Raw genomic sequence first — 57,671 nt, 5'->3', positions numbered from 1 at the left:
GCGCAGGGCAGTTCTTCGCCGGGTTCGGCCCCAGCAGACATGGCGAAAAGACCTGGTCAGACCCCGTCTGACACACGTCTCCCAGAGTGGAGCGGGCGACGGGAATCGAACCCGCGTTGCAAGCTTGGGAAGCTCGTGTTCTGCCTCTGAACTACGCCCGCGTAGCGCATTCGTATCGTACCGGACGGACCGGGTCGGGTGGGGCCCCGGGCTGTCCGGCGCGTCCGGCGCGTCCGGCGCGTCCGGAGTCAGCCGTCGATGCTGTTGACGGAACCGCTAGGGCCGGTAGGACCGATACGGCCGCCGGTCCCGGGCAGGCGCAGGAAGCGCAGCGGCTCCCGGCCCGAGGGCTGCTTCGGCCGTTCCAGGACGGGCGTCGGCGGGACCTCCATGCTGACCGGCTGGCCGGGAACCACCCGGACGGTCTTGCCGTGGTGCAGCAACGTCATCGCCGGCCCCGCGGGGACGGTGTAGACGGCCGTCGAGTCGGAGACCTCCACCCGCAGGTGCCGCCCGCGGACACAGAGCCCGAAGGCCAGCCTGGTCAGTCCCTCGGGCAACCGCGGCGCGAACGAGATCACCTCACCNCCGTCACGCAGCCCACCGAAGCCCTCGACGAGGGCGATCCAGCTTCCCGCGAGGGAGGCCATGTGCAGCCCATCTCCGGTGTTGTGCTCGATGTCATGCAGATCCATCAGGGCGGCTTCGCGCAGGTAGTCATGGGCGAGCGACAGGTGCCCACACTCAGCGGCCAGCACCGCCTGGGAGCATGCCGACAGTGACGAGTCCCGAACCGTCAGAGCTTCGTAGTAGGCGAAGTTGCGGATCTTCTCGTCCATCGTGAAGGCGTCACCCCGGCGCTGCATCGCCAGGACCAGGTCCGCCTGCTTGATGACCTGCTTGCGGTAGAGGTCGAAGTACGGGAAGTGCAGCAGCAGAGGGTACTGCTCGGGCGCGGTGTTCGCGAAGTCCCAGACCTGGTGTTCGGTGAATCCCTCGGACTGCGGATGGACGCCGAGATGGGGGTCGTAGGGGATGAACATGTTCTCGGCCGCGTCCCGCCAGGACGCCGTGACCTCGGCGTCCACGCCCAGCTCGGCGGCCCGGTCGGGATGGCGGCGGGCGGCGTCCGCCGCGGCCACGAGGTTCCGCTGCGCCATCAGGTTCGTGTAGACGTTGTTGTCGGCGATGGCCGAGTACTCGTCCGGGCCCGTGACACCGTCGATCCGGAAGCGGCCGTCGAGGTCGTGATGTCCCAGCGACCGCCACAGCCGGGCGGTCTCGATCAGGATCTCCAGCCCCACCGTGCGCTCGAACCGCTCGTCCCCGGTGATGGTGACGTAGCGGGCGACCGCGTCGGCGATGTCGGCGTTGACGTGGAAGGCGGCCGTCCCGGCTGGCCAGTATCCGGAGCACTCCTCTCCGTGGATGGTGCGCCAGGGGAAGACGGCGCCCTTCAGATTGAGCAGATCGGCTCGTTCCCTGGCCAGCGGCAGAGTCGCGTACCGCCAGCGCAGCGCGTCGGCGGCCGCGTCGGGCGCGGTGTACGTCAGGACGGGGAGCACGTACGACTCGGAGTCCCAGAAGGCGTGCCCGTCGTAGCCGGGGCCGGTCAGGCCCTTGGCCGGGATCGCCCGCCGCTCGGCCCGCGATCCGGCCTGCAGGACGTGGAACAGCGCGAAGCGAACGGCCTGCTGCACCTCCGGATCGCCGTCGACCTCGACGTCGGCCCGCTTCCAGAAGGCATCCAGGTACTGCCGCTGCTCGGCGACGNGACCGGGCCACCCGGTCTGCCGCGCTGCGACCAGCGCCGCGGCCGCTTGGTCTCTGAGGGCCGGCAGGGACCGTTGCTCCGACCAGCCGTAGGCGATGAACTTGACCATCCGCAGCTTCTCGCCCGGGGCGAGTACCGCCGTGGCCGTCACCCGGCCGGCGTCCGGCTCGCTCTCCGAGGAGACACCCAGCGAGTCCGGCCCGGCAAACTCGTGGTCCATGGCCGCGGCGACACGGATCTCGCTGCGGTGGGTGATGTGGACGAGCTCAACCATCGTGCCGCTCGCCCGATGGCGCTCGGATCGCAGCGGCGACTCCAGCGCGGACGCGGCCCGCGGGTCACCGTGCCAGGCCGGCAGCTGCTCGTTGGCCACCAGCTCCGACTGGATGACGACCCGCGCCGGGTCGCCCACCGGCTCGATCTCGTAGTACACGGCCGCGATGGAACGCTGCGAGAACGACACCAGCCGCTCGGAGTGCACCCGGATAGTCTGCCCCGCCGGCGAGACCCATTCCACGTCCCGCCGGAGCACGCCCTCCCGGAAGTCGATCGCCCGCTGATGCGACCGCAGATCGCCATAGCGGATGTCAAACGGCTCGTCGTCGACAAGTAGACGGATCACCTTGCCGTTGGTGACGTTGATGACCGTCTGGCCGGACTCTGGATATCCGTAGCCGGCCTCGGCATAGGGCAGGGGCCGCAGCTCGTGGACCGAGTTCAGGTAGGTGCCCGGCAGGCCGTGCGGATCGCCCTCGTCGAGGTTTCCCCGGAGCCCGATATGGCCGTTGGACAGGGCGAACAATGACTCGGAGCGGCCCAGATCGGAGATGTCGAGACCGGACTCCTGGATGGACCACGGCTCGATCAGATAGGACGCTTTGTCGATCATTCGGGGCCGGGCCCGGAGCCGTGGCCGAGCAGGTCCGCCAGGTCGTTCACCACGATGTCGGCCCCGTGGGCGCGCAACGCGGCGGCGTGCCCCACCCGGTCGATCCCCACGACCCAGCCGAACCCGCCGGCCCGCCCCGCCTCGACGCCGGCCAGGGCGTCCTCGAACACCGCCGCCCGCCGCGGCGGCACCCCGAGCAGCCGGGCGCCGGCGAGGAAGGTGTCGGGCGCGGGCTTTCCGGCGAGGTGGTCACGGGCGGCAACGAGGCCGTCCACCGCTCCGTCAACGAGGGCGTCAAGCCCAGTCGCCTTCAACACCTCGGCGCAGTTGGCGCTGGAGGAGACGACCACGCGGGGGATCCCCCGCGTGGCCAGTTCCCGCAGATACGTCACCGAGCCGGGATAGATGTCCACGCTGTCCCTCCGAATCCGTTCCAGCAGGAGGAAGTTCTTCCGGTTGGACAGCCCATGCACGGTGAGCGCGGACGGCGGGTCGTCCGGTGTTCCGTCGGGAAGCCTGATGTGACGGGCGTCGAGAAAGGCTCGCACACCGTCGATCCTGGGCCGGCCGTCAACGTACTCGACATAGTCATGCTCGAGGTCGAAGGGGACGAACGGCTCTCCCGACCGCTTGGCCCAGTTCTCCAGGAAATCGTCGAACGTCTCTTTCCACGCGGCCGCGTGGATCGTCGCGGTGTTCGTCAGCACGCCATCCAGGTCGAACAGACATGCCTCGATGTGATCGGGTAGCCCGAGCATCCGTCCCGCCTGTCCCTTCCGCCCCAGCCTTCCCCGGGGGCACCCGTCCGACCGGGTATTCATCGACCGGCCACGTGCCTCCTACCCGGGTCACGCTCCGTCTCACTCTTCCACGCGGCCCCATCCTCCTCCGGGTGGACGGTGAAGATNGACCGCTCATGCTCTAACGTCCGGGACGTGCTGTTGTCCGACCGGGACATCCGGACCGAGATCGCCACGGGCCGGATCCGTCTCGACCCCCACGACCCTGGCCTCATCCAGCCGTCCAGCATCGATCTACGGCTGGACCGCTGGTTCCGGGTCTTCGCCAACCACCGGTACAGCCACATTGATCCCTCTCTTGAGCAGGAGGATCTCACCGAGCTCATCGCCCCGGAGGGCGACGAGCCGTTCGTCCTGCATCCGGGCGAGTTCGTCCTCGGCTCGACGCTGGAGATCGTCACCCTGCCCGACGATCTCGCCGGCCGGCTGGAAGGGAAGTCGAGTCTCGGCCGGCTCGGGCTGCTCACGCACTCGACGGCGGGCTTCATCGACCCCGGCTTCTCCGGGCACGTCACGCTGGAACTGTCGAACGTGGCGACGCTGCCGATCAAACTCTGGCCCGGCATGAAGATCGGCCAGCTCTGCCTGTTCCGGCTGTCCTCGCCGGCCGAGCACTCGTACGGCTCGACCATCTACGGTTCGCGCTACCAGGGTCAGCGCGGCCCGACCCCGTCGAGGGCCTACCGGGACTTCACCCGCGCACCGGTCCCGAACGGGGAGATCCCCCCAGGCTGACTTCCTTGTCTTTCAGCTTCCTCGCCTTTCCAGAGGGTTTTATGTCCGATTTATCCCTCTGGAAAGGCAGGGACGCAATTTAGCCGACAGGCTCGGCGGACGCCTCGGTCGGAGCCGCTGGCGCCGACGGCGCCAGCGAACGGGCCAGGAGCTGGGAGACGTCGAGTACCTCGACACCGTCCTTCGCCTCGCCGCTCAGCTTCTTCTCGGTGACGGCATCGGTGAGCATCACGATGCAGAACGGGCAGGCGGTGGACACGACGTCCGGGTCGAGGCCGAGGGCCTCCTCCATCCGGTCCACGTTGACCCGCTTACCGATCTTCTCCTCCATCCACATCCGCGCGCCGCCGGCACCGCAGCAGAAGCCGCGGTCCTTGCAGCGGTGCATCTCCTGGCCCCGGATGCCCGGAATCGCCGCCAGGATCTCCCGCGGCGGGGTGTAGACCTTGTTGTGCCGCCCGAGGAAGCAGGGGTCGTGGTAGGTGACCGACGACTCCACCCGGGTCACCGGTACCAGCTTGCGCTCCTCGACCAGTTTGCCGAGCAGCTGGGTGTGGTGGACGACCTCGTACTGACCGCCGAGGGCCGAGTATTCCCGGGCGAGGCTGTTGAAGCAGTGCGGGCAGGTGGCAACGATCTTCTTGACGCCCGTGGCGTTCAGCAGCTCGATGTTCGCCTTGGCCATCTCCTGGTACAGGTACTCGTTGCCGAGCCGGCGCGCCGGGTCCCCGGTGCAGGACTCGTTCGTACCGAGGATCGCGAACTCGACCCCGGCAGTGTGCAGGAGCTCCGCGAAGGCCCGCGCGACCTTTTTGGCGCGGTCCTCGATCGCCCCGGCGCAGCCGACCCAGTACAGGTACTCGACGTCGTCGGGGATCTGCTCACCGTCGCCGAGGACACGCACCTCGAAGGGCAGGCCCTCGGTCCACTCGGTGCGGGTCCGCGGCGAGACGCCCCACGGGTTGCCGTTGTTCTCAAGGTTGCGCAGCATGACGCCGGCCTCGGACGGGAACGCCGACTCGATCATCACCTGGTAGCGACGCATGTCGACGATGTGGTCGACATGCTCGATGTCCACCGGACACTGTTCGACGCACGCGCCGCAGTTGGTGCACGACCACAGGACGTCGGGATCGATGACCCCGCCCTCCTCCTCGGTGCCGACCAGCGGCCGGTCGACCTGCGGCTGACCGGGCTGCGGCACCCGGCCGAAGCCGGACTCGGGCACGTGGTGCACGGTGTGGGAGGCGGAGGCGTCCTCGGCGATCCCGGTGACCGCCTTCGGCGCCTCCTCACCCTCCGCCGCGCCTTCGGTGGACAGCAGGTAGGGCGCCTTGGCGAAGAGGTGGTCACGCAGATCCATGATCAACAACTTCGGCGACAGCGGCTTGCCTGTGTTCCACGCCGGGCACTGGCTCTGGCACCGCCCGCACTCGGTGCAGGTGGCGAAGTCGAGCATGGCCTTCCAGGAGAAGTCCTCGACCTTGCCGNCGCCGACGACCGGCTCGTCCTCCTCCATCAGCTTCTCGATGTCGGGAGTGGTGGCCAGCGGGCCGAGGGCCACCGGCTGGCGCTTGAGCACGACGTTGATCGGGGCCAGGCCGATGTGCAGGTGCTTCGAGTAGACCACCAGCACCGAGAAGCCCATGATCACCGCGATGTTGAGCAGCAGGAAGGCCGTCTCGATGCCCTCGTTCACATCGTGGGAGAGACCGGAGAAGATGCGGCTCACAGCGTAGGACGCGAAGGCCCACTTCGTCTGGCCCTGCGGGAGGTTGCCGGTGTTGTACTGGGCACCACGGTAGAGCAGCAGCGTCACGATAACGGCGGTGATCAGGCCGAGGNTGACCCNGGCCGGCCCGGNGTGCGAGCCGTAGAATCGCGACTTGCGCTCCAGCCGCGCCGGGGCGTTCTTCAACCGGATGATCGTGAAGGCGACCAGGCCGGCGAGGACCGCCACGGCGAAGAAGTCCTCGAGGAAGCCGATGGCCGCCCAGTGCCCGAATCCCGGGATGTGGAAGTCGTCGTCGAACAGGCCGCCGTAGGCCTCGATGACGGTCAGCAGCAGGATCGTGAAGCCCCAGAAGGTGAAGAAGTGGGCCGCCCCGGGCACCGACCACTTCAGCAGCTTGCGCTGCCCCCCGACCTCGCTGATCTCCGTCCAGACGCGGGTCGGCAGGTCGTCGAGCCGGCCCTCGGCCGGCTGGCCGGACCCGATCAGCCGGAACAGCCAGAAAACCCGACGCCCGGCAACCGCGAGAGCAATCAGCGTGATCGCTCCACCGATCGCAATTCTCACAGCATCCTCCATCTGGCACCCACTATCGCGGGCGAGCCTGCTCGTACCGACCAGCAACGTATGGGACGAGTGGCTCACGCCACCCGGACAAGTGGCCCGCGCCACCGTATGGGCGGGTCCGGTCCCAACCTCCCGGCCAACCCGTCTGTCCGGGTCCCCACCCCGGACGTAGGGGCACTATGAGGCCGACAGCGAACCCGNTCACCGTCGACCCTGCCACGACGTGGTCCGAGCGGCCCGATATAGGGGGTCCGAAGGCCCGATCGTCCGCGCGAGGTGCACGGGACTGCTACGTTCAGCGGCAGATGCCCAACCGACACGCAACGCCTCGCACCGTCACGACTACCACGGCGCCCCGGATCCCGCCATCCCGGAACGTCGCTCCCCCGCCGGGAGCCTCCCGGGCCGACGAGGTCAACCCTTGTGCCGGCAGGTGCTTCGACGCACCATAAGGACAGCCTTCGCCCACGGTGACCGGGCGATCGTGTGTCCCGCGGTGCTCGCCACCTTCACGTTGTGCCTGGGCCCGGTGCCAGCGCTGCCGCGACGACGCCCGGCGTGCTCCGGCGGACGGGCCCTACCGACGTTGACGACCCCGCGAACGACAACTCCGCGAACGACGACCCTGCGAACATGGTGGGCACGATGGCGACGATCACCCGGCCGACGATGACCCGAGTCGGCCGCCCTGGACACTCCCTGCAGACGGAGTACCTCCGGGCCAGGGAAAACCAGGCACTCGTGCGGCGGGACAAGCTGAGCCGCGAGGNACCCCGCACCGNGGTGCGCTCGGCCCTGGTAGGACTCGCTCTCGCCCTCGTCATCGGCTTCGGCCTAGGGCTGCCCACGGNCGCGGTCGTCGTGTTCCTGCTGGTCTTCATCGCCTGGCCGGCCGGGATCGTGATCGCCTCGTTCGGGACCGCCCCCGACGTCGAGTCGCTGCGCGAGGGGGCCGAGGCGGAGCGCAGGACCGCGCGCGCCATCGCCCGGCTGCGCCGCCAAGGGTACGTCATCCTGCACGACCGGGCCGTCCCCTACTCCGAGGCGACCATCGGTCACCTCCTGGTCGGGCCCGGCGGGGTGATGGTGCTCAGCAGCGACAACAACAAGGGCACCGTGCGGTACAAGAAGGGTGGGGCGACCTGTGACGGAGAGTCACTCAAACCCCCGATCGACCGCACCGCCTGGTTGGGTGGCGAGGTCCGCAACCAGATCCGCGCGGCACTGCCGATGCTTAAGATCCCGATAAGTCCGATCCTGGTGATGGTCGAGGCCAACGTCCTGTGGAGCGACGGCGCCCTCGACGGAGTGACGATCATCAGCATCAAGGACGTCGTCAACTACATCCGGCGCAAGCCCGGCCGACTCAACCCCGGTGAGGTCCAGCAGATCGTCGCCGCCACGGAACGGCTGTTTCCGGCCTACTCGGCCAACCGCCTCGCCGAACAGATCACCGTCGGTCGGGACCAGTGGCTGACCCTGATGGATGCGCTGCGCACGATCCGTGAGCGCGACGGGGACGCTTCCGAGATGCTCGACCGGCTCGCCCAGATCGAGTCCGACCTGGGCCGGCAGGCCGACCTCATCAACCGGACCGGAATGCCACTCGCGGTTCCCGGCCGGGCGGGCGCCGGCGAGGCCACGAGCGGCGGGCCGGACGGTCCGTCGGCTGCCGGCATGGGGCCGGTTCCCCGGCTCGGATCACGCGCGGGCGGACGGCCACGCCCGGGGGCCCGCCGCGGGCGCATCCTGGCCGCCGTCCGACCGCCCCGGGAGACGACGGACCCCGACGCCGGCCAGGCGCCCGGCGACGGTGCCGCGGGTGGCGACGATGCCGCGGGTGGCTCGGCCCCGCAGCCACCCGCCGGAAGCTGACGCTCTCCCGTTCCACCTCCCATTCCACGCCCTGCCGGCTCCTCCCGCCGGCTCCCCTTCCGGTCCCGCCCGGCGACGCTGGCGGGAATTTCCCGGCCACACATAAAGTTGAGCGTGTCAGGCTCACCTCTGTCGGGCTATGATGGGAGCCGTCATCATGAGTCAGAGCGACTCAATACACCGACCTGACTTAACGTTGGCGGAACCGAGGCTTCCCGGAGTGATCCTCAAGCCTCGGTTCACCGACAGGTTCCATCCCCACGAGGTCGGTGCGCCCGTCTGATCGGCGCCACCGACATGATCGAAAGGCACACAGACATGGCACGAGCGGTCGGTATCGACCTCGGCACCACGAACTCCGTCGTGAGCGTGCTCGAGGGCGGCGAACCCACGGTGATCGCCAACGCCGAGGGCTCCCGGACGACCCCGTCGGTCGTGGCTTTCGCGAAGAACGGCGAGGTCCTGGTCGGCGAGGTCGCCAAGCGTCAGGCGGTGACGAACGTCGAGCGCACCATCCGGTCGGTCAAACGCCACATGGGCACCGACTGGAAGATGAAGGTCGACGCGAAGGATCTCACGCCCCAGGAGATCAGCGCGTTCATCCTGCAGAAGCTGAAGCGGGACGCCGAGTCCTACCTCGGTGAGACGGTTACGGACGCGGTCATCACCGTCCCGGCGTACTTCGACGACGCCCAGCGTCAGGCCACCACCGAGGCGGGCACGATCGCCGGGCTCAACGTCCTGCGGATTGTCAACGAGCCGACCGCCGCGGCCCTCGCCTACGGGTTGGACAAGGGCGAGAAGGAGCAGACCATCCTGGTCTTCGACCTCGGTGGCGGCACCTTCGACGTCTCCCTGCTGGAGATCGGCGACGGTGTCGTCGAGGTGAAGTCCACCTCCGGTGACACCCACCTCGGTGGTGACGACTGGGATCAGCGCATCACCGACCACCTGATCAAGACCTTCAACGGCCAGCACGGGGTCGACCTCGGCAAGGACAAGATGGCCCTGCAGCGGCTGCGGGAGGCCGCCGAGAAGGCGAAGATCGAGCTTTCGCAGTCCACCCAGACCGCGATCAACCTGCCCTACATCACCGCGTCGGCCGAGGGTCCCCTGCACCTCGACGTCTCGCTGTCGCGCGCCGAGTTCCAGCGGATGACCTCCGACCTCATCGACCGCTGCAGGCACCCCTTCCAGCAGGCGGTGAAGGACGCGGGGATCAAGGTCAGCGACATTGACCACGTCGTCCTCGTCGGTGGNTCCACCCGGATGCCCGCCGTCGTCGAGCTGGTCCGCGAGCTGACCGGGGGCAAGGAGCCGAACAAGGGCGTCAACCCGGACGAGGTCGTCGCCGTCGGCGCCTCGCTGCAGGCCGGCGTGCTCAAGGGCGAAGTCAAGGACGTCCTGCTCCTCGACGTCACCCCGCTCTCGCTCGGCATCGAGACGAAGGGGGGGATCATGACCAAGCTCATCGAGCGCAACACCACGATCCCCACCAAGCGCTCGGAGATCTTCACCACCGCCGAGGACAGCCAGCCCTCCGTGCAGATCCAGGTCTTCCAGGGCGAGCGCGAGATGGCCGCCTACAACAAGAAGCTCGGCATGTTCGAGCTGACCGGCCTGCCGCCCGCCCCGCGGGGCATGCCCCAGATCGAGGTCACCTTCGACATCGACGCGAACGGCATCGTGCACGTGTCCGCGAAGGACCTGGGCACCGGCAAGGAGCAGTCGATGACCATCACCGGCGGCTCGGCGCTGCCGAAGGACNACATCGACCGCATGGTCCGCGACGCCGAGCAGTACGCCGAGGAGGACCGCAGGCGCCGGGAGGAGGCCGAGACCCGCAACAAGGCCGAGACGCTCGTCTACTCGACCGAGCGGTTCCTCGCCGAGAACGGCGAAAAGATCGACGCCGCGGTGAAGAGCGACGTGGAGGAGAAGCTCGGCACGCTGCGGGGCGCCGTCGCCGGCACCGACACGGCGGCGATCCGCGAGGCGGCCGACGCGCTGGCCGCGGCGAGCCAGGCGATGGGCCAGGCCATGTACGCGCAGGCCGCCCAGGAGGGCGCGGGTGCCTCCGGCGGCGCCGGAGCAGCCGACGACGACGTGGTCGACGCGGAGATCGTGGATGAGGAGGACAAGAAGTGACCTCAGGCCAGGCCGCGGACTGGTGGGGTTCGTCTCGGCCCGACGGCCGGGACGAGGCCGAAGAGCCCCCGGTGGTGGTGCGGGACCGGCGCCGGATCGATCCGGAGAGCGGCGAGGTCCGGCCGGAGGCGGCCGCGCCTCCCGGCCCGACGGCCACGGAGGTTCCACCCGCCGGAGTCCCGGCGGGTGAGGGTGACGGTGAGCTCGTGGCGTCGCTGCGCCAGCAGGTCACCGAGCGGACCGCGGACCTGCAGCGCCTGAAGGCCGAGTTCGACAACTACCGTCGGCGGGTCGAGCGAGACCGTCAGCAGATCGGCGAGCAGGCGACGGCGAAACTGCTGGCGAGTCTGCTGTCGACCCTCGACGACATCGGCCGGGCTCGTGACCACGGCGATCTGGAAGGCCCGTTCAAGGCGATCGCGGAGGCCCTGGAGGCGGCCCTGGAGGCGACCGGGCTGGAGCGCTACGGGGCGAAGGGCGACGAGTTCGACCCGTCGGTCCACGAGGCCCTGATGCACTCCTACCGGTCGGACGTGAGCGGGCCGACCTGCGTGGACGTCTTCCGGGCGGGTTACCTGCACGCGGGCAAGGTGTTGCGGCCCGCGCAGGTGTCGGTCGCGGAACCGTCGGGCGAGGTGGACGAGATCGTCGATCAGCCGGTCGAGGCGGAGGTCGTCGCCGGGGCCGGCGAGGTGCCGGGGAGCGGCCCGGGCCAGGCAGGCGGACCGCCGGATCGGCCGACATCGGTCCCCGATGACACGGGCAGTGTGCCCGGCCCGGACAACGGCGGGCCCACTGTCAGCGCCGGCTGAAAANGGGAGCCAGGTCCGTCCGGCCGTCCGCGAGCCGGGGTCTGACGGACACGGCGGGCCACCGCCTCGCGCGGACGACATCATGAGGGAAGGAGGGGCGCCGTGAGTGTTCGCGACATGGTCGAGAAGGACTATTACGCCGCTCTCGGCGTTCCAAAGGACGCCTCGGCGACCGACATCAAGAAGGCGTACCGCGGGCTGGCCCGTGAGCTGCACCCCGACAAGAACCCGGGGGACGCCAAGGCCGAGGCGCGCTTCAAGGAGGTCTCCGAGGCCTACGACGTTCTCTCGGACGAGGGCCGTCGACGGGAGTACGACGAGGCCCGCGCGCTGTTCGCGGCCGGCGGTCGTCCCGGCGGCGGCTTCGGCGGGCCTGGCCGAGCCGGGGGTTACGGCGGGTTCGGCGCGCCCGGCACGGGCTACGGCAGCGGGCCGAACCTCAACCTCGACGACCTTCTCGGGGGGGCGAACGGCGGCCTCGGCGGCATCTTCGACAACCTGTTCCAGCGGTCGTCACCCGGACGCGGTCCGCGTCGGGGTGCCGACATCGAGGCCGAGGTCACGATCCCCTTCGAGAAGTCGCTGACCGGCCTGGAGGCGTCGGTCCGGCTTCCCGGGGCCGCGACCTGTACCACCTGCACCGGCAGCGGGGCGCGTCCCGGCACGACGCCGCGCACCTGCCCGACCTGCCGTGGGCTAGGTGTGGTCTCCCGCTCCCAGGGTGGCTTCGCGCTCTCCGAGCCCTGCCGCGACTGCCTGGGCAAGGGCACCCTGATCGACCATCCCTGCCCGGACTGCCGGGGCACCGGCCGGCGTGAGCGTGAGCAGCGCATCCGCATCCCAGCCGGGGTGAGCGACGGACAGCGGCTGCGGGTCCGGGGGCGTGGTATACCCGGCGAACGGGGCGGACCGGCCGGCGACCTCGAGGTGACGGTGCACGTGCTGCGCCATCCGGTGTTCGAGCGGGAGGGGAGCAACCTGGCGATTACTCTCCCCGTGACGATCACCGAGGCCGCGCTCGGCGCATCGATACGGGTGCCGACCCTGGACGGTGCTCCGCTCACGATGAAGGTGCCGGCGGGGACCTCCAGCGGTCGACGCCTGCGGGCCCGCGGGCGGGGNGTCCCCACAGCCGGAGGCGGGNACGGGGNCCTCATCGTCACCCTCGAGGTGACGGTACCGAAGCCGAGTGATCTCTCGCCACGGGCACGTACGGCGTTGCTGGAGTTCGCCCAGGCCCATCCCGAGGACCCACGGGCGCCGTTGATGGAACGGATGGAGGCAGGCGGATGACCGGGCGGCCGAACCGCACATCCGACCCGCCGCCCGCCCGGCGTGGGCGAGCGACGGGAACAGGGCGAACAATGGGGGCAGGGCGAACAGGGGAACGGCAGCTCCAGCGGGGGCCGGCGGCGTCCCCCACCGAGGTTCGGCCGGACACCGAGGTTCGACCGGAGGGCTACTACCCCGCCGGCCCGCTGCCGGGTCCGGCCCACGACGAGGACGCACCGGTCTACGTCATCTCGATCGCCGCGCAGCTCGCCGGGATGCATCCCCAGACCCTGCGGTCCTACGACCGGCTCGGGCTGGTCACGCCTGGGCGCACGGCCGGGCGGGGGCGTCGTTACTCCGCCCGGGATGTGGCGTTGCTGCGCGAGGTGCAGCGACTGTCCCAGGAGGAAGGCGTCAACCTGGAGGGGGTCAAGCAGATCCTCCGGTTGAGCGCCCAGGTGATGGCGCTGCAGGCGCAGGTGCGTCAGCTCACCGAGGAGCTCGCCCGGTCCCGCGCCGACGCGGACCGCGCGGTGGCCGAGGCGCATGCCAGTCNCCGGCGTGNCCTCGTCCCGGTGGATCGCGGCGCGCTCGTGGTCTGGCGGCCGCTGCCCCGCCGCTGACCGGNCGGGGCGGAGCCGGCGAACGGATGCGGGAGGTTCATCGCGGCGCGCCCGCAGGGTTGAGTGGGAACGACTCAGGTATGCTGAGCGTTGAAAAAGCGACGGTGCACGCCATCCGACCATCTGGGATCCGCCATGAACGCTGAACGCCTCACCGCCCGGTCGCAGGAGGCACTCTCCGCAGCGATCAGTCGAGCCACCGCCGACGGGTCACCCCTCGTCGACCCCCTCCACCTGCTCAACGCCCTGCTCGAAGCGTCCGACGGGGTCGGCGCGGCACTGCTGGCGTCCGCGGGCACCTCGGTCGACACGGTGCGCTCCCGAGCCGAGGCCGCGGTGACGCGGCTGCCCCGCGCGACGGGCCTGAGCGTGTCCCCGCCGCAGCTGTCCCGCCAGCTCATCGCGGTGCTGAACAACGCCGAGCGGCAGGCCGGTCAGCTGGGTGACGAATACACTTCGGTCGAGCATCTGGTCGTGGCACTCGCCGAGGAGGGGGGCGAGGCCGGGCGGATCCTCACCTCCGCCGGCGCCACGCCCGACGCGCTGCGCGGCGCCTTCGAGAAGGTGCGCGGCGGCGCCCGGCGGGTGACCAGCCGGGACCCGGAGGGCTCCTACCGCGCGTTGGAGAANTACTCCATCGACCTCACCGAGCGTGCGCAGCAGGGCAAGCTGGACCCGGTGATCGGCCGCGACGCCGAGATCCGCCGCGTCATCCAGGTGCTGTCGCGGCGGACGAAGAACAACCCGGTCCTCATCGGCGAGCCCGGGGTCGGCAAGACGGCCATCGTCGAAGGGCTCGCGCTGCGGGTCGTCGCGGGTGACGTGCCCGAGTCGCTGCGCGGCCGGCGCATCGTCTCGCTCGACCTCGGTTCGATGGTTGCCGGCTCCAAGCTGCGCGGCGAGTTCGAGGAGCGGCTGACCTCTGTCCTCAACGAGATCCGCGAGGCCGAGGGTCAGATCNTCACCTTCATCGACGAGCTGCACACCGTCGTCGGCGCCGGTGCGGCGGAAGGAGCGATGGACGCCGGCAACATGCTCAAGCCGATGCTCGCCCGCGGCGAGCTGCGCATGATCGGCGCCACCACCCTGGAGGAGTACCGCACCCGGATCGAGAAGGACCCGGCGCTGGAGCGTCGCTTCCAGCCGGTCCTCGTCGGCGAGCCGACGGTCGAGGACACCATCGGCATCCTGCGCGGGCTCAAGGAACGCTACGAGGTGCACCACGGCGTGCGCATCACCGACACCGCGCTGGTCGCCGCGGCCACCCTGTCCGACCGCTACGTCACCGCGCGCTTCCTGCCGGACAAGGCGATCGACCTGGTCGNCGAGGCCGCGTCCCGGCTCCGCATGGAGATCGACAGCCGGCCGGTGGCGATCGACGAACTCGAACGCGCCGTGCGCCGCCTGGAGATCGAGGACATGGCGCTGTCCAAGGAGAACGACGAGGCCTCCCGCGAGCGGCGGGGGCGCCTGCAGCGCGAGCTCGCCGACCGGCGTGAGGAGCTGTCGAGCCTGACGGCCCGCTGGCACCGGGAGAAGGATTCGATCTCCGAGGTTCAGAAGATCAAGGAGGAGCTGGAGAACGCGCGGCGCGCCGTGGAGCTCGCCGAGCGCGACCTCGACCTCGCCAAGGCCGGGGAGCTGCGGTACGGCACCATCCCGACGTTGGAGAAGCGGCTGTCGGCGGCAACCGACGCGCTGGCCGGCGCGGACTCCCCCGGTGGGGCGATGCTCAACGAGGAGGTCGGCCCGGACGACGTCGCCGAGGTCGTCGCCGCCTGGACCGGGATCCCGGCCGGTCGCCTCCTCGAAGGCGAGACGGCGAAGCTGCTGCGTATGGAGTCCGCGCTGCACGCGCGGGTCATCGGCCAGGACGACGCGGTGCGGGCCGTCTCCGACGCGGTCCGCCGGGCCAGGGCCGGGATCGCCGACCCGGACCGGCCGACCGGCTCCTTCCTCTTCCTCGGGCCCACCGGGGTCGGGAAGACCGAGCTCGCGAAGGCGCTCGCCGATTTCCTCTTCGACGACGAGCGGGCGATCGTGCGCATCGACATGAGCGAGTATGCCGAGAAGCACTCGGTGGCCCGTCTGATCGGCGCCCCACCCGGGTACGTCGGGTTCGAGTCCGGCGGTCAGCTCACCGAGGCGATCCGCCGCCGGCCATACAGTGTCATCCTGTTGGACGAGGTCGAGAAGGCCCATCCGGACGTCTTTGACGTCCTGCTGCAGGTTCTCGACGACGGGCGGCTCACCGACGGCCAGGGCCGCACGGTGGACTTCCGCAACACGATCCTCATCCTGACCTCGAACCTCGGGTCGCAGTTCATCGCGGACCCCACGCTCAGCCCGCAGGTGCGCCGCGAGTCGGTGATGGTCGCCGTGCGCGACGCCTTCAAGCCGGAGTTCCTCAACCGCCTCGACGACGTCCTCGTCTTCGACCAGCTGGGCCGGGACGAGCTGACCCGCATCGTCGATCTCCAGCTCGATCGGCTGCGGGCCCGGCTGCTCGACCGGAGGATCACCCTCAACGTCACCGACGCCGCCAAGGGATGGCTCTCCGACGTCGGCTACGACCCGGTGTTCGGGGCCCGTCCGCTGCGGCGGCTGGTCCAGACGGCGATCGGCGACCAGCTCGCCAAGGAACTGCTCGGCGGGCAGATCCGGGACGGCGACGAGGTGCTCGTCAACACCGCGCCGGACCGCTCGGGTCTGACGGTCAAGGCCGCCACCGTCAAGTCCCTCTGACGGGCCTCCCGGCGAATCGCCGCAGACCGGGCGAGGACCATCGTGGGGACGGCACGCCGTCGGTTCCTCGACCGATTCGGGCCGGACGTAGCGGATGTGCGACTTATCGTTGCGGAATGCACGACGCTCTTCTGCCGGATCCCGCGCAGTGGCGGGTCCTGCCACCNGGCCTACGGCGGCTTCGACGGGCGCTCCTGATCGTGGGAGCCGTCCCGGTGGTGGCGCTCACCCTGCTGATCACGGCGGCGTTCGGCGGCTGGCCCTGGATACTGATCACGGTGGCGCCGATCCTCGTGACGGGCTGGCTCTGGCGCTCGATCGGCCTCCGCTGGCAGGCCTGGCGCTATGCCGAGCGGGAGGACGATCTCCTGATCAGCCGCGGGGTGCTGACGCGTCGCCTGATCGTGGTGCCGTATGGCCGGATGCAGCTCGTCGACNTCACCGCCGGACCACTGGCGCGCCGCTTCGGCATCGCCAAGGTGCAGCTGCACACCGCGGCCGCGGACAGCGATGCCATCATCCCCGGCCTGGCCCCGGACGAGGCCGCGCGGCTGCGTGACGCGCTCACCGAACGCGGTGAAGCCCGGTCGGCCGGGCTGTGACGATCGAGCGGGGGTCCACCACCGGCGAAGCGCCGGCTCGGGCGACACGCCCCGGCCAGGACGGGTTTCACCGGCTGCATCCGCTCACCCCGTTCCTGCGCGGCTGGGTAATCGTCGTGGCGTTCATGGCGACGGTCGGCAGAAACCTCGCCGACGACGTCACCCCCCGCATCATCGGGCTCACCCTGATCTTCCTGATTCCCGCCGCCGGCACCTACGGATACTGCGCCTGGCGATTCACCCGCTACCGGGTCGAACGCGACAATCTTCGGCTCGATNCCGGGCTNTTGGTCCGACGGACCCGCCATGTCCGGCTGGATCGGTTACAGTCGGTGGACATCGCTCAACCACTTCTCGCCCGGGTCACGGGGCTCGCCATCCTCCGGATCGATCTCGCCGGTAGGGAACGCTCCGAACTGGACACCGACTCCGGGTCCGACCTGCGGTACCTGTCGGTGGGTCACGCCCAGCGGCTGCGGGCCGAGCTGCTGGCCACCGCCGCGGGACTCGCGCCGGACGTGGGCGAGGCACCGCAGCGCCCACTCGCCGAGGTGCCGCCACGGCGGTTGGTGGCCGCGATCGCGCTGTCCCCCGCGCCGTGGGTGGCGTTGTTCGGCGTGGCCGCGATCGCCACGCCCGCCCTGCTGACCGGTACCCTCACCGGCGCCCTCGGCGCCGTTCCGATGCTCGGCAGCCTCTGGCACACGACGTTTCGCCGGTTCGCGGCCGGCTACCCCTACACCGTCTCCGAGTCACCCGACGGGCTGCGCATCAACAGCGGNCTGCTCAACCGCACCCACGCCACGGTCCCGCCGGGACGGGTCCAGGCGATCAGCATCGGCGAACCGGCGCTGTGGCGCTGGTCGGGCTGGGTGACGCTCCGGATGAACGTGGCCGGCGGCGGGCCCTCCGTGCTGCTACCGGTGGCTCGCCGGGCGGATGCGCTGGCCCTGATCGGCCGGCTACTGCCCGGAGTGGATGTCGCGGCGGTGGCGATGACCCGGCCGCCACGCCGGGCCGCCTGGCTCGCCCCGCTCCACTGGCGGCGGCTGTCCTGCGGAGCGGACGACACGGTCTTCGTCGTACGCCGGGGAATCGTCCGGCGGCACACCGATCTCATCCCCCACGGTAAGGTGCAGAGCATCCGGATCGTGCAGAATCCGCTGGCCAGACTGCTACGGTTGGCCGACATGCACCTCGATACCACCGGCGGCCCGGTGACGGTGCGGGCCGGCCTGCGCGACGCCGACGAGGCGGTCTCGCTCGCCGCCGCACAGGCCGAACGATCCCGGATCGGTCGGCGCCACGCCGTACGGACCGCTGGATGAGCCGGGGCGCCGGGTAAACGGAGCCCCCGCCCTCAGCCGAACGTGGGGAACTCCGGCCCGAAGAGGGAACCCCACAGATTCACGGCCTCCTCGTGATCGCCGGCCTGTTCCGCGTCCACCGCCTTCGCCGAGTAGATCCGGGCGAGCCGGACACTCTCGGCCAACGCCTCGATGTCCTCGGCGCGTAGATACGACGACAGGTCCCCGCCGACGTCGGCCGGGTCGGCCACGGTGAGGCCGACATCGTCCAGATGCCGGAAGACCTCGGCGAGCCCCTGCCGGGTGTTGAGCCCGCGGCCGGCGAGGACCTGCCCGGCGAGCGCCTCGATGTGGAAGGAGCGCAGGTGGCTGCCGCGCACCCGGTTCCACGCCTTGAGCAGGCGGACCGCCGAGATCACCCGGGGGCCGAGGTCCGCCGTCCAGCTCGTGTGCCGCTCCGGCCGGGTCGGCAGCCAGCCACCGACCCGATCGGGTATGACGTACCCGGCACGCGGATGATCGAAGGCCGGCACCAGATGGACGTCCGGAGGGGCGTCGTAGACGATGCGCAGCGCCTGGCCGCGGCTACCGATCGTCTGGATTCGATCTCCGCCGATGGCGTTGCGCACGCAGAGCAGCAGGTCGCGGGAGTCCCAGCGGAAACGCTTCCAGGCGCTGTTGGCCGCCGAGAAGACCGCGAAGATGTCCACCTCGTCGAGCGGACGGATCATGGTGNCCCGNCCCGCCGAGCCGATCGTGGCGACCCCGACCAGCGGCAGCGCGCAACGAGGCGGGAAGATCGCGCGCAGCGCCCGCTCCGCCTCGTCGCGGCGAGCCGCGACGACGGCACGGTCCTCGGCACCGAGACGGATCAGGTCGTCGAGTTTCGCGAAGGCACGCGCCGTGGTGCCGACCAGCAGCGGGCCCGTCAACGGACCCGTCAACGGACCGGTTGTCGGGTTGATCGGCGACGTCGAGCCGGCCGCGGCAGGCTCGGCGCGGGGGCCTCCCTCGGAGGGGAACAGAGCGTTGAGCGTCCCCGGCGCCGACTCCTTCGGCCGACGCCAGTCCGGCGGAATGATCAGATGATCGTACGTGACCTCGCTCGGCCGGACTCCGGCCGGTGTTCCCCGAGGGGTATCCACACTCATGGTGCTGACCTCCCAGGCGCAGGTGGCGCCGGACCGTTCGGGCTCCCCTCCCCGGGCACGCGACGGCCCTCCCACGGACCCCCACGGACGCCCCGCCCAGCTTCGGCCCGTCGGCCATTGGTCGCGACATCGCCTTACATGGTGCCCCAGGGCATCACAGTCTGAACAGGGGGCTGTCTGCGCGGCGTGTTCACCACTCTCCTCGTGACGGCGAAAAAATGAGCCGGGAGCTGTCACCCAGCCGACAACACAGCATGGTAACGGTACCGTCACAATGACCTTCCGCCACACCGCGAAAGGCGGCTGGACATGGGTTTTGCCCGTTCGGGCCGGATGACGGCCGAATCCGGACGGTACCGGAACGGTCGGCGGTGACTCGCGACGTCAGGCCCAGGCGAAGCCCGACGCCCGATAACGTTGCGTGACAAACCTCAATGGTCAACTTGGCGGCGGACGCAGCCAGATCCGCCACCAATCGGCGACCAACACACTCGTTGGCACGAACGAGGTCGCCTGCGCGAGACGCTTCCCCACGCTGTCCCCGCGCCGGATCCGCGTCTCCACCAGAGCGCCGCGGTATTCGAACCATCCCGCGACCGCGCGGATCGCCTCGGTGGCGTAGCCGCTGCGCCGGCAGCCGAGCGCGATCGACNCCCCGACCNCCNCCCGCCGGCCGTGGGTCTCCGCCGCGAGCAGGCCCACCGCCGCCGATCCTGGCTGGCGACCCGGCTGGCGACCCGGCTGGCGACGCAGCACCCAGGTCAGGACCATGTGGCCGGCGCTCGCCCGACGGCGTAGTTCGCGCCGCAGCGCCCCCGCCGGATCGTCGGGATCGGGCGCCCCCGCGGCAGGATCGGTCCCGACGATTCCGCCGAAGGGGCCGGATCCGTCACCGGAGGCGCCACGCGTGCCTGATCGCGGGGGGATGACCGTGAACGCCAGCGAGGGCGCGAGCTCCTCGGCGACGTATCCCGCGTTCCAAATGGTGAGCGGGAGTGCGAGTAGTCGGGAGGTGGTGAGTGTAGGGCCCTCACCCACGACGGGACGGCTCCCGNACCCCGAGCAGACCCCGTTCCCGGAGCCAGGACTCGGTGCGGTTCATGCCCTCGGGCAGCCGCACGACCGGCGACCATCCCGTCCGGGCCCGGATCTTCTCGATGGAGAGGCCCGCGTCGCGGGTCAGGGCGCGCACGGTGAGCGGACCGAGGTCCACCCGGGCGCGGGGATCGACTCCGGCCACCAGACGGGCNCCTACNCCGCGGATCAGGCCCGGTCCCCGCCGCGACGTCGCCGAGTTCACCGGAACGGCCGGGGCCGCCGGGGCCGCCGAGCCCGCTGGCCGCACCGAGGTCGTCGAGACCGCCGGGACCGGGTGGGTGGGGAGGGGTGGCGTCTCGGCCGCGGAATCGTCCACACCTCGCCTTCGGTAACCCTCCGCGAACGAACAGACACGATCAATCGCGTCGACCGCTCCGAAGACCCTGGCCGGTACGGAGCGGGGCGCCGCGATCGCGAGCATCTGACAGTAAAAGGTGAAGAAGTCGGCGGCAGACNCCGNCNCCCCCCCGGTCACGTGCAGCNCCTCNCCGGCGNCCGCCGACCGGTCCGCACCGGCGACGGTGGTCACCGCCGTGACCACGTCGTCGACATGCACGGGGCTGAGCACACCCCAGCCGCCGTCGACGAGGACGAACCGCCCGGCCCGCATCAGCAGCACCGGCCAGAGGGTCCAGCGACCGGCCCGGGGACCGTAGGCATCCCCGATCCGTAGGACGGTCGCGCCGAGTCCGTGCGCAGCGGCCGACCCGACCGCCTGTTCCGCGGCGGCCATGGCGTCGGCGCGGACGTCGCCGGTCAGTCCGATCGGCGTGGTCTCGTCCAATGATCGGCCGACGGCTCGCGCGGGCCTGCGGTCCCCGGTCCCGCCGGGGACCGGGCCACTCGTCCGGGCAAGCACGTCCACGCAGGAGAGATGGACGAAGCGGTCGACCCCGGCCCGACCCGCGGCGTCGAGCAACGCCGCCGTGGCGCCGAGGGTCACCCGCCGGATCTCGGCGTCGGACACCCGTACCGGCGCTCCGGCTCGGCCGGGACGCACCGGGGTCAGTTCCGCGACGCCACCGGTCCCGATGGCGGCGGCATGGATCACCAGCTCCGTGCCGTAAAAGGCCTTCTCCCACTCACCGGGACGGCTGACGTCGGCCTGCATGACACCCGGCGCGCGCCGGATGTCGATGGCGACAACGTCGTCACCGCGCCGCCGCAGCGCGTGGGCCAGCGCTCCGCCGAGGAAGCCGGCCGCGCCGGTGACCACCGCCCGAACCAAGGTCGCTCCTCCTGCCAGGATCNCCCTCGCCGACGGCGCTGCCGCGCGGCCCGCCGGCCCGTCCACCGGCTGGGTCCGCGGGTTTTACCACGCTCGCTGCCGTGCTCGCTGCCGTCGGCGACGACCCGACCCTACGGGATCGACTACTGATCAGGACCGGGACATCCCCGCGAGTCGGGAGGATCGAGGTCGGGTGCACCTCCCGGGATGCCACGGGCCGGTCGCGCCCGGCAGGTGGGCCGGCCCTCACGGCGTCCCGAAGTCCTGGGTCCAGTAGGTGCCGTACCTGCCGCCCGTCGCGTAGCCCACGCCGATCCGGGTCAGCGAGCAGGTGAGGATGTTCGATCGGTGCTCCGGGCTGTTCATCCATCCGCGCATCACCTCGGCCACGGTGCGCTGACCGGCGGCGATGTTCTCGGCGGCGATGGAGAAGGAGAAGCCGGCGGCGGCGATCCGGTCGAAGGGCGAGCGACCGTCCGGGCTGCCGTGGCCGAAATAGCCGACCGTGGCCATGTCGACGCTGTGTGCCTGGGCCGCGGCGGCCAACCGCAAGTCGACGATCAACGGAGGACAACCGGCCGCCCGGCGCTCGAAGTTGGTCGAGGTCGCGACCTGACCGACCAGGCTCATCCAGGAGGCCGGCAGGTACGGCGGGTGGGGGGATGCGACGGCCGGGGCCGACGCGGACGGAGCAGTCACCGGCGCGGCCAGGGCCAGAGCCGCCGCCCGCGCGGCGGCCAGCTGATCCGGACCGGCCAGGCGAGCGGTGGGCGGAGGCTCGGCCCCGGGTCCGGTCGGCGCACCCCGATCCGCGATCCGACCCGCGATCGACGTGGGGGGGACCCCGGCCGCCACCCCGACCACGCCCCGATCCGGCTGCGTGCCGGCGCGGCCGGCCAGGCGGTCACCGTCACGCGGTGCCGAATGACCACCCGCGAGCAGCACGACCGTCAGAACCGCGGTCAAGGCCCCTGCCGCGCTGCAGAGGACGGGGCCGGCGCGACGCCGTCCCGCATGGTGCCGCCCGTGCTGTCGAAGCATCGAATCCTTCGGTGGTCGGACCCCCGACCGCGTACCTGGATCGATCAAGGTTAGCCGGCCATAGCCAGAAATTGCCATAGGAAAGGGAATTGATCGTCCAATGTGATCTGGTCGTAACGTCGTGGAGACTACCGGTCCACGGATCTCCCGGCATGATCCGGCGCCGCGGGGCACTGACGGACAACATCCCTGCGCTCCTCGCCCGCCCCCTCGGCGCTCCTCGCCCGACGCGGACTACCGCGGCCCCTGGTCGGGGAGCCGGCCCGATCGCCGGCGCAGCAGCTCGCCGGCGATCCCGGCGATGACGGAGATGACGATCACTACGAGCGCGATCCACACCGCCGCGTCCCGCAGCCCAGGAATGGCGGCCGCCGTATAGCCCAGAAGGATCAATCCGGTCCCCCAGACGAGCGCCCCGAGCACGACCGCGATCAGAAAGCGGGACCATGACATCGCCACGGTCCCGGCGAGTACCGGCGCGAACGTCCTCGCCCACGGCACGAAGCGGGCCGCGACCAGGGTGATCGGCCCGAACCGCCGGTAGAATTCCTCCGTACGGGCCAGCACCGTGGCGTGCCTGCGTTCCAGGTACGGCCGGCCGAGACGATGCCCGGTGTAGTAGCCCGCCGCCGCCCCGACGGTGGCTGCCGCCGCGACCCCGATCGAGAGGACCGCGACGGACACGTTCGACGCCGCGTCCGCCGCCATCAGCCCGGCCGCGAAGAGAATGGTGTCACCCGGAAGCCAGAACCCGATCAGGATCCCGCTCTCGACGAAGATGACCGCGAAGAGGACGACGTACAGCGTCATCCCGGACAGGCTGCCGACGTCCACTCGACCAGTGTGCCGGCCCCTGGTCGGCNCCCGCCGACCAAGTCGGCGGGGACCACATCGCGCGGATCCGCACCGCGCCGGCGACGTCAGCCGCATCCGACCCCGGGACGGGGCAAGGCGTCATACCCTTCGCCCATCAGGAGTCCACGGCGGGCTTCGGCCCGATCCGGCTGCCCTGCACCGCGGGTGCATGGCTGATCGGCGCCCCTACAGGTTCGTAAGGAGCCCCACCGATGCCCATCGCCACGCCAGACGTATATGCCGAGATGCTCGACCGGGCGAAGGCCCAGTCCTTCGCCTACCCCGCGATCAACGTGACCTCGTCGCAGTCCCTGAACGCCGCGCTGCGGGGCTTCACCGAAGCCGGCAGTGACGGCATCGTGCAGGTGTCCACCGGCGGTGCCGAGTACCTGTCCGGCTCGACGGNGAAGAACATGGTCCTCGGCGCGGAGGCACTGGCCGAGTTCGCCCACCACGTCGCGAAGGCGTATCCGGTCAACATCGCCCTGCACACCGACCACTGCCCGGCCGACAAGCTTGACACCTACATCCGCCCCTTGATCGCGATCTCGAAGAATCGGGTGGCCCAGGGACGCGAGCCGCTCTTCCAGTCGCACATGTGGGACGGCTCGGCGGTCCCCCTCGAGGAGAACCTCAAGATCGCCGAAGAACTACTCGCGGACGCCGCCGCCGCGAAGATCGTTCTCGAGGTCGAGATCGGGGTCGTCGGCGGCGAGGAGGACGGCGTCGTCGGCGCGATCGACGAGAAGCTCTACACGACGCCGGAGGACATGTGGCGGACGGCCGAGGTGCTCGGCACCGGCGCGAAGGGGCGCTACCTGCTCGCCGCCACCTTCGGCAACGTGCACGGTGTGTACAAGCCCGGAAACGTCAAGCTACGCCCGACGATTCTGCACGAAGGACAGGAGTACGTCGCCAGGAAGCTCGGGCTGCCAGCCGGCGCGAAGCCGTTCAACCTCGTCTTTCACGGCGGTAGCGGGNCGGCTCTCACCGAAATCCGCGAGACCCTCGACTACGGGGNGGTCAAGATGAACGTGGACACGGACACCCAGTACGCATTCACCCGCCCCATCGTGGACCACGTGTTCAAAAACTATGACGGCGTTCTCAAGGTGGACGGTGAGGTCGGCGTGAAGAAGGCGTACGACCCGCGTACCTACGGAAAGCTCGCGGAGAGCAGCATGGCGGCCCGCGTCGCCCAGGCGTGTGAGGACCTCCGTTCCGCCGGCACCAGCCTCGGGCGGGCATAGTCGGGCCCAGGAGCGCACGCCGGCTGGCGGGATCGGTTCGTCGGATACCGGCCGCTTGTCCGCCGGCCGGCGGACAAGCGGACAGATAGCCGCCGGCCGCGAACGGGCAACCGAGCAACCGCCGCCGCTCGTCCGAGGACATTCTCCGGNCCCCTCGGNCCGNCCCTCNCCATCATTNCCGGCGGACGNAACGNCCGGCACGCGGCGGACANCCGNCCCGCCCCGGTCCGATGCACGACCCGCCGATTTCCCGTACTATGCCGGCCCGCGCGGTCCCCCGGTCGCTCCGACGGCTGGGGGACCACTGTTTAGCGGGCGCGGCATCCCGCTCCTCGCGTAACGCCGCCCCCGCCGGCAACCAGCAGGTTTCGGCCAAATGAGCGGACACGCACCGGACCTTCGGTAACCGTTCACCTACCGCCCCACCCCCAGGGAACCCCTTCGCCCACTGTGGTGATCCGACGGGCGCTTTTCACAGTCGGTGTCCGATTGAATCCGCCGTGTGCAAAAATCACAACGCCGCAAGTTACCGCCCGATTTCCGTTGTTTTTCTCACAAAAACAGGCTTCAATGGACGAAGCGTAGTATCAGGCCGATCACTCGCGTCGATCTCGTAGCAGGGCCGTCACGCCTTTGTCGACATGTCACGCATCTGGCCTGATGTGGGACTCTCCGCTCATCGTCGACCATCGGCAAACAGGGTGATCGGCCGAGCACAAATGCCTCCGCACGCCGTACCGCCAGGTTGATGAGCGGGCGCGCACGCGCGATACCAGGCCGCCAGTTCCTACTCAAGCAGGCGCGCCGAGTGTGCTCTTTTTCACGCACCCTATTCAATGCTTGGCGACTCGCCGGGCGGCGTGGTTATGGTTTTCGCCGTGCCCGGCAACAACGTCGGGCATTCGTCGGGCGGCACGCCGAATCCTGCCCCTGGCCGACGATTTCTCGAACCGGGCGGCAGGAACGGGGGACCCATCTCCGAGTATCGAAAGGATTCGATGCTCTCGGGGTGAAGCCATGTGCGACGACCACCCGGAAAGGTATTTCCGGTGCGGCTTCCGTCTCCAGGGATCCCTGGCACGGCCGGGCAGTTCCCAGCCCGAATCCGACAGCTCACCTCGCAGGCGTGGGGAAGGACCACAAGACATGTCCGACGCACGTATCAGTGGCCGACAATGCCGCGCCGGTACCCGCAGCCGGGCCCGGGCCCTCGTGGTCGCACCAGTACTCGCGGCGGCGGTGGGCGGCACCTTCGCGCTCAGCCAGCCGGCCGATGCGGCCACCACCTGGACGGGCCTGCGGCAGTGCGAGTCCGGCGGTGACTACACGACCAACACCGGCAACGCGTACTACGGCGCTTACCAGTTCTCCGCCAGCACTTGGCACAGCCTCGGCTACGGCGGTCTGCCGCACCAGGCTTCCCCGGCCGTCCAGGACGAGGCCGCGCTCAAGCTCGCCCGACGGTCCGGCTTCGGCCAGTGGCCGGCCTGTGGCCGCGGGATGGGCGCCGACCAGCTCGCGGGCGGCTCGTCGAGCTCCTCGGGCCAGGCCTCGCGCACGACGGAACGCCGCGAGCTGACGGTCAGCCCCATCTCCATGAGCACCCCCGTATTCACCCGTAACCTGACGACCGCACTGGCCAGGCAGGTACGTGACGACGTGCGGGCCTGGCAGGCCCGCGTCAACCATCTGGGCTATCCGATCACGATCGACGGCCGCTACGGACCACGCTCCGCCGCAGTCGCCCGCGCCCTGCAGGCCGCCAAGGGACTCGCCGTCGACGGCATCGTCGGCCCGGCGACCTGGCGGGCCACCTTCCGCTGATCCTCCCCATCAGCCCCATCAGCTCCATCAGCTGATCCATTCGCTCCGCCCCCGTGGCGGAGGGACGACCGCCGCGGGAACCGGACATCCCACCCCGGCGACACCGGTCAGGGGATCTCACCTCGACGACGGGCTGGCCCGACCTGTCTCCGGACGATCTCCGGTTGACGGCCCGTACGGGCCGGCCCGTACAACCCACCACCAGCATCACCAGGACCGCACCCTGACCGGCCTCCGGCAGGGCCGATCTTCGGCAGAGCCGATCTTCGGCAAGGCCGACGAGGAACAGCAGGACCAGCGAGCCACCTGCGGAACCTGTATGGAAGTGGCACGATTCGCGCGATCCTCACTGGTTACTCCGGACCACCCCGGTTTGCGCTCCATGAGCGGTTCTCGCTAGAGTGCCGCTCACTCGCCTCGTCGGCGAGGCCGCCCGGACGGACGCCGAGTCCTGCCCCCGTACGAGCGGCCGGAACGAACATCGACCGCAGCGGGCAGGAGTGGGGGACCCACATTTCGGGCGCCGCAAGCGGCGTCCTTGGGGTAAAGCCGGTGCGTCCCGGCCCATGGTGGAGAGCGGTTCCCACCCGGGGTCGGATCCTCCGGCCGGGCCATCCCAGCCCGCACCCGACAGCTCACCCCGCAGGCGACGGGATTGGACTGACATGCCCTCTGGGCGTCGTGGCGGCAGACATCGAGCACCGCAGGCCCCATCGCCCGCCGGTCGCATCCTGCGCACCACCGGCGCGGTCACGGCCATCGTCGGCAGCGGCCTCGCGGTCACCGCGGCTCCGGCGGGCGCGGCCACCTCCGACGACTTCGCCAAGCTCCGCCAATGCGAGTCCGGCGGCAACTACGCGGTCAACACCGGCAACGGCTTCTCCGGTGCCTACCAGTTCGACGACCAGACCTGGCACGGGCTCGGGTACTCCGGCCGCCCGTACCAGGCATCGCCCGCCACGCAGGACGAGGCGGCCGCGAAGCTCTACAACCAGCGGGGCTGGCAGCCATGGCCGTCCTGCTCGGTCAAGATGGGCCTGACCAACAACGGCCCGGCCAGTGTCCCGGGCGGCTCCGGTGACGTCATCCAGCAGGCCATCACCCCGGTGGAACCCCCCATGACGCTGGACCGGGCCCGCCGGGAGATGGGGGACGGCTCGTTCAGGGGCACGGTCCTCGACGCGTCCCTCAGCGACGACGTTCGCCCGGACGCCTTCGTCTGGCAGGACAGGATGCGTCAGAAGGGCTTCGTACTCACCGTCGACGGCAAGTTCGGACCGCAGTCGCAGGGCATCGCCGCGCTGTACTCGTACCTCACCCGGGTGAGCGACGGTCAACCCGGGGTCGTCGGCCAGAATCTGTGGAACGTCAGCGTCAGGGCCTGACCGACCGGTCACCGTGCGCGCAGGGCAAGCGCGTCCGGGGTGACCTCCATGACGTGTGCGGCCGGTCGTCGGGCAGGATGCACTCATGACGACGCCGTCCACCTCGGGAAAGCCCAACCTGCTCTCCGGTCCGCCGCCGACGCTCCTGCCCTCCGACGCGGCCGCGACCGATGCGCTGGTCGCCGGTGATCCGCCGGATGCCGTCGCCGCCCGGCTGCCCGCGTTCAGCGTGCCTTGGGCCGCGCTCGCCGAGCTCGCGCTCACCGGCGGACGACCCGTCGAGGCCTATGCCTACGCCCGCACGGGCTATCACCGCGGCCTCGACGCCCTGCGCCGCTCGGGCTGGAAGGGCAACGGGCCGATCCCCTGGTCACACGAACCCAACCGCGGGTTCCTGCGTTCGCTCGCCGCTCTCGGTCGGGCGGCCGCGGCCATCGGGGAGGCCGAGGAGGCCACCCGCTGCCGGACGTTCCTGGCCGACAGCGATTCCGTCGCTGCCAGTGAGCTCGGCTTCACCTGACAGTGAGTTCATCAGGCCGCGTCGGTGGTGGAGACCAGCGAGGATGCCGCAGCCGGCCCCACGACCCCGCCATCCCTAGTAACCTCGCCCGGTGCCTGCTCTTGTCCTCATCGGTGCCCAGTGGGGCGACGAGGGAAAAGGAAAGGCGACCGACCTCCTGGGCGGCGCCGTCGATTACGTCGTCCGGTACCAGGGTGGCAACAACGCCGGCCACACCGTGGTCATCGGGGCGGAGAGTTACGCGCTCCACCTGATTCCCAGTGGCATGCTGCGGGCCGACTGCGTTCCCGTGATCGGCAACGGGGTCGTCATCGACCCGGGCGTGCTGCTGGCCGAGATGGACGGGCTCACCGCCCGCGGCATCGACGTCTCCCGGCTCCTGATCAGCGCGAACGCCCATCTGATCATGCCCCATCACCGGGCGCTGGACCGGGTCATCGAGCGTTACCTGGGCAAGGCGCGGATCGGTACCACCGGTCGCGGCATCGGTCCCACCTACGGCGACAAGGTTGCCCGTACGGGCATCAGAGTGCAGGATCTCCTCGACCCGGGCATCTTCCACAAGAAGCTCGAACTGGTGCTACGGGAGAAGAACCAGGTCCTGGCCAAGGTCTACAACCGGCGCCGGATCGAGCTCGACGAGGTGGTCGAGGAGTACGCCGACTACGCGAAACGCCTGCAACCCCACATCGCCGACACCGGTCTGATCCTCGACCGGGCGCTGCGCGCGGGCAAGGTCGTGCTGCTCGAAGGCTCCCAGGGCACCCTCCTCGACGTCGACCACGGCACCTACCCGTTCGTCACGTCATCGAACCCGACCGCCGGCTACGCGGCCACCGGCGCCGGCATCGGCCCGACGAGGATCAGTCGGGTGATCGGCATCATCAAGGCCTACACGACCCGGGTCGGCGCCGGCCCCTTCCCCACCGAACTGGACGACAAGGTCGGAGAGGAGCTGCGCCGCATCGGCGGGGNGNTCGGCGTGACGACCGGCCGGGCGCGGCGCACCGGCTGGTTCGACGCCGTAATCGCCCGCTACGCGGTGCGGGTCAACGGCCTGACCGACCTTTTCCTCACCAAACTGGACGTCCTGTCGGGCTTCGACCGGGTGCCCATCTGCGTCGGCTACGACCTCGGCGACGAACGGGTTGACGAGATGCCCATGACCCAGACCGAGTTCCACCACGCCAAGCCGATCTACACCGACCTGCCCGGCTGGCACGAGGACATCTCCGACGTCCGGTCGTTCGCCGACCTGCCCGGCGCCGCGAAGGACTACATCAGGGCGTTGGAGGAGTTCTCCGGCGCCCCGGTGTCGGCGGTCGGCGTCGGTCCCNGGCGGGNCCAGACGCTCGTCATCAATGACCTGGTCTGAAACGACTGGTCCGGAACGGACCTGATCTGATCCCGCCCGGCGCGGGCCGAGATCCGGTCGGTTCCGGTTGCACCCGGAAGCATTACCGTCGACGCTTGGGNGGTCANGCAAAGCAATGACGTCCGGGGGTGGTGGCGGTGGCCGTTGTCAGGTCCCGGCCGTCGGATGACGATCCTTCCATCCCCGGGCGGACACCGCTGTCGCTGCCGGAACCGGCCGAAGCCCCGCAACCGGCCCGTTGGCCACCAGCCGTGAGACGCGGTTACCTGCACCCGACCGACTCCGACGCCTGGCCGGTCGGGTTCTCCCCCACCGGCGAGGCTCTGCCGCAGACCCTGACCGACGTGCTGCTGCGGGGCAGCCACGCCATCCGGAGCTCGAAGCGGGCCGAGGCACAGCGGCTCGAACGCGCCGCGGCCGTCGCCAGTCACGTCGACGCCCAGATCCGTGACTTCCTGGACTTCTGCGCGGCCGAACACCTGGTACCACCGGTCACGGTGCGGGCGACCCGCACCGCGCCGCACCGCGCGCCGGCGCGGTACCGTGCCGGGCGGCCGCTGCCCGCGCTGGACCTGAGCGAGGGCGGGGCGACACGGGCGACACGGGCGGTCACGGACCCGGCGGCCCGGGCCGACCCGGCGGATCGGGCGGACCGGGCGGATCGGGCGGACCGGGCGGACGCGGGTGAGGCGGCCGTTGACCCCGGTCGCCGCCGGCGTTGGCCGGGACGGCGGGAACGGCTGCAGGCGTGGCCGCTGCTGTACTGGCGCTGCGAGAACTTCCCGGCTGCGGGGCGGTCGCTGCACCTGTTCGTCGAACCGGGTGGGCGCGCCTTCGAAGGCCGCGACGATCCCGCCCCGCTGACCGTGCTCGGCCGGGAGGTCCGGGTCTGGCCGGTCGACGCCGCCGCCATCGTCGCGGGCATGGCCGAGGTGGACGCACGCCGCTGCGCGCTGCACCTGGTGCACGGCATGGCCCACCTGCTCTGGCGGTCGGGTGTCGGGCTGTAGTCGCTCAGCGCGGATCGTCCCAGGTGATCGGCCGGGAGTCACCGGCACCGACCGGGCACGACGCGCACGATGATCAGCACACCCGCTACTGTGGAACCGTGACCCGACCGAACTGCGACGACGCGATGCCCCAGACGGGGTTCGCCGGTTCGCGATGGCACCCGCGCCCGGTCCGGATCTCCGTCCCGGCGCCGCGCGCCAGGGACAACCGGTGACGGCCGCCACCGACCCTCGCGTCCCCCGCGCACGGCCGTGGCGGCGACGCGGCCCGCTCCGCCGGCATTACCGGGAATTCGCCGCCGCGCACCGGGCCGCTGCTTGCGTCGCGAGGTGAACTGATGAAGATTCTTGTTGTCGGCTCCGGCGGCCGTGAACACGCGCTGTGCCGGGCGCTCGCCCGCGATCCCCGGGTCGGCTCGCTGGTCTGCGCGCCCGGAAACGCCGNAACCGCCGAGCTCGCCGAGCCCCGCCCGCTCGACGTCGCTGACCCGGACGCCGTCGCCGACCTTGCTGAGGCGGTCGGCGCGGACCTCACCGTCATCGGTCCGGAGATGCCGTTGGTAACCGGGGCCGCCGACGAGATACGCGCCCGCGGTCTCGCGGTCTTCGGCCCGAGCGCGGCCGCGGCCCGGCTGGAGGGCAGCAAGGCGTTCGCCAAGGAGGTCATGCGCGCCGCCGGGGTGCCCACGGCGGCCTCTCGCGACCACACCGAGATCGAGCCCGCCCTGGCCGACCTGGACGTCTTCGGGCCACCGTACGTGGTGAAGTACGACGGGCTCGCCGCCGGCAAGGGCGTCACGGTGACCGAGGATCGCGACGNGGCCGTCGCCGCGGTCCGCGCGAGCCTGCGCGGACCGGACGACCGGGTTGTCCTCGAGGAGTACCTCGACGGGCCCGAGGTCTCCCTGTTCGCCGTGGTGACCGAGTCCGGCGCGGTCCTCCCGATGCTGCCGGCGCAGGATCACAAACGGGTCGGCGACGGCGACACCGGCCCGAACACCGGGGGGATGGGCGCGTACACCCCGCTGCCCTGGGCCTCGCATGGCCTGCCGGCGAAGATCGTCACCACGGTGATCCGGCCGACGGTGGCCGAGATGGCCCGGCGCGGCACCCCGTTCACCGGTCTGCTCTACGCCGGGCTCGCGCTGACCACCCGCGGGCCGCGGGTGGTGGAGTTCAACGTGCGCTTCGGTGACCCCGAGGTGCAGGCCATCCTCGCCCTGCTCACGACGCCGTTGACGGACGTGCTCTCCGGCCGGCGGGCACCGGTGTGGCGCTCCGGCGCGGCGATCAGCGTCGTCGTCGCCGCGCACGGCTATCCGGCGGCCCCCAGGCTCGGCGACCCGATCCGCGGGCTCGCCGCCGCCGGCGCGCTGGCCGGCGTCGACATCCTGCACGCCGGTACCCGCAGGGAGCCGGATGGTCGGGTCGTCTCGGCCGGCGGCCGTGTGCTGTCCGTCACGGCCATCGGCTCCAACCTGGAGTCCGCGCGAGGATCGGCCTACGAGGCCGTCAGCCGCATCTCGCTGCCCGGCGCCCATTACCGCACCGACATCGGAGATCCGTCCCGGATGCGCCACGCGGCCGACGTCCGTCGAACGGACGTCGCGTCCGGCGAGGATCCCGCAGGACATAGAAAGAAGGAGTAGACCGTGTCGCAGAGCACCCCCGGGCCGGATCATCCCCAGGTGGCGATCGTCTTCGGATCACCGTCGGACACCCAGACCATGAGCAAGGCCGGCGCCACTCTGGAACGCTTCGGTGTGCCCTACGAGCAGGTGTCGCTGTCGGCGCACCGCGCGCCGCGCACCCTCGCCGACTACGTGGGTCAGCTACGGNCCCGCGACATCTCGGTGGTCATCGCCGGGGCAGGCCTGGCCGCCGCGCTGCCCGGCACCATTGCGGCCCTCACCACGCTGCCGGTAATCGGCGTGCCGATCTCCGGCGGGGCGCTGGACGGCATGGACTCGCTGCTCGCCATCGCGCAGATGCCGCCGGGCGTCCCGGTCGCGACCGTGGGTCTGAACAACTCGACGAACGCGGCGATCCTGGCGATCCAGATCCTGGCGCTGGCCGATCCCGATCTGGGGCTGAAGCTGGCCGCGTTCAAGGACGAGTTCGAGCAGGCCGCGGCGGACGGGCTGAGCGCGGCGGCCGCGGCCGGCAGCCAGCCATGATCGGCCGGTACACCCTGGCGGAGATGGGCCGGGTGTGGTCGGAGGCGCACAAGTACGAGCTGTGGTGTCGCGTCGAGGTGCTGGTCATGGAGGCGCACGCCGCCGCGGGCCGCATCCCCGCCGATTCCATCGAGCCGGTCCGGGCCGCCCCCGCTCCGACGCCCGAAGCCGTCGCCGAGGTGGAGGCCGTCACCCAGCATGACGTCATCGCCTTCCTGACCGCCTGGGCCGACCGCACCGAACCCCGGTCCGCCGCCGCCTACGTGCACTTCGGCATGACCTCCTCCGACCTGCTCGACACGGCGCTCGCGCTGCAGCTGGTCGAGTCGACCGACCTGCTGCTCGCCCGGGCGGACATTCTCGTCGCCGCGCTGCGCGACCTCGGCCTGGCCCACCGGAACACCCTGCGGGTCGGCCGGACGCACGGCATCCACGGCGAGCCGACGGTGTTCGGGCACCGCGTCGCGGACCTGGCGTTCGGGCTCGCCCGCTGCCGCGACCGGCTGCGCGCGGCCCGCGCGGACGTGGCCGTCGCCAAGATCTCCGGCGCGGTCGGGACGTACTCCAACATCGACCCCGACGTCGAGGCCTACGTGGCCGACAAGCTGGGCCTCACCGCGGCCCCGGTGGCCACCCAGGTCGTGCTGCGCGACGGCATCGCCTCCTGGGTCGCGGCGCTGGCCGGGCTCGCGACCGTCTGCGAGGCGGTCGCCCTGGAGGTCCGGCACGGCCAGCGCACGGAGGTCCGGGAGCTGTCCGAGCCGTTCGGCTCCGGGCAGAAGGGCTCCTCCGCGATGCCCCACAAGAAGAACCCGATCATGTCGGAGCGCATCGCCGGGCTCGCCCGGATCGTCCGGGCGCAGTACGTCCCGGTGCTGGAGGGCGTGCCGCTGTGGCACGAGCGCGACATCTCCCACTCCTCCACCGAGCGCATCGCGCTGCCGGATGCCGCCACCGGCGTCGACTACCTGCTGCACCTGACGACCCGGCTGGTCACCGGGCTGGTCGTGGACACCGCACGGATGCGGGCGAACCTCGATGCCACGGGCGGGCTGGTCTACACCTCGGCGGTGCTGCTCGAACTCGTCGAGACGGGGCTGTCCCGCGAGGACGCCTACGCTGTCACCCAGGCGGCGGCGATGGAGACCTGGCAGACCGGCGTGCCGTTTTGGGAAACGCTGCGCAAGCACGCCGGCGACCGCGGCCTGCCCCTGGACGAGGCCAGGCTCAACGAGGTGAGCCGGCCCGAGCGCTACACCGAGCGCCTCGGCTCGGTCTTCGACGCCCTGGCGGCCCTCACCTGACCCGCACCCCCGCACCTGACCCGCCGCGCAGCCGCGCAGGCATGGCGCGGTGCCCCGGCCGGCAGGTGCTGTTGTTCTCCCTGGGTACGGTCTGTCTATGCCGCTGACACATGAGGAATTCGCCGGACTCACCCACCTGGGTTCGGGCAAGGTCCGGGAGCTGTTCGCGGTCGGGGACGACGCCGTGCTGCTGGTCGCCAGCGACCGCATCTCGGCGTTCGACGTGGTCCTACCGACCGAGATTCCCGACAAGGGAGCCGTTCTCACCGGGCTTTCGCTGTGGTGGTTCGACCAGCTCGCCGACCTGGTCCCGTCCCACGTCGTCAGTTCGAACGTCGACGAGTACCCGGCCGAGCTCACTCCGTACACGGAGCAGCTGCGTGGCCGGTCGATGCTGTGCCGACGCCTGAACATGGTGCAGATCGAGTGCGTCGCCCGTGGTTATCTGACCGGCAGCGGGCTGAAGGACTACCAGCGCACCGGCGCGGTCAGCGGGCATCCCCTACCCACCGGGCTGGTGGACGGCAGCAAGCTGCCGGCACCGATCTACACGCCGTCCACGAAGGCGCCGATCGGTGAGCACGACGAGAACATCAGCCGGGCCGNCGCGGCCGGCCGGATCGGCACCGAGCTTGCCGCCGAGCTCGAGCGGCTGACCCTGCAGATCTTCGGCCGGGCCAGTGTCCTCGCAGCCGAGCGCGGCATCCTGCTCGCTGACACCAAGTTCGAGTTCGGTCATGACACCCAGGGCACGCTGCGGCTCGCCGACGAGGTCCTGACCCCTGACTCGTCCCGGTTCTGGCCGGAGGACACCTGGCGGCCCGGGGCCTCCCAGCCGTCCTTCGACAAGCAGTACATCCGTGACTATCTGACGAGTACCGGCTGGGACAGGACCGCGCCGGGGCCGGAGCTGCCCGCGGACGTTGTCGAGGCGACCCGGGCCCGTTACGTGGAGGCCTACGAGCGGCTGACCGGCATCTCCTTCAAGGACTACCTGTCCACCGTCTGACCGCGCTCGCACCGCGAACAACACGAGAAGTTATCTTCTGGGTACTATAAGTTCATCTTAGGTTCTCTCCTAGAAGGAGATCGAGATATCGAGAGAGGTGAGCTGCCATGGCCACGAAGACGGACNCCCCGCCACGGGCACGGCCACAGCCGCACCGGGAGGACACGGACACCTCTGCCCCTGAGCGGGACCAGCAGCAGCCGGCCGCGCCCACGGGCCCCGAGCGGTCGTCTGGCACACGCACCTTCACGGTCCGGGCACCGCTACTCACGTCGCGGTTCGAGGTTGGACGAGGTACGAGCATGCAGTGGCCGTCACTGGGCAAGAGCGCCTACTACCTGGGACTCGGCGGGCTCGCCGCGGCCTCAATCATCGAATGGCCGGTCGCGGCGGCGATCGCCGCCGGCACCTACGTCGCGCAGCACACCCGCCCAGGAGCCCCCACGCCCTCCTCCCCCGAGGAGGCCGAGGCCCCTGAGCGGGCTGAGCCCACGCACGCCGGGGCCTGAACTCCGGTGGACTCGCCGCCCCCACGAAGTGGCGCATAACGTCATAAAGCAACAAATTGCACCTTCCGGCGTGAGCAGAGGGCTTCGTTCGGGACGATCGCCCGAACGAAGCCCAGCTCACAGGGGAGGGCGGCAACCATTGCAGCCGAGTTACAGTTGCCAACGACGTCCGGTACCCCATCCGAGGACTGGAACGGATCATGACTACTGTTTCCTCCNCCACGCCCGGCCGCCCATCGACGGAATCCCGCGATCAGGCGGCCACCGCCACGGTCCCCTCCGCAAGGAGCATTGCCCCCTCCGCCCGGCCCAGCACGCTCCCCGGCTCGTCCCGTCCCGTCCTGGCCAGAGACCGGGCCGAGCTGCGCGCCGGGCTCGCCGCGCTCGACCGGCAGGCCAACATCGCCCGGCGGGGTGAGGGCGGTCCGCCCGCGCCGGACGACGCGCCCACTCGGGCGGCAGCCGGGCACCCGCGCCCGACCAGGGCCGTCGTCATGACAATGGGAGCGCTGCACGAGGGCCACGCCTCGCTGTTGCGCGCCGCCCGGGCCCAGGCGGACCAGGTGGTTGCCACGATCTACGTTAATCCGCTGCAGTTCGGCGCGGGTGAGGATCTCGACCGGTACCCGCGCACCCTGGCCGCCGATCTCGACGTGTGCGCGGGGGAGGGGGTCGATCTCGTCTTCGTCCCCCGGGCGATCCACGACCCGCCGCCGCTCGTCCGGTTGCAGGCCGGGCCGCTCGGTGAGCTGCTTGAAGGCGCCGCCCGTCCGGGCCATTTCGATGGGATGCTGACCCTGGTGGGGACCATGCTCCACCTGGTCCGTCCGGACCTGGCGTTCTTCGGGCGCAAGGACGCCCAGCAGCTGGTCTGCATCCGCCGGATGGTCGCGGACCTCGCCTTCGACGTCACCGTGATCGGCGTGGAGACCGTGCGCGAGCCCGACGGCCTCGCGATGTCGAGCCGGAACGTCTACCTGACCCCCGACCAGCGGCGCAGCGCGCTCGCGCTGTCCCGAGCGCTCGCCGCCGGGGCACGGGCCCAGGCGGGCGGGCGGGACACCGTGCTCGCGACCGCGCGGGAGGTTCTGGCCGCCGCGGACGGGGTGGACGTGGACTACCTCGCCCTGGCCAGCCCCGACGATCTACGTCCGGTCCGGAGCGGTCCCGCCCTGCTACTCGTCGCCGCCCGGGTGGGCACCACCCGCCTGATCGACAACATCGATCTCGTCCTGCCTCCGGAATCCCCGGCGCCGGCCCCCACCGGAACTCCGGCGTCAGCCGGATCCCCCGCCGTCACCCCCCGACCGGACCGTCCCGCCGACCGCGATCACCCGGGAGCCTGACCGTGTTGCGCACCATGCTCACCGCCAAGATCCACCGTGCCACGGTCACCCAGGCCGATCTGCACTACGTGGGCTCCGTGACGATCGACGCGGACCTGCTGGCCGCCGCCGACCTGCTGCCTGGCGAGCAGGTCACGATCGTCGACATCAACAACGGCGCCCGGCTGGAGACGTACGCCATCGCGGGACCGGCGGGAAGCGNGNTCATCGGNATTAANGGTGCCGCGGCGCGCCTGGTCCAGCCGGGCGACCTAGTGATCATCATTGCGTACGGGCTCATGGACGACGCCGAGGCGCGCCGGCACGTCCCGAAGGTGCTGTTCGTCGACGCGGCAAACCGGATCATCGGGCACGGCGACGACCCGGCCGAACCGCTCCCCGGCGACCCGTCGAGCCTGCGTGGCGACATCCCGGTCGACATCCCGGTCGACATCCCGGTACCCACAGCCGCGGCGGCGGTCCGATCGGCCATGGCTACGCAGTGACCGTGCTACCTTGCCGGCTCGGCGCGCCCCGCCCGGGATGGATGCGCGCCGCGGACGTCGTCGTCATCGGTTCGGGCATCGCCGGGCTCACGACGGTCCTGCACCTGCGCCGGGCGCTGCCCGCCGCCCGGGTGCTGCTGGTGACCAAGGCGCACCTCGACGCCGGGTCGACCCGGTGGGCGCAGGGTGGGATCGCCGCCGCGCTCGCCGCGGAGGACTCGCCCGATGATCATCTTGCCGACACCCTGGTCGCCGGCGTCGGGCTGTGCGACGAGGACGCAGCCCGAGTGCTGGTCCGCGACGGACCGGCGCGGGTGCGTGAGCTCGCCGAGCTCGGCGCCCGGTTCGATCGGACCACCGACGGCTCGTTCGCCCTCACTCGGGAGGGCGGCCATCTGCGCAACCGCATCATCCATGCGGGTGGGGACGCCACCGGCCTGGAGGTGGAACGCGCCCTGATCACCGCCGTCCGGGCCGATGAGAGCATCGAGGTCATCGAACACGCCCTGGTCCTCGACCTGCTGCTCGACTCCGACGGCCGGGCCGCCGGCGCTACCCTGCACGTGCTAGGGGAGGGCAGCCGGGACGGCGTCGGCGCGGTGACGGCGGGCGCGGTGGTCCTGGCGACCGGCGGGNTGGGGNAGATCTTCGCGTCGACGACCAATCCCGGCGTCTCCACCGGGGACGGGGTGGCGCTGGCTCTGCGCGCGGGCGCCGTCGTCGCGGACCTGGAGTTCGTCCAGTTCCACCCGACCGCCCTGTGGCTACCCCCGTCCAGGCCGGGCGCCGTCGCCGAACTGCTCGGGGGCCAGCAGCCACTGGTCAGCGAGGCCATGCGGGGGGAGGGTGCCGTTCTCGTCGACGCGGCCGGCGAACGGGTGATGGCGGGCGTCCATCGGCTGGCCGACCTCGCGCCGCGCGACGTCGTCGCCAAGCAGATGTCGCGGGTCATGGCGGCCCAGGGGGTCGATCACCTGTTCCTGGACGCCCGGGGGCTGGGCGCGGCGACCATCGAGCGGCGGTTTCCCTCGATCACCGCGCGCTGCCGGTCCGCCGGCATCGATCCGGTCGCCAGGCCGATCCCCGTCGCGCCGGCCGCCCACTACGCCAGCGGCGGGGTGCGCACGGATCTGTGGGGCCGCACGAGCGTGGCCGGCCTGTACGCCTGCGGGGNGGNGGCCTGCACCGGGGTGCACGGCGCCAACCGGCTCGCGTCGAACAGCCTGCTGGAGGGGCTGGTCTTCGCCGCACGCATCGCGGAGCACCTGGCCGGCACAGCGCCCGGCGGCCGGCNCCGCGTCNCCANCCCCGCCGCGCCGGTGGTCGGTCGCGGCAGTGGTCTGACCGACCCCGCCGAACGCGCGGAGCTCGCGCGCGCGATGACCGACGGTGCCGGGGTGCTGCGCAGCGCGGACAGCCTGCGGGCGACGGCGAAGGTACTGGCCGGTCTCGGGGACCTGCGGGTCAGCGGGGCGACGGTCACGGCCGGGCCGCCGGCCTGGGAGATGACCAACCTGCGCACGGTTGCGACGGCCCTCGCCGCCGCCGCCGCCAGCCGGACGGAGACCCGCGGGTCCCATTGGCGAGAGGACTTCGGTGAGCGGGACGACGAACACTGGCTCGGCCGGATCCTCACCCGGCTCAATCCAGAAGGGGAACTGATCGTGGACGTCGAGCCCATGCGCGGCTCGCGGTGAGCGGTTCCGCGCCCGGCTCCGTCTGCGGGCCCGGTTCCGCCGGTGTGCCCGGCGGACGGCTCTCGCCCGCCACCCGCAGTGCCCTCGCCTCGGCCGGCCTCGACCCGGACGGGGTGGTGGCCCTGGTCGGCCGCGCGCTCGTGGAGGACCTCCCGGTCTGGGAGGAGAACGAGGTGACCGGCCAGATCGGCGCGGTCGACGCGACCTCCGAGGCGACGGTCGACCCCGCTCTCGTCGGGCACGGCGCCATCGTCTCGCGGGCCGCGGGCGTCGTCGCCGGCCTGCCGGTCGCCGCCGCCGTCTTCGAGAGCCTGCTCGGGCCGGCCGCGACCGTCACCCTGACCGCTCGCGACGGCGACCCTGTCCCGCCGGGTACCACGGTGGCCTACGTCAACGGGCCGGTCCGCGGCCTGCTCACCGCCGAACGTACCGCGCTGAACCTGCTGTGCCACCTGTCCGGGATCGCCACCCTGACGCGGGCCTGGGTCGACGCGGTCGCCGGCACCGGCGCGATGATCCGCGACACCCGCAAGACGCTACCCGGCCTGCGCGCGCTGGAGAAGTACGCGGTGCGCTGCGGGGGCGGGGTGAACCACCGCATGTCGTTGACGGACGCAGCCCTGATCAAGGACAACCACGTGGTCGCGGCGGGCGGCGTGGCGGCGGCGTTCGCCGCGGNGCGGGCACGGTTCCCCGGGCTGCCCGTCGAGGTCGAATGCGACACCGTCGACCAGGTCGCGGAGGCCGTCGATGCCGGATGTGATCTCATCCTCTGCGACAATATGTCGCTGGCGGACCTGCGAGCCGCGGTCCAGCTCGCCCNTCCGGCCGGGGTGCGGCTCGAGGCGAGCGGCGGCCTGACCCTGCGAACGGCGGCGGCGGTGGCAGCCGTCGGCGTCGACTATCTCGCCGTCGGCGCCCTGACCCATTCGGCGCCCGCTCTCGACCTCGGCCTCGATCTCGCCCTGGACCCCGATCATCGCCCGGGATCGGCCACCGCGGGCCCACCGATCGAGGATCTGATCGTGGAGGAATCCTGATGCTGCTCGCCATCGACGTCGGTAACACCAACACCGTCGTCGGCGTGTTCGAGGGTGAACACCTCGCCGACTCCTGGCGGGTGCGCACCGACCCGCAGGCGACCGCGGACGAACTGGTGCTTCTCTACCGCGGCCTGCTCGGCGAGTACCAGGTCACCGGTGTCTCGATCTGCTCAACCGTTCCCGCCGCGCTTCGAGCGCTGCGCCGGATGGTGGTCCGGGCCTTCCACGACATCCCGGTCGTCATCGTCGAACCGGGGACGCGGACCGGGGTTCCCATCCTCATCGACAATCCGAAGGAAGCCGGCGCGGACCGCATCATGAACACACTCGCCGCGCACCACCTCTACGGCGGGCCGGCGATCGTCGTCGACTTCGGCACCTCGACGAACCTGGACATCGTCTCGGCACGCGGCGAGTTCATCGGCGGAATCTTCGCACCGGGCATCGAGATCGCGCTGGACGCACTCGCGTCCCGGGCGGCCCAGCTCCGTAAGGTGGAACTGGTCGCGCCACGTTCCGTCATCGGCAAGAGCACGGTCGAGGCACTCCAGTCTGGCATGATCTACGGCGTCGCCGGCCAGGTGGACGGCCTGGTACGCCGCATCCGGGCCGAGCTGGACACGGATGCGGTGGCGATCGCCACCGGGGGTCTCGCGTCCGTGGTCATCAAGGAAAGTGAGACCCTTGACCGTCACGAGCCCCATCTGACACTCATCGGCCTGCGTCTCGTCTTCGAGAAGAATATCTGATCCGATCCCGACCGATCCCGACCGGGCTCGTTCGGGCTCGTTCGGGCTGCCTTACGGCGACCAGGCTAATTACGACGATCGTGCATCTCCGGGGCTTCGGCCGGTCCAGCGGATTAGGCAACCGACTCTGCCGAGCGACAGCCACCGGGTTCGACGGACCGCCCTCCCGCGACTCGGTTACGATTCCGTGCCATGCGGGACCGAATCTCGGGAACACAACCCGGCGTATCGTCACATCCCGGCAGCGGATACTTCACTCATCCCTTTCTTGTCACCGCGATGGCAGCATTCTTGTTCGCCGCGGTTCCGATTACATACGGTTGGAATGATCCGGCTTCGGCCGGTCCGCAGCCCCGTACCCTGGCCGTGCTGGGCGACTCCTACTCCTCGGGAGAGGGCAATCCCCCCTTCGACTCGCTGGCCCCCCGGTGCCGGCGGAGCAGCCAGGCCTGGCCACGACTACTGGGCGGTATGGGATCGGGGGTCACCGTCTCGCTGTTCGCCGCGTGTTCCGGAGCCACCACCGGCGCCCTACACGAGTCATTCAAGGGCGAGAAACCCCAGCTGGCCCAGCTACGTGCACTGGGCCGGGCCCCGGACGTCGTCACCATCACCATCGGCGGCAACGATGCCGGATTCGGCAGAGTCATCTTCAGTTGTTATGCGTGGAGATGCTTCTGGGATGGCAACGACCGCCGCGAGCGCGATCTTGTCACCAAGGAACTCCCGGGTGTCCTGAGCGCCAACTACACGGCGGTGAAGGCCGCCGCCCCGCATTCGCGGATCATCGTGGTCGGCTATCCCTACATATTTCCGGACAACCAACTCAACAACATCTGTACCTGGCTGACCAACAGGGAACGTCGACAGCTGACGAGGCTGAACAGACAGCTCGACCGGGTCATCAGAAAAGCCGCGTCGGATGCGGGAGTGGAGTTCGTCTCGACGGATCGGGTGCTACGCGGTCACGAAATCTGCACACCGGACCCGTGGGTGGCTCCGGTCAATCTGTTCGGACCGACACGTGATCTGAGCGCGCACCCCACCATGCACGGGCAGCAGGCCATCGCCGAGGCCGTCCAGCGCCATCTCGCCATGGACAGCTGGTGACGCGGGCCGACCATCCCGGCAACCGCGCGATGTCGAACCACTCATGATGCCGACCCGATGACTCGTGGGCATAGCACTGATGGCGACTCCAGTTGACGCCAGACATGAAGTTAGGCTTACTTAAAGTTATGCTCATGCTCACGCTCACGCCACTCCGCGGGAGATCCCGCACCCTGGCACAGCTACGCCCGGCCCAGCCGCGACACACCTCCCGGTCCCGGCAGTGAAGCAGTCGGTGAACGAACGCCGCACCGGCTCGGCGGCGTCCCCGGCGGCGCCTTCCAGGGAGGTGGCCCCCGAGGGGACGGCGCCGGAATTCTCCGGGGGTACCGTTCAGTGCGCCGAACCGCCGTTCGAGGCGAGCCTGCGGGACCTCGCCGAGGTGCTGGAGCCACGCGGTGTGCAGTTCGGGATGCCGGACGGCCCGGGCTGGGCCGACTGTGCCTTCCTGACCGGGCCAGCAGGCGTGGCCGAGGCCTTGGCCCGGGTGGGCGACACGCACGGCGCCAGCCCGGAGGTCGCCGCGAGCTACCTGGCGAACTGGTACTCGGCGAACGTCACCGCCCCGGCCATCGCCTGTTTCGTCCTCCTGCACCGGGTGCCGGCCCTGACCCCGGCGACGATGTCCCTGCGCGTCCTCGACGGCGGCTGGTTCGACCAGACCGCGTTCCACCGACCGGCCATGACCGTCCTGGCGGATGACCCGATCGCGGGGGGCGCCACCGCCGGAGACGGGATGAATGCCCGGATCGGCGTGGTCGGGGACGTCGCCGCGTTGCGCGGTCGCCTGGTCGAGGAGGTGCTCGCGCATCTCCAACCGTTCGTCGAGGAGCTGCGGGGACGGGTCCGGCTCGGCCTTCCGGCGCTGTGGGGNGCGGTGGCCGCGCAGTGCGCCCGCGCCTTCCTGCTGACCGAGCGCGCGACCGGCGATCCCCACCTCGGCCGAGTGGAGGCCGACGCCTTCTTCTCCCGGGCCACGCCCACCATCCGGGCCCGGCCCCGTTGGCACGAGTTCGTCCACCACGGCCGGCGGTACACCGGCATACGCCGTGGGTCGTGCTGCCTGGCCTACCGGCTTGGTGACGACTACTGCACCTCGTGTCCCTTTACTGGTGACCAGGATCGCGAGGAACGGCTGCGCGCCTGGATCGACACGCAGGGCAATGGAGGCCTTGCGGTCTGAGAGCCACCCGAAGTACAGCCCGAGTATGCGCACGTAAAGTAGTTACTCGCGAGATGCAAGCAAGATCCGTCGCCGAAACTCCCCAGGGCGACGACAATGAGTAACATTGACAACGCAAAACGATATACATGTGAGTTGAATCACAACAAGATGCACCTCCTCATCCACTACCGTCGGTAGCATCGGTGAGGAGGCTCACCGAGGTGGGACGCCCCGCCTGGCGCGTCCCGCCGCACCGTACGTCCGACCGGAGACGTCGCGAAGCGGGTGGCGTCGCGAAGCGGGTGGCGTCGCGAAGCGGGTGGCGTCGCGAAGCGGGTGGCGTCGCGAAGCGGGTGGCGTCGCGAAGCGGGTGGCGTCGTTCTGCTCTTGGCGGAACGACGTGACGGAGTCATGGCTGGTCGGCCACGGTTGCATTAGACGTCTCCGCTGGACGGCCGGCACTTGCGCCGGTCCGCCGCCCACGACGATGTGGGCGGTGCCGGCGGGNAGGNTTNTGTTNGATGCGTGNGGACATGCCTCGGCGGAGCTAGCATGCGGATACCGGCTGTCGTGTGGTCGGTCGCAGCTCGAAGGAGCGCACATGTTCGAGAGATTCACCGACCGGGCACGTCGGGTCGTCGTCCTGGCCCAAGAAGAGGCCAGGATGCTCAACCACAACTACATCGGGACCGAGCACATCCTGCTCGGCCTGATCCACGAGGGCGAGGGCGTCGCCGCCAAGGCTCTCGAGTCCCTCGGCATCTCCCTTGAGGGTGTGCGGTCACAGGTCGAAGAGATCATCGGCCAGGGGCAGCAGGCACCGAGCGGGCACATCCCGTTCACGCCGCGCGCGAAGAAGGTCCTGGAGCTGTCGCTTCGGGAGGCGCTGCAGCTCGGTCACAACTACATCGGCACCGAGCACATCCTGTTGGGCCTGATCCGCGAGGGCGAGGGTGTCGCCGCTCAGGTGCTCGTCAAGCTGGGTGCGGACCTCAACCGGGTGCGGCAGCAGGTCATCCAGCTGCTGTCCGGTTACCAGGGCAAGGGCGAGACCGCCACGTCCGGCGCGCCCGCCGAGGGGACCCCGTCCACCTCCCTGGTGCTCGACCAGTTCGGCCGCAACCTCACCGCGGCGGCGCGCGAGTCCAAGCTCGACCCGGTCATCGGGCGCGAGAAGGAGATCGAGCGCGTCATGCAGGTGCTGTCGCGCCGCACCAAGAACAACCCCGTCCTCATCGGCGAGCCCGGCGTCGGCAAGACCGCCGTGGTCGAGGGGCTGGCGCAGGCGATCATCAAGGGCGAGGTGCCCGAGACCCTGAAGGACAAGCAGCTCTACACCCTCGACCTCGGCGCTCTGGTCGCCGGTTCCCGCTACCGCGGTGACTTCGAGGAGCGGCTGAAGAAGGTCCTCAAGGAGATCCGGACCCGCGGCGACATCATCCTGTTCATCGACGAGCTGCACACGTTGGTCGGCGCGGGCGCGGCCGAGGGTGCCATCGACGCGGCGTCGATCCTCAAGCCCATGCTCGCCCGGGGTGAGTTGCAGACCATCGGCGCGACCACGCTCGACGAGTACCGCAAGCACCTGGAGAAGGACGCCGCTCTTGAGCGGCGGTTCCAGCCGATCCAGGNCGCGGNGNCGNCGGNGGNGCACACGATCGAGATCCTCAAGGGGCTGCGGGACCGGTACGAGGCGCATCACCGCGTCTCGATCACCGATGCCGCCCTGGTGGCGGCGGCCTCCCTGGCCGACCGTTACATCTCCGACCGGTTCCTGCCGGACAAGGCGATCGACCTGATCGACGAGGCGGGTTCGCGGATGCGCATCCGTCGGATGACCGCCCCGCCGGACCTGCGCGAGTTCGACGAGCGCATCGCCGCCGTCCGCCGGGACAAGGAGTCCGCGATCGACGCGCAGGACTTCGAGAAGGCTGCGTCCCTGCGGGACAAGGAGAAGACCCTCCTCTCCGAGAAGGCCAAGCGGGAGAAGGAGTGGAAGGCCGGCGACATGGACGTCGTCGCCGAGGTGGGCGACGAGGAGATCGCCGAGGTGCTCGCGATCTGGACGGGCATCCCGGTCTTCAAGCTCACCGAGGAGGAGACCGCGCGCCTCCTGCGCATGGAGGACGAGCTGCACAAGCGCGTCATCGGCCAGCAGCAGGCCATCAAGGCCGTCTCCCAGGCGATCCGGCGCACCCGCGCCGGGCTGAAGGACCCGAAGCGCCCCGGCGGCTCGTTCATCTTCGCCGGCCCGTCCGGTGTCGGTAAGACCGAGCTGTCCAAGACGCTCGCCGAGTTCCTCTTCGGCGACGAGGACGCGCTCATCCAGCTCGACATGTCCGAGTACATGGAGAAGCACACCGTCTCGCGGCTGGTGGGTTCCCCGCCCGGCTACGTCGGCTACGAGGAGGGCGGCCAGCTCACCGAACGGGTCCGGCGCAAGCCGTTCTCGGTGGTCCTGTTCGACGAGGTCGAGAAGGCCCACCCCGACGTCTTCAACACGCTGCTGCAGATCCTGGAGGATGGTCGCCTGACCGACTCCCAGGGCCGGCTGGTCGACTTCAAGAACACCGTCCTGATCATGACGTCGAACCTGGGCACCCGGGACATCTCCAAGGGCCCCGGCATCGGCTTCGCCACCGGCCAAGGCGCCGTCGACTACGAGCGGATGAAGGCGAAGGTCCAGGACGAGCTCAAGCAGCACTTCCGGCCCGAGTTCCTCAACCGGATCGACGACATCATCGTCTTCCACCAGCTGTCCGAGGCCGAAATCATCCAGATCGTCGATCTCATGCTGGCCCGGGTGGACGCCCAGCTCAAGAACAAGGACATGGCTCTCGAGTTGACGTCGGCCGCCAAGGCGCTTCTGGCGAAGAAGGGGTACGACCCGGTGCTGGGTGCCCGGCCACTGCGCCGGACGATCCAGCGGGAGATCGAGGACGTCCTGTCCGAGAAGATCCTCTACGGCACGCTCAAGCCGGGCGAGATCGTCGTCGGGGATGTCGAAGGCGACGGTGACGAGGCGANGTTCGTCTTCCGCGGCGAGGCGAAGCCGAACCAGGTGCCCGATGCCCCGCCGGTCGATCTGGCCAAGTCCAGCGAGTAGGCGGTCGGGAATTCCGTGCCGCCTCCCGGGAGGCGGCCAGTCCGGTGACCCGGCGAGGGCCGGACGCGATGGCCGGAGTAGCCCCGCGGCTGCTCCGGCCATCGCAGTCTCGGCCGCGTAGCCGGGCTGGTCGCTCCAGAGCTGGAACACGTTCGTTCTCTCACACATCGCTCGGTCGCACCGCTCGATCGGCGACCGGTAACAGAATATGGGAAAATGTCAGCCACCGGGTAACCACCTTGCCGGCCGGGGCATCCGGCGAGATCGGGTCCGGTTGCCGGCGCAGGCACGAGCACAGGCACAACTTCATCGCCCCGAGGACGATTCGGACTGCTGGTTCGGCGAACGGGAGAGCTCCGCTGGTGACTGGTAGTCCCGACGTCGCGCTCGGCGTTCACCTGACCTTCGGCTCCGATCCCGCCACGTCCATGGTCGTCTCGTGGCTGACCCGAACGGCCGTCCCTCGGCCCCAGGTACGGTTCGGTCCGGCGGCTGGCGGATCTACCGGCTCGGTGACCGCGCTCACCCGTTCCTACACGGACGCCCTGACGAACGAGGTGGTCTTCGCCCACCATGCGCACCTGTCCGGGCTCCTGCCGGCTGCCGACTACCGCTATGACGTGGGTCATGACGGGCGCTGGGGCTTGGCCCACGGGTCGTTCCGCACGGCTCCGCGGCATCGGGCCGCCTTCAGCTTCACCTGCTTCGGCGACCAGGGCACCGACGAGCCGCACGATCCGTACGGCTCGGCTGCGTCACGCCACGTGATAACCGGAGTGGAACGCCTCGCGCCACTGTTCAACCTCGCGAACGGTGACCTGTCGTACGCCAACCAGCGCACGGATCCGGTTCGCGCCTGGTTCGACTGGTTCGCGATGATCAGCGCCTCCGCCCGGTTCCGGCCGTGGATGCCCTGCAACGGCAACCATGAGACCGAGCGGGGCAACGGAGCTCTGGGGCTCGCCGCCTACCAGACCTACTTCGCCCTTCCCCAGCACGACGAGGAGGCCTACCTCGCCGGGCTCTGGTACGCGTTCACCGTCGGCGGCGTGCGGTTCGTCATGCTCAGCGCCGCCGACGTCTGCTATCAGGACAGCGGGCGGGTCTACCTCCATGGGTACAGCGCCGGCCGGCAGACCTCCTGGTTGAGACAGACCCTCAAACAGGCCCGCGCCGATCCCGGTATCGACTGGATCGTCGTCGGCATGCACCACGCCGCGGTGTCGACCGCGGTGGAGCACAACGGCGCCGACCTCGGTATCCGGGAAGAATNGCTGCCGTTGTTCGACACCTACGAGGTGGATCTGGTGCTCTGCGGCCACGAGCACCACTACGAGCGCACTCATCCGCTGCGCGGGGTCGTGCCGGACAGCGCGACCCGGACTCCCCGCCCGGTCCCCGGCGCGACGACGCCCGCCCGGAAGACCGCTGACGGAGCGGGCGCCGCGGCCGGTGACGGGGCCGGTGACCTGCTCGACACCTCGGCGGGCACCGTCCACCTGCTCGTGGGCACCGGAGGATCCTCGTCGCCGTCCGCGCACGCACTGTTCGATCCACCCGCCTGCTGGGTCATCGTCGGCGTGCACGAACAGGATCCCGGCCGGTGGCATCGCCAATCGGTCCGGGCGAGAGAGGACGCGCCCTGGCTCGCCTTCCGGGCACCGGAGCATCCATACGCCTTCGCGGCTTTCGAGGTGGATCCAGGTGAACCGGGCGGCTCGACGAGCATCCGGGTGACCGTGTACGACTCCAGTGCACCGACGCCGGTCCCGTTCGACCGGTTCACCCTCGTCCGGCCACGCGCCGACGCGGCCGTGCCCACCACCTGACCGGCCACCCGACCGAGAAGCCGTCGGACGGTGCGAAGCGGGCCGGTTCTGATCGCCCTTCCGGCGGGAGCTCAGGAATCGTGCCACGACCATGACAACCTCGATCTCGACCGAAGACCGTTCACCGCTCGCATCGTGTGACGGTATTCAACGTCAGATCCGCCCCCGGGATAGCGTCACTCGCTGTGAGATCCGTCGGATTATTGGCGCCGNANCCACCGCCGCTGCACCGATCAGCTCGATGGATCCCGCCAATTCCGCGAACAAACCGCGCCCGCGCGGTGGCGGGCACATCCGGGACGACGAACGAGCCGAATAACATCATGTCAACATCATGGATACAACGGCGACCCACCATGCGACGAAAGGACGACCGCGGAAGTTCACCGGCGCACGCGTATACCGGCGGCGCGGCAGCGGGCACTACAGAACTTCGTCGGGGGTACGACCCTGGGCCCGGTTGCCGATCCTTCCTCGGGCGGGAGCGACGGCACACCCCACGGAAGGATCGCAACCGACGGGCCGGCAGCGATCGCAAGGCCGATTTTTCAGGACTCCTCTGGACATCCACCAGGCGCCAGGAATATTTTTCCGCCAGCACGCCACAATTCACCGGGATAGCACGATCAATGCCCGGCTGAGGGACCGCCGTCTGGGGGGCGACCATTGGCTGAGAAGCAGCGAGCGGCCAGGGGGCTCCTGCCCTCAGGCCCACCCGCTATGACCAGGATTTTCGGACGGGACCAGCATTACGCGGCCCGGTATTACGGTCCCCGGAAGAAAGTATCACCGGCGGGTGCGAGCGGNTTTNAAGACGCCCGGGAAGGCGTCGCCGCCGGATCCGTCGTCCTCGGCGCTTGTCGCGGCTGGCACGTTCAGCGACGCCGCCGGGTCCGGCGGNACGGGTGTCTACCGTGATCGATCACCTGGGGACGTCGATGGCGCGGTCCGGCCGGGCGGCGGAGGCAACGCGGCTCGACCAGATGATCTATGCCTGGCCGCGCCGAAGCAGGACGGGTGGCGAGGGTCACCTCCCGGCGGCGAGCTCCCTGGGCTCCACGGTGACCAGGTCCTGGAGCGGGCTTCTCGCCGGCGAGGTCGAGCTCGACGAGAGCCGGGTCCCCCACCCACCGTCGGCGCTCGCCTACCTCATCCGATCTCCGGATCATCCCGAGGCGCCGGATCATCTCACGGCGAGGGATCCGCACCGCATCCCGGAGGCGGCGCTCGTGCACCGGATCCGGATCCCGGAACGCGGCGGCGACAGCCGGGCTCGGCTGCGTGCCCACATCCTGATCGGCCGGGCGGACTATCTGACCGAACGGGTGGGGCTCGCGTTGTACGCGGCGGGTGGGGTCGTGGTGGGGAACTCCCGCACCATCCCGCGGCTGGCTCCCCTGCACCTGCGCGACCTCACCGCACGCCGGCGGACGGGCGAGCGGACCCTGCGCCAGTCGGCGCGCGCGGGGGTGCGGCGCGATCGGCTCGTCACGCTCATCGCGACGGTATTGGCATGGTCGCGGGCCGAGCGTCCCTTCGTGGTGGCCCACACCGGTTCGGATGAGGCGCTCATGCTGATGTGGGCCCTGGTGGAGATCCTCGAAGGCGTTCTGCCCTACCGGCTGACCTTCTCCACGCATGCGACCACCGTCCCTTCAGGCGCCACCCCCTCGGGCGCGCGGCACACCGACGAGCCAGGCCCGCGGTTCCTGTTTGTCCCGTTCGAACCAGAGTGTGCCGGCAACGGGGAGCCTGCCGCGATCCACGTGGATCCGCGGGTCGGGCCGGACGCTCCACCGATCATGACCGCCGCCGCCCGGCTGCTCGTGGACCTCCACGGCCGCGGTGGGATGCGGGGAATCGGCGACCTGCTGGCCCTGGTCGGTGACGATATGTTCGACCCGAGCCGGCCGGAAGCCTGGTGCCGGCGGGNGATGGAGAACGGGGTCGAGAGGACCACCGCGCCGCCGCCCGGCGGCGACCTGGCCACCCTCGCGGATACCGCGGGTGCTCCGCGTACGGGCGTCCCGGGTACCGCGAGTGGTTCGGGTACGTCGGGTCCCCCGGATCCGGCACCCCTCTCGACCACGACCGATGCCGTCGGCCTGGGACACTCGACGGCCCCGGCCGCGCCGGGCGATCCGGCACCGGCAGCGACGACAGGCGCCGGAGCGCTCGCCGTCCGCGAACACCTCCGCGAACGGTACGAACGCCTGCGGGCTTCGAACTGGTCGAGCTCCGCCGAACAGGGCACGGCCGCGGACCCCGTGCGCCGTCTTTTCACCGCCCTCATCGAACCGGTAGGTCTGCCGGCGGACCTGGCGAGCGTGGAGCGGCTGCGCGGTCAGTTGCGCCGGGTCGCGGGGCTGCTGGCCGGCCCCGTCGCCGGCCCGGGCGGCGGGCTCGTGCCAGCGGCCCGGGCAGCGGGCCCCGGGCCCCGGGAACGGTTGCGCGAGGAGATCGTCGGCGTCATTCTGGGCCGGCTGCGGGAGGAGGAGCCGGCCGGCCGGATGATCGACAAAATCTCCAACGCGGTCGCCAACGCGGTCTCCGAGGAGCAGCGCCAGGTCGAAGGAACAATCTCCGCCCTCGCGGACGAACTCGCCGCGTTGCGGGTTCCTTCGCCCGCACAGGTCCACGACGAGCCACCGCGCCGGGACGAGCCACCGCGCCGGGACGAGCCACTGCGCCAGGCAGTCCCGCTGCTCGCGGTCGCCCTGGAGTCGATCTTCTCGGGATACCGGATGACCTCCGCGCGCGACAACGCGATCCGGCTGGCCACGGAGACCGTCGAGGCGCTGCGCGCCGCCCGACCGGACCACCTGTCGGCGTCGCCTACCGGTGCTTCCCGACCCGCCCGACTCCCCGTCACCGTGCGCCGCGTCCCCCGACCTGCCACGCCGCCGCCCGCCACCCCGGAATCGGCCACCGCGCAGCCAACCGATCCGGGCCCAGGGGAACGGCGGCACCTGGAACGGCTGGAACGGGACGCGGGGAACGCCGTCATCCGACACGTCGCGGAGGCGTATCGGCAGGAGTGGTCGTACTGGGACGATCGTCTGCACCCGATCGACCGGCTGCTCGCCGCGTTGGGCGTCCCGCTGGGTATCTCCCTCAGCGACGCGGCGTACGACCCTCTCGTCGATCCGCTCGAGTCACCCACCGAACTCCGCGAGCTCGCCGCGCTACGTGACCTGCTGCACTGCACCCTGCCGCAGCGCGGCGAGCCCGCCCGGTCTCCTCTCGGAACGGTCTCTCAACGCCCACCCGGCCACCGTACCGATGTCCTGGCCCGCGCCGCGAGCGACGTCACTCAGGCCATCACTCGACGGCTGGCCCCGGACGCCTACCAGAGCGACCACGACCGCGCCGCCTACATCGACGCGGTGCACCGCGCGGTGACGACGATGCAGCGCGAAGTCGTGGAGATGTTGACCCGGCTGGTCGCGGGGCTCGCCGCGCTCGCGATCCCGGCGGCCGCGGTAGACCCCGCCGTCTGGGCCNGGCGCCGCATCGATCTGATCCATCAGACGCTGCGGGCCCTCTTCGACCTGTTCGGCCTGCCCGAGGGTTTCGAATTCGCCAGAGCCCTGGCAGACGAGGTGGTGACAGGCGCCGCACCGACGGGTGGCGGGTCGCGGTGGCCCCCGGAGTCGGCCGCGGCGAAAGTCGTGCGTCTGCTGCGCGAAACCCATGCCCGGGGAGCTGATGCGTTCCGGCTGCTCGTTCTCTACGCCCCGGGATGGCATACCGCCGAGGACATCCGCGATGACATCGCCTACGCGGGGGTCTCCCCGGTCGGGCCACCCGGCCGGCCCACGTCGCGGGCACATGAGGCGGAGGTACTCGGAGCCGGTGCGCGCCCGTATTTCGAGCGGTTGGTCGCGGTCGAGGCCGCGTCGGGACGAGGCGACGGGCCGCTGATGCAGACCGTGCGGCGCATCGCCGGCCTCTACCTGCCCGGCGCGTCCCACGAACCCGGTCCGCCAGGAGCACCAGGAGCACTCGAGAACGATCTACGTGTCCTGGGTGCGGAGCTCACCGCCCGCATTCCGCCGACCTGGCCGGATGGTCCCGATCCGGCGATCGCCTTCCTCCGAGCCTGCCAGCTTGGCCAGCCGAACGCGGCCCGCATCTTCGGGCTGTTGGTCCGACACGTTCCGAACTGGGACGACGCCTGGGATCTGCACGAGGTTATCCGCCGGGACGGTGCCCCGGGCCAGGAAACCGCCCATCCGGAGGAGGGGCCGTTGACGGGTCCGGAGTTGGCCAGAGCGGCGGAGAGGTACTTCCGCCGAACAGTGCGGGGATCGGAGGCAGATCACCCCTTCCCCGCCGACCTGGAACGCGTCGTGCGCCGGCTGGTGGCGCTCTACCTCCCCGACGACCCGCGGCTGCGGGCCGCGAGCGAGCTGCCCGGCTTCGTCGAGAGCCAGGTGATCGCCGCGATCGGCCGACCCGCACCGCTCAGGCGCCGCCGCCTGCTCCCGTGGCGCGCCACGACCGCCATGACCACCAGAGTCGCCGTGACCGCCGTGACCGCCGTGACGTTGTGCCTGACCCTGATGATCTTCATCACCGTGACGCGTTGATGCGGCGGCGAACAATCACCGTCTCGCGCCCCCCGATACGGGCCGTCACCGTTCATCGGAGGCATCCTTCGTGGCGCCCGCCTCTCGGCGGGGCCGCCCGGGCGTCGGCCCTACTCGGCCGCGCCCAAGTCTGGAACAATGCTCAGCACTTGTGTCAGTGTCGCGACACATACCCGGTCTCTTCTGAGTTGATGCCTTTAGGTATGAAGGAAGACGGCTGGCGACACGTCCTACAGCGTGATCGTAATTGCTACGGCGAGGACGGAGGCCATGGGTAGCCCGCTGGTACCGATCATGCTCATTGTGATGCTGCTGGTGGGTGGGCTGGTCTTCGTCATCCTCAACAACCGGCCCGTCCGGCCCGGGGAGAACCAGCGACGCTCTCGTGGCCTCGACCATCAGCGCCACCGATACGGTACGGTGCCGATCCGTGACAGCTCTGACGCCACCCCGCCCGACGGGATCGTGCCCGGCTTCGCCGAGCCGGCGCCGGTCTCCTCGGCAACCGGTGCGACGGGCAACACGGCGGACAGGTCAGCGGACAGCGCGAGCGGCGTCCCGGACGCAGGCGCGGCATGGGGAGGGGATGTGACCTCGCAGGTTTCCGTCGGCGGCGGTGAAGGCGACCGCGATCCCGACTCCACCGGCTGGACGCCACCGCCCGCCGGTCAGCCGCACCTCGGGCCCGGTGCCTTCGGTGACGAACGGGCGGATGCCACCCGCTACTACGACCCGGCGACCGGCGACTATCCCCTCCCGCCACCCGGGGAACACGCGCCGGCTCCGCGCGGCGCCGAGTCAACCCGAACGGTTGAGGACACGCCGTGGGAGAGCTCCCCCACGGCGACGACCATCCCCGTGGCTCCGCCCGCTCCCCCGAGGGGGCAGACGGGCGATCTCATGGCGATCGAGCCGGAGCAGACGACGGCCGCCGCGCTGCGACTCGCCGCCGCGGGGCGCACCCGCCGGGGCAAACGCGGCGGTCCCAACGAGGACGCGTTCGTCGTCGTCGACGGGCTGCTGGCGGTGTCGGACGGGGTCGGTGGCGAGGCTGCCGGCCAGATCGCGTCCACGCTGACGGTCACCACGGTGGCGGGTTTCCGCCCGCAGTACGCCGAGGATCCGCTCGAGGGCCTGCGCAAGGCCGTGGAACGGGCGAACTGGGTGGTCCGGACCCGGGCTCGAGAGGAGCCGGCCTGGCTCGGCATGGCCTGCACGCTGGACGTCGTCATCCTCGGGCGTCAGCAGAGCACCGGCGAGTACCTCACCGTCGCACACGTGGGCGACAGCTCGGTGTGGTTGCAGCCCGGCAAGGGACGGCCGCGGGCACTGACCACGCCGCACGCGATCCGTAACGGTCCGTTGCTCAACGCCGTCGGGCTCGCTGACGAGATCGAGGCGGACATCTTCAGCGAGCCGGTCCGCGCCGGTGACCGGGTCGTTCTCGCCAGCGACGGCATCACCAAGGTGATGAGCCCGGAACAGCTCGACGGCCTGCTGAGCGCGCTGGGGCCCGAGCCGCCCGAGCGGGCCGCGGACGCGCTCGTCGAAGCGGCCCTGCTGGCCGGTGCCCGGGACGACACCACCATCGTCGTCGCGGATCTGGTGTCCGAACCCGCCGCCCGGTGAGTTCGTCCGGACACCCGGACACCCGGTCGTCCGGCCCGGTGTCCGGACGTCCTAGATAGACGGGCTGAGACCCGCCGACAGCCGCCCCGAGAAGTCAGGAGACGCGCTGACCGACCGGGCAGTCCAGGGCGCTGGCGCGGGTCAGGCCGTCGACGGACAGCCGGGCGGACAGGCGCACCGGTCCGGACGACTCGGTGAGAATGCCCGTCCAGCCCCCGGCCGCCCGGAAGACGCACGCCGTGCCCCCCGACAGCTGCCAGTAGGGGGTGTAGTGCACGAGCACCGTGGCGACCCCGGGCGCGTGGAAGTCGACCGCGACCGAACTCACCCCCAGTTCGGTGAGCGAGGCCGGTCCCTGCACCAGGCCCGGGGAGTCGGTNACGAGCCACACCTTCCAGTGCGCGTTCTGCCAGGCGAGATCGAGATAAGGCAGACCGGCTCGCAGCAGCCTGGCCTCGGCGACCGCGGAGGGATCCAGCTCGACGTCGGGGAGGGCGACGTAGCGGATGCCGCGGGCGAGCAGCCACTCGTGGTAGGTCTCGGCGTTCAGTGTCCCGTCGTAGAACAGCGCGTTGTACTTGCTGTCGAGCTGGCGCAGCCAGCCGCGGGCCATGGGTACGGACGGGGCGACGAAGCGCGCCTCCCAGTGAGCCCGGGTGAAGGGGATCTCCACCCGCCCGGCCGACACCGGTGCGCCGCGGTCGAGGTAGTCGAGGAGCTCGGTGTAATAGGCCTTCGACCCGGACGGATCGCCGTGGACAAGCAGCGCCCCGTGCACCGGCCCGATCTGCCAGCCGATCAGCGGGATCGCCACGACCGCGAGGACGCGGCGGCGTTCGGCGAGCAACAACGCCGCGGTAGGGCCGGCGAGCAGCGTCGCCGGTCGGGTGATGTTTCCGCCGATCTGGGTGGGCACGAAAAAGAAGACCACTGCCGCGGCCGCCCAGAGCAACAGACCGTGCCGGATGGGCCGGATGAGCCGGGCGTGCCCGGGCACGACGAGCAGGCCGACCGCGATGAGGGTCAGCAGCGACAGGAAGGTGAGCGCGGGAAAGGGCTGGTACCCGTCCTCGGGAAACGCGAGCGCGACGATGATGCCGGATCCGGCGCCGGCGAACGGGAGCGCCCGGCGCCATCCGATCGTCGGCAGCAACGCGAGGCCGACGAGCAGCACGAAGCCGCCGGCCAACGGAGACGCCAGCGACGACAGGACCGCGCCGATCCAGGTCAGCTTCGTGTGCCGTTCCCGCGCGCCGACCAGCGCCAGAGCACCGAAGGTCATCCCGAGCGCGAACGGCATGCGGCCCACGACGAGGTTCGCCACCGTCGAGACCGCGAACCAGACGAGGACCAGATCATGCCCGGTCCGCCGGCCAGGACCGCGGAGCAACCGGGTCACGATCATCGTCGAGGCGACGCAGGAGATCGCGCCGAGCGGCTGTNCCCCGACAAGCGCACCGAGNGGGGGGAACAGCACACTGTAGCNGGGGATGGTGTGACCGCCGTACCACTGATCATCCCAGAGCACCACTCCGCCGTGCCGGAACAGCCAGACCCGGTACTCCTGGGCGGGGGTGTCCGGACCGGTGATGCCAAGACCGACGCACAGCAGGCAGAGCGCGGCGGTCAGAATCCAGGNCCNGCGGCNAACCGCCACGACGACAGCGAGAACACCCCGCACGAGCGGTCCGCGGTGCCGCGGCGGCTCGAGGGCGATGGAAGGGGTCTGGGGCAGTGTGGCCACGCGAGGCTCCGACCCGGGGTGCCCGGGCCCACCCGTCGCCGGGGCGGTCGACGCCGTCCGCCCCCCCGAGATGGCGTCAGGCGGGGAACCCGGGGTCGCGAGCGTTGTCACCCGCGACCCCCCCACACACCGACGACAGTCCATCCGCCGTCTCCGACCGGTCATCACCCGACAGCTTGCCCCGCGGGCGGCGTCAGGCCGCGCCCGTCCCGTCCGGACCGGGCAGCGGCAGGCCCCGACCGGCCGGCATCCTGGCCCCGACCAGGGTGACCCTGCTGGTCCTCGCCGGTGGCGGCGCCGCGGTCGTGGCCATGATGAGCGAGGGTCGGCTCGGTTCGCGCGATCCGCACACGACCGACCCTTCCTCCTGGTGGGGCATTCTCCCATCGGCGGCCTCGTCGGATACCGCAAGGGGCGTCCTGGCCGGCCTGGCGGCCCTGGGCATCATCACTCTGTGTCTGTGCTGGGGCGGACTTGTGCGCGCGACGATCGCCGGCCGCACCTCCCCGCGGGCCGCCCTCGCGGCGTGGATCGTCTGGAGCCTCCCGTTCGCGGTGGGCCCACCACTGTTCAGCCGGGACATCTACGCCTACGCCGCTCAGGGTGAGCTGGCGAGGCTCGGCCTGGATCCGGCGACACACGGCGTCTCCGCCCTGCTGACCGCCGAGGGCTCGGGCTCGGCGTTCGTCCGGGCCGTTGACCCCCGGTGGTGGAACACCCATGCGCCCTATGGCGGTGCCGCGGTCGCCGTGGAGAAGAGCGCCGCGGCCCTCGGCGGCGGGCCGGCCGGGACGGTCGCGCTGCTCAAGATAGTCGCGATCCTCGCAACGATCGCGATGGTCGTCCTGACGCTACGGCTCGCCGGACCGGAGCCGGGCCGACGGGCCCTGGTCATGGTGCTCGTCGCGGCCAATCCGGTCGTCGTCGTGCACCTGATCGGCGGAGCCCACCTCGACGCAACGGCCGCGGCGCTGCTCGTGGCGGCGCTGGTGGTGGACCGCCGACGGCTCGCCTCGGCACCGGCGCCCGGCCCGGAGGGAAGGAGCACGCCGACGGCTCGGCAGGCCGCGCTCGGCGCCGCGGCGACGGCGCTGGTCAGCGTGGCCGGAAGCGTCAAGGCGACCGCCCTCCTCGGCGTCGCCTGGCTGGTGCTGGCGCATCTGCGGGCCGCCCGGTCGGCGCGGCGTCCGATCCGCGCCGGCGCCGTGCTGCTCGCGGCCGATGCCGCCGCGGTCGCGCTCGCCGCGGGGCTGAGCATGGTGGCTGGCGGCTTCGGCCCGACCTGGATCCACGCGTTGTCCACGTCGGGCACCCTGACCACGGGGGCCGCACCGGCCTCGATTCTCGCCGCGGCGGTCGACGGGGTCGACGGCATGCTTGGTCCGGTCGGCCGCCATCCGTCCGGCGCCGAAACGCAGCGGGCGACTCGGGCCCTGTGCCTGGCCGGCGCGGCGCTGGTGGTGGCCTGGCTCGCCCTGCGCGCCTGGCGGGACCGGGACGGGTACACCGGCCGTCGGCACGACCTGATCGTGCTCGGCTACGGCGGGCTGGCGGNGNNG

At 70.7% G+C, this 57,671-nt stretch carries 39 protein-coding genes, 1 tRNA gene, 2 pseudogenes and 2 riboswitches (1 of these 44 cut by a window edge); of the genes and pseudogenes, 32 read left to right on the top strand and 10 right to left on the bottom strand.

The features are described 5' to 3' along the window. Positions 1 to 87 precede the first annotated feature (87 nt). The 3 genes from CED_RS03695 to CED_RS03685 all read right to left on the bottom strand — a co-directional run bounded on the left by CED_RS03695 (position 88) and on the right by CED_RS03685 (position 3,421). Positions 88 to 161 (bottom strand) — tRNA-Gly (locus tag CED_RS03695). A gap of 87 nt (positions 162 to 248) precedes the next feature. Beyond that, entirely contained in the window at positions 249 to 2,663 is a 2,415-nt protein-coding gene (locus CED_RS03690) for a glycoside hydrolase family 65 protein (protein WP_035908630.1), read from the bottom strand. After that, positions 2,660 to 3,421 carry a beta-phosphoglucomutase family hydrolase gene (locus CED_RS03685; protein ID WP_011438702.1) on the bottom strand — a complete coding sequence of 254 codons (762 nt, stop codon included), beginning with the start codon at positions 3,419 to 3,421 and terminating at the stop codon, positions 2,660 to 2,662. Before CED_RS03685 ends, CED_RS03690 begins: the two co-directional genes overlap by 4 nt. Positions 3,422 to 3,598: 177 nt before the next feature. Between CED_RS03685 and dcd the strand changes: the two genes are divergently transcribed. After that, a complete protein-coding gene (dcd, locus tag CED_RS03680; protein WP_011438703.1) occupies positions 3,599 to 4,198 on the top strand; it encodes a dCTP deaminase in 600 nt (199 codons plus the stop codon). Positions 4,199 to 4,277: 79 nt separating this feature from the next. Here the strand turns inward: dcd and CED_RS03675 are convergent, their stop codons facing one another. After that, positions 4,278 to 6,497 (bottom strand): (Fe-S)-binding protein, encoded by a 2,220-nt coding sequence (locus CED_RS03675; protein ID WP_035908629.1) that lies wholly within the window; start codon positions 6,495 to 6,497, stop codon positions 4,278 to 4,280. A gap of 645 nt (positions 6,498 to 7,142) precedes the next feature. On the opposite strand from CED_RS03675, the gene CED_RS03670 reads away from it, so the two are divergent. The 8 genes from CED_RS03670 to CED_RS03635 all read left to right on the top strand — a co-directional run bounded on the left by CED_RS03670 (position 7,143) and on the right by CED_RS03635 (position 17,902). Continuing rightward, entirely contained in the window at positions 7,143 to 8,372 is a 1,230-nt protein-coding gene (locus CED_RS03670; protein WP_035908687.1) for a nuclease-related domain-containing protein, read from the top strand. Between the two features lie 318 nt (positions 8,373 to 8,690). Further along, positions 8,691 to 10,520: a molecular chaperone DnaK gene (gene dnaK / locus CED_RS03665; protein WP_035908628.1), complete on the top strand. Its 1,830-nt coding sequence runs from the start codon at positions 8,691 to 8,693 to the stop codon at positions 10,518 to 10,520. Continuing rightward, on the top strand, positions 10,517 to 11,332 hold the full coding sequence (gene grpE / locus CED_RS03660) for a nucleotide exchange factor GrpE (protein WP_011438707.1): 816 nt from the start codon (positions 10,517 to 10,519) through the stop codon (positions 11,330 to 11,332). The genes dnaK and grpE overlap by 4 nt, the downstream gene beginning before the upstream one ends. 102 nt (positions 11,333 to 11,434) lie before the next feature. After that, positions 11,435 to 12,625: a molecular chaperone DnaJ gene (dnaJ, locus tag CED_RS03655; protein ID WP_035908627.1), complete on the top strand. Its 1,191-nt coding sequence runs from the start codon at positions 11,435 to 11,437 to the stop codon at positions 12,623 to 12,625. Beyond that, on the top strand, positions 12,622 to 13,227 hold the full coding sequence (locus CED_RS03650; protein WP_035908626.1) for a heat shock protein transcriptional repressor HspR: 606 nt from the start codon (positions 12,622 to 12,624) through the stop codon (positions 13,225 to 13,227). Before dnaJ ends, CED_RS03650 begins: the two co-directional genes overlap by 4 nt. A gap of 135 nt (positions 13,228 to 13,362) precedes the next feature. Beyond that, a complete protein-coding gene (gene clpB / locus CED_RS03645) occupies positions 13,363 to 15,972 on the top strand; it encodes an ATP-dependent chaperone ClpB (RefSeq protein ID WP_035908625.1) in 2,610 nt (869 codons plus the stop codon). A 116-nt stretch (positions 15,973 to 16,088) separates the two neighbouring features. Beyond that, positions 16,089 to 16,574: a PH domain-containing protein gene (locus CED_RS03640; RefSeq protein ID WP_035908624.1), complete on the top strand. Its 486-nt coding sequence runs from the start codon at positions 16,089 to 16,091 to the stop codon at positions 16,572 to 16,574. Further along, entirely contained in the window at positions 16,571 to 17,902 is a 1,332-nt protein-coding gene (locus CED_RS03635; RefSeq protein ID WP_152569689.1) for a PH domain-containing protein, read from the top strand. The genes CED_RS03640 and CED_RS03635 overlap by 4 nt, the downstream gene beginning before the upstream one ends. A gap of 32 nt (positions 17,903 to 17,934) precedes the next feature. On the opposite strand, the gene CED_RS03630 is transcribed toward CED_RS03635, so the two are convergent. The 5 genes from CED_RS03630 to CED_RS03610 all read right to left on the bottom strand — a co-directional run bounded on the left by CED_RS03630 (position 17,935) and on the right by CED_RS03610 (position 23,233). Continuing rightward, positions 17,935 to 19,032: a nucleotidyltransferase gene (locus CED_RS03630; protein ID WP_035729153.1), complete on the bottom strand. Its 1,098-nt coding sequence runs from the start codon at positions 19,030 to 19,032 to the stop codon at positions 17,935 to 17,937. A 438-nt stretch (positions 19,033 to 19,470) separates the two neighbouring features. After that, positions 19,471 to 20,070 (bottom strand): hypothetical protein, encoded by a 600-nt coding sequence (locus CED_RS03625; RefSeq protein WP_035908623.1) that lies wholly within the window; start codon positions 20,068 to 20,070, stop codon positions 19,471 to 19,473. Further along, positions 20,063 to 21,358 carry an NAD(P)-dependent oxidoreductase gene (locus CED_RS03620; protein ID WP_035908622.1) on the bottom strand — a complete coding sequence of 432 codons (1,296 nt, stop codon included), beginning with the start codon at positions 21,356 to 21,358 and terminating at the stop codon, positions 20,063 to 20,065. Before CED_RS03620 ends, CED_RS03625 begins: the two co-directional genes overlap by 8 nt. Positions 21,359 to 21,604: 246 nt before the next feature. Beyond that, positions 21,605 to 22,324: a CAP domain-containing protein gene (locus CED_RS21310; protein WP_049761024.1), complete on the bottom strand. Its 720-nt coding sequence runs from the start codon at positions 22,322 to 22,324 to the stop codon at positions 21,605 to 21,607. 309 nt (positions 22,325 to 22,633) lie between these two features. Next, on the bottom strand, positions 22,634 to 23,233 hold the full coding sequence (locus CED_RS03610) for a DedA family protein (RefSeq protein WP_023840672.1): 600 nt from the start codon (positions 23,231 to 23,233) through the stop codon (positions 22,634 to 22,636). 233 nt (positions 23,234 to 23,466) lie between these two features. On the opposite strand from CED_RS03610, the gene fbaA reads away from it, so the two are divergent. The 22 genes and pseudogenes from fbaA to CED_RS03495 all read left to right on the top strand — a co-directional run bounded on the left by fbaA (position 23,467) and on the right by CED_RS03495 (position 54,368). Continuing rightward, positions 23,467 to 24,504, top strand: coding sequence for a class II fructose-bisphosphate aldolase (fbaA, locus tag CED_RS03605; protein ID WP_035908621.1), 1,038 nt, complete (start codon positions 23,467 to 23,469; stop codon positions 24,502 to 24,504). Between the two features lie 905 nt (positions 24,505 to 25,409). After that, positions 25,410 to 25,644, top strand: a riboswitch (cyclic di-AMP (ydaO/yuaA leader). A 6-nt stretch (positions 25,645 to 25,650) separates the two neighbouring features. Continuing rightward, the gene (locus CED_RS03600) at positions 25,651 to 26,328 is read left to right on the top strand and encodes a transglycosylase family protein (RefSeq protein ID WP_011438719.1); all 678 of its coding nucleotides are present in this window, start codon (positions 25,651 to 25,653) and stop codon (positions 26,326 to 26,328) included. Between the two features lie 473 nt (positions 26,329 to 26,801). Further along, positions 26,802 to 26,991, top strand: a riboswitch (cyclic di-AMP (ydaO/yuaA leader). A 2-nt stretch (positions 26,992 to 26,993) separates the two neighbouring features. After that, complete coding sequence (locus CED_RS03595) at positions 26,994 to 27,713, top strand: transglycosylase family protein (protein WP_011438720.1); 720 nt, start codon at positions 26,994 to 26,996, stop codon at positions 27,711 to 27,713. An 85-nt stretch (positions 27,714 to 27,798) separates the two neighbouring features. After that, complete coding sequence (locus CED_RS03590) at positions 27,799 to 28,233, top strand: DUF3151 domain-containing protein (protein ID WP_023840671.1); 435 nt, start codon at positions 27,799 to 27,801, stop codon at positions 28,231 to 28,233. A 91-nt stretch (positions 28,234 to 28,324) separates the two neighbouring features. Further along, entirely contained in the window at positions 28,325 to 29,608 is a 1,284-nt protein-coding gene (locus CED_RS03585; RefSeq protein WP_035908620.1) for an adenylosuccinate synthase, read from the top strand. A 197-nt stretch (positions 29,609 to 29,805) separates the two neighbouring features. Further along, positions 29,806 to 30,618, top strand: coding sequence for a hypothetical protein (locus CED_RS03580; protein WP_369807778.1), 813 nt, complete (start codon positions 29,806 to 29,808; stop codon positions 30,616 to 30,618). A 338-nt stretch (positions 30,619 to 30,956) separates the two neighbouring features. Continuing rightward, a complete protein-coding gene (purD, locus tag CED_RS03570; RefSeq protein ID WP_035908619.1) occupies positions 30,957 to 32,267 on the top strand; it encodes a phosphoribosylamine--glycine ligase in 1,311 nt (436 codons plus the stop codon). Positions 32,268 to 32,270: 3 nt separating this feature from the next. Further along, entirely contained in the window at positions 32,271 to 32,795 is a 525-nt protein-coding gene (gene purE / locus CED_RS03565) for a 5-(carboxyamino)imidazole ribonucleotide mutase (protein ID WP_035908618.1), read from the top strand. Further along, positions 32,792 to 34,099 (top strand): adenylosuccinate lyase, encoded by a 1,308-nt coding sequence (gene purB, locus CED_RS03560; RefSeq protein WP_011438726.1) that lies wholly within the window; start codon positions 32,792 to 32,794, stop codon positions 34,097 to 34,099. The genes purE and purB overlap by 4 nt, the downstream gene beginning before the upstream one ends. Before the next feature lie 97 nt (positions 34,100 to 34,196). Beyond that, positions 34,197 to 35,108 (top strand): phosphoribosylaminoimidazolesuccinocarboxamide synthase, encoded by a 912-nt coding sequence (locus CED_RS03555; RefSeq protein ID WP_035908617.1) that lies wholly within the window; start codon positions 34,197 to 34,199, stop codon positions 35,106 to 35,108. A gap of 302 nt (positions 35,109 to 35,410) precedes the next feature. Beyond that, positions 35,411 to 35,617 carry a hypothetical protein gene (locus CED_RS23360; protein WP_133056995.1) on the top strand — a complete coding sequence of 69 codons (207 nt, stop codon included), beginning with the start codon at positions 35,411 to 35,413 and terminating at the stop codon, positions 35,615 to 35,617. A 200-nt stretch (positions 35,618 to 35,817) separates the two neighbouring features. Further along, complete coding sequence (panC, locus tag CED_RS03545; RefSeq protein WP_035729141.1) at positions 35,818 to 36,963, top strand: pantoate--beta-alanine ligase; 1,146 nt, start codon at positions 35,818 to 35,820, stop codon at positions 36,961 to 36,963. Between the two features lie 2 nt (positions 36,964 to 36,965). Next, the gene (panD, locus tag CED_RS03540; RefSeq protein ID WP_035908615.1) at positions 36,966 to 37,448 is read left to right on the top strand and encodes an aspartate 1-decarboxylase; all 483 of its coding nucleotides are present in this window, start codon (positions 36,966 to 36,968) and stop codon (positions 37,446 to 37,448) included. After that, positions 37,445 to 39,145 (top strand): L-aspartate oxidase, encoded by a 1,701-nt coding sequence (locus CED_RS03535; RefSeq protein WP_035908614.1) that lies wholly within the window; start codon positions 37,445 to 37,447, stop codon positions 39,143 to 39,145. Before panD ends, CED_RS03535 begins: the two co-directional genes overlap by 4 nt. Next, the gene (nadC, locus tag CED_RS03530) at positions 39,142 to 40,185 is read left to right on the top strand and encodes a carboxylating nicotinate-nucleotide diphosphorylase (RefSeq protein ID WP_035908613.1); all 1,044 of its coding nucleotides are present in this window, start codon (positions 39,142 to 39,144) and stop codon (positions 40,183 to 40,185) included. The genes CED_RS03535 and nadC overlap by 4 nt, the downstream gene beginning before the upstream one ends. Beyond that, a complete protein-coding gene (locus CED_RS03525; RefSeq protein WP_011438733.1) occupies positions 40,185 to 40,937 on the top strand; it encodes a type III pantothenate kinase in 753 nt (250 codons plus the stop codon). The genes nadC and CED_RS03525 overlap by 1 nt, the downstream gene beginning before the upstream one ends. A 279-nt stretch (positions 40,938 to 41,216) precedes the next feature. Continuing rightward, positions 41,217 to 42,047 carry an SGNH/GDSL hydrolase family protein gene (locus tag CED_RS03520; RefSeq protein ID WP_023840667.1) on the top strand — a complete coding sequence of 277 codons (831 nt, stop codon included), beginning with the start codon at positions 41,217 to 41,219 and terminating at the stop codon, positions 42,045 to 42,047. Positions 42,048 to 42,282: 235 nt separating this feature from the next. Then, a complete protein-coding gene (locus CED_RS03515; RefSeq protein ID WP_035908684.1) occupies positions 42,283 to 43,230 on the top strand; it encodes a (2Fe-2S)-binding protein in 948 nt (315 codons plus the stop codon). Positions 43,231 to 43,813: 583 nt separating this feature from the next. Beyond that, a pseudogene (locus CED_RS03510) lies at positions 43,814 to 46,318 on the top strand (ATP-dependent Clp protease ATP-binding subunit). A 68-nt stretch (positions 46,319 to 46,386) separates the two neighbouring features. Beyond that, a complete protein-coding gene (locus CED_RS03505; protein ID WP_051868649.1) occupies positions 46,387 to 48,147 on the top strand; it encodes a metallophosphoesterase family protein in 1,761 nt (586 codons plus the stop codon). A 914-nt stretch (positions 48,148 to 49,061) separates the two neighbouring features. After that, positions 49,062 to 52,739 (top strand): hypothetical protein, encoded by a 3,678-nt coding sequence (locus CED_RS26015; RefSeq protein ID WP_152569687.1) that lies wholly within the window; start codon positions 49,062 to 49,064, stop codon positions 52,737 to 52,739. A 270-nt stretch (positions 52,740 to 53,009) separates the two neighbouring features. After that, the gene (locus CED_RS03495; RefSeq protein WP_011438740.1) at positions 53,010 to 54,368 is read left to right on the top strand and encodes a PP2C family serine/threonine-protein phosphatase; all 1,359 of its coding nucleotides are present in this window, start codon (positions 53,010 to 53,012) and stop codon (positions 54,366 to 54,368) included. 94 nt (positions 54,369 to 54,462) lie between these two features. Here CED_RS03495 and CED_RS03490 read toward each other — a convergent pair whose 3' ends face one another. After that, on the bottom strand, positions 54,463 to 56,256 hold the full coding sequence (locus CED_RS03490; protein WP_051868647.1) for a hypothetical protein: 1,794 nt from the start codon (positions 56,254 to 56,256) through the stop codon (positions 54,463 to 54,465). Between the two features lie 32 nt (positions 56,257 to 56,288). Here CED_RS03490 and mptB point away from each other — a divergent pair. Next, positions 56,289 to 57,671: pseudogene (gene mptB, locus CED_RS03485) on the top strand (polyprenol phosphomannose-dependent alpha 1,6 mannosyltransferase MptB) (it continues 396 nt past the right edge of the window).

Source organism: Frankia sp. CeD, assembly GCF_000732115.1.
Lineage (GTDB): Bacteria > Actinomycetota > Actinomycetes > Frankiales > Frankiaceae > Frankia > Frankia casuarinae.
This window is presented reverse-complemented; position numbering and strand designations above follow the sequence as displayed.

Excerpts from the sequence above, each read along its gene's own strand:
- CED_RS03685 (WP_011438702.1), bottom strand. The coding sequence starts at position 3,421 with ATGCTCGGGCTACCCGATCACATCGAGGCATGTCTGTTCGACCTGGAT.
- CED_RS03600 (WP_011438719.1), top strand. The coding sequence starts at position 25,651 with ATGTCCGACGCACGTATCAGTGGCCGACAATGCCGCGCCGGTACCCGC.
- CED_RS03595 (WP_011438720.1), top strand. The coding sequence starts at position 26,994 with ATGCCCTCTGGGCGTCGTGGCGGCAGACATCGAGCACCGCAGGCCCCA.
- CED_RS03590 (WP_023840671.1), top strand. The coding sequence starts at position 27,799 with ATGACGACGCCGTCCACCTCGGGAAAGCCCAACCTGCTCTCCGGTCCG.
- purB (WP_011438726.1), top strand. The coding sequence starts at position 32,792 with ATGATCGGCCGGTACACCCTGGCGGAGATGGGCCGGGTGTGGTCGGAG.
- CED_RS23360 (WP_133056995.1), top strand. The coding sequence starts at position 35,411 with ATGCAGTGGCCGTCACTGGGCAAGAGCGCCTACTACCTGGGACTCGGC.
- CED_RS03525 (WP_011438733.1), top strand. The coding sequence starts at position 40,185 with ATGCTGCTCGCCATCGACGTCGGTAACACCAACACCGTCGTCGGCGTG.
- CED_RS03520 (WP_023840667.1), top strand. The coding sequence starts at position 41,217 with ATGGCAGCATTCTTGTTCGCCGCGGTTCCGATTACATACGGTTGGAAT.
- CED_RS03495 (WP_011438740.1), top strand. The coding sequence starts at position 53,010 with ATGGGTAGCCCGCTGGTACCGATCATGCTCATTGTGATGCTGCTGGTG.